Annotated in this window: 55 protein-coding genes (2 of these 55 cut by a window edge); 37 read left to right on the top strand and 18 right to left on the bottom strand. The window is 69.4% G+C overall.

The window, feature by feature from the left end; genetic code table 11:
- The 11 genes from ACTWPT_RS41845 to ACTWPT_RS41795 all read left to right on the top strand — a co-directional run.
- Positions 1 to 1,525 carry the 3' portion of a hypothetical protein gene (locus tag ACTWPT_RS41845; protein ID WP_443183087.1) on the top strand. 185 nt of this gene lie to the left of the window's left edge, so 1,525 of the gene's 1,710 nt are visible here — the last part of the coding sequence; the start codon falls outside the window, past its left edge; the stop codon is at positions 1,523 to 1,525.
- A gap of 11 nt (positions 1,526 to 1,536) precedes the next feature.
- Positions 1,537 to 2,694: a GNAT family N-acetyltransferase gene (locus tag ACTWPT_RS41840; protein WP_443183086.1), complete on the top strand. Its 1,158-nt coding sequence runs from the start codon at positions 1,537 to 1,539 to the stop codon at positions 2,692 to 2,694.
- Positions 2,695 to 2,821: 127 nt separating this feature from the next.
- Positions 2,822 to 3,352: a crossover junction endodeoxyribonuclease RuvC gene (ruvC, locus tag ACTWPT_RS41835; RefSeq protein WP_443183085.1), complete on the top strand. Its 531-nt coding sequence runs from the start codon at positions 2,822 to 2,824 to the stop codon at positions 3,350 to 3,352.
- Positions 3,349 to 3,636, top strand: a complete 288-nt coding sequence (locus ACTWPT_RS41830; RefSeq protein ID WP_443183084.1) for a hypothetical protein — start codon at positions 3,349 to 3,351, stop codon at positions 3,634 to 3,636. The genes ruvC and ACTWPT_RS41830 overlap by 4 nt, the downstream gene beginning before the upstream one ends.
- Complete coding sequence (gene ruvA, locus ACTWPT_RS41825) at positions 3,633 to 4,253, top strand: Holliday junction branch migration protein RuvA (RefSeq protein WP_443183083.1); 621 nt, start codon at positions 3,633 to 3,635, stop codon at positions 4,251 to 4,253. The genes ACTWPT_RS41830 and ruvA overlap by 4 nt, the downstream gene beginning before the upstream one ends.
- A gap of 144 nt (positions 4,254 to 4,397) precedes the next feature.
- Positions 4,398 to 5,429 carry a Holliday junction branch migration DNA helicase RuvB gene (gene ruvB / locus ACTWPT_RS41820; protein ID WP_443183082.1) on the top strand — a complete coding sequence of 344 codons (1,032 nt, stop codon included), beginning with the start codon at positions 4,398 to 4,400 and terminating at the stop codon, positions 5,427 to 5,429.
- 217 nt (positions 5,430 to 5,646) lie between these two features.
- Positions 5,647 to 6,021, top strand: a complete 375-nt coding sequence (gene yajC / locus ACTWPT_RS41815) for a preprotein translocase subunit YajC (protein WP_443183081.1) — start codon at positions 5,647 to 5,649, stop codon at positions 6,019 to 6,021.
- 43 nt (positions 6,022 to 6,064) lie between these two features.
- Positions 6,065 to 7,843: a protein translocase subunit SecD gene (gene secD, locus ACTWPT_RS41810; protein ID WP_443183080.1), complete on the top strand. Its 1,779-nt coding sequence runs from the start codon at positions 6,065 to 6,067 to the stop codon at positions 7,841 to 7,843.
- Position 7,844: 1 nt separating this feature from the next.
- Positions 7,845 to 8,834 (top strand): protein translocase subunit SecF, encoded by a 990-nt coding sequence (gene secF / locus ACTWPT_RS41805; RefSeq protein WP_443183079.1) that lies wholly within the window; start codon positions 7,845 to 7,847, stop codon positions 8,832 to 8,834.
- A gap of 259 nt (positions 8,835 to 9,093) precedes the next feature.
- A complete protein-coding gene (locus ACTWPT_RS41800; protein WP_443183078.1) occupies positions 9,094 to 9,612 on the top strand; it encodes an adenine phosphoribosyltransferase in 519 nt (172 codons plus the stop codon).
- Positions 9,613 to 9,816: 204 nt separating this feature from the next.
- Positions 9,817 to 12,003 (top strand): RelA/SpoT family protein, encoded by a 2,187-nt coding sequence (locus ACTWPT_RS41795; protein WP_443183077.1) that lies wholly within the window; start codon positions 9,817 to 9,819, stop codon positions 12,001 to 12,003.
- A 309-nt stretch (positions 12,004 to 12,312) separates the two neighbouring features.
- On the opposite strand, the gene ACTWPT_RS41790 is transcribed toward ACTWPT_RS41795, so the two are convergent.
- The 5 genes from ACTWPT_RS41790 to ACTWPT_RS41770 all read right to left on the bottom strand — a co-directional run bounded on the left by ACTWPT_RS41790 (position 12,313) and on the right by ACTWPT_RS41770 (position 19,335).
- Positions 12,313 to 12,600 (bottom strand): hypothetical protein, encoded by a 288-nt coding sequence (locus ACTWPT_RS41790; RefSeq protein ID WP_443160609.1) that lies wholly within the window; start codon positions 12,598 to 12,600, stop codon positions 12,313 to 12,315.
- A 144-nt stretch (positions 12,601 to 12,744) separates the two neighbouring features.
- Complete coding sequence (locus ACTWPT_RS41785; protein ID WP_443183076.1) at positions 12,745 to 15,885, bottom strand: S8 family serine peptidase; 3,141 nt, start codon at positions 15,883 to 15,885, stop codon at positions 12,745 to 12,747.
- An 833-nt stretch (positions 15,886 to 16,718) separates the two neighbouring features.
- Positions 16,719 to 17,600: a hypothetical protein gene (locus tag ACTWPT_RS41780; RefSeq protein ID WP_443183075.1), complete on the bottom strand. Its 882-nt coding sequence runs from the start codon at positions 17,598 to 17,600 to the stop codon at positions 16,719 to 16,721.
- A gap of 92 nt (positions 17,601 to 17,692) precedes the next feature.
- On the bottom strand, positions 17,693 to 18,751 hold the full coding sequence (locus ACTWPT_RS41775; RefSeq protein ID WP_443183074.1) for a CU044_5270 family protein: 1,059 nt from the start codon (positions 18,749 to 18,751) through the stop codon (positions 17,693 to 17,695).
- The gene (locus ACTWPT_RS41770) at positions 18,751 to 19,335 is read right to left on the bottom strand and encodes an RNA polymerase sigma factor (protein WP_443183073.1); all 585 of its coding nucleotides are present in this window, start codon (positions 19,333 to 19,335) and stop codon (positions 18,751 to 18,753) included. The genes ACTWPT_RS41775 and ACTWPT_RS41770 overlap by 1 nt, the downstream gene beginning before the upstream one ends.
- Positions 19,336 to 19,364: 29 nt before the next feature.
- Here ACTWPT_RS41770 and ACTWPT_RS41765 point away from each other — a divergent pair, with 29 nt between their 5' ends.
- Positions 19,365 to 19,589: a hypothetical protein gene (locus tag ACTWPT_RS41765; protein ID WP_443183072.1), complete on the top strand. Its 225-nt coding sequence runs from the start codon at positions 19,365 to 19,367 to the stop codon at positions 19,587 to 19,589.
- 56 nt (positions 19,590 to 19,645) lie between these two features.
- Positions 19,646 to 19,939, top strand: a complete 294-nt coding sequence (locus ACTWPT_RS41760) for a hypothetical protein (protein ID WP_443183071.1) — start codon at positions 19,646 to 19,648, stop codon at positions 19,937 to 19,939.
- A 186-nt stretch (positions 19,940 to 20,125) separates the two neighbouring features.
- Here the strand turns inward: ACTWPT_RS41760 and ACTWPT_RS41755 are convergent, their stop codons facing one another.
- From ACTWPT_RS41755 to ACTWPT_RS41735, 5 genes are all read right to left on the bottom strand, one after another.
- Positions 20,126 to 20,452 (bottom strand): helix-turn-helix domain-containing protein, encoded by a 327-nt coding sequence (locus ACTWPT_RS41755; RefSeq protein WP_443183070.1) that lies wholly within the window; start codon positions 20,450 to 20,452, stop codon positions 20,126 to 20,128.
- A complete protein-coding gene (locus ACTWPT_RS41750; RefSeq protein WP_443183069.1) occupies positions 20,449 to 20,658 on the bottom strand; it encodes a hypothetical protein in 210 nt (69 codons plus the stop codon). The genes ACTWPT_RS41755 and ACTWPT_RS41750 overlap by 4 nt, the downstream gene beginning before the upstream one ends.
- Positions 20,659 to 20,735: 77 nt before the next feature.
- Positions 20,736 to 21,827, bottom strand: a complete 1,092-nt coding sequence (locus ACTWPT_RS41745; RefSeq protein WP_443183068.1) for a cupin domain-containing protein — start codon at positions 21,825 to 21,827, stop codon at positions 20,736 to 20,738.
- 70 nt (positions 21,828 to 21,897) lie between these two features.
- Positions 21,898 to 23,127, bottom strand: a complete 1,230-nt coding sequence (locus ACTWPT_RS41740; protein ID WP_443183067.1) for a DUF349 domain-containing protein — start codon at positions 23,125 to 23,127, stop codon at positions 21,898 to 21,900.
- Between the two features lie 62 nt (positions 23,128 to 23,189).
- The gene (locus ACTWPT_RS41735) at positions 23,190 to 24,065 is read right to left on the bottom strand and encodes a peptidylprolyl isomerase (RefSeq protein ID WP_443183066.1); all 876 of its coding nucleotides are present in this window, start codon (positions 24,063 to 24,065) and stop codon (positions 23,190 to 23,192) included.
- A 138-nt stretch (positions 24,066 to 24,203) separates the two neighbouring features.
- Here ACTWPT_RS41735 and ACTWPT_RS41730 point away from each other — a divergent pair, with 138 nt between their 5' ends.
- Genes ACTWPT_RS41730 through aspS form a run of 3 tightly spaced genes read left to right on the top strand, consistent with a single transcriptional unit; the run spans position 24,204 to position 27,882 of the window.
- Entirely contained in the window at positions 24,204 to 24,884 is a 681-nt protein-coding gene (locus ACTWPT_RS41730) for an MBL fold metallo-hydrolase (protein WP_443183065.1), read from the top strand.
- Positions 24,884 to 26,140 (top strand): histidine--tRNA ligase, encoded by a 1,257-nt coding sequence (gene hisS / locus ACTWPT_RS41725; protein WP_443183064.1) that lies wholly within the window; start codon positions 24,884 to 24,886, stop codon positions 26,138 to 26,140. The genes ACTWPT_RS41730 and hisS overlap by 1 nt, the downstream gene beginning before the upstream one ends.
- The gene (aspS, locus tag ACTWPT_RS41720; protein WP_443183063.1) at positions 26,137 to 27,882 is read left to right on the top strand and encodes an aspartate--tRNA ligase; all 1,746 of its coding nucleotides are present in this window, start codon (positions 26,137 to 26,139) and stop codon (positions 27,880 to 27,882) included. The genes hisS and aspS overlap by 4 nt, the downstream gene beginning before the upstream one ends.
- A gap of 51 nt (positions 27,883 to 27,933) precedes the next feature.
- On the opposite strand, the gene ACTWPT_RS41715 is transcribed toward aspS, so the two are convergent.
- Complete coding sequence (locus ACTWPT_RS41715; RefSeq protein WP_443183062.1) at positions 27,934 to 28,836, bottom strand: peptidylprolyl isomerase; 903 nt, start codon at positions 28,834 to 28,836, stop codon at positions 27,934 to 27,936.
- A 168-nt stretch (positions 28,837 to 29,004) separates the two neighbouring features.
- Here ACTWPT_RS41715 and ACTWPT_RS41710 point away from each other — a divergent pair, with 168 nt between their 5' ends.
- From ACTWPT_RS41710 to ACTWPT_RS41665, 10 genes are all read left to right on the top strand, one after another.
- Positions 29,005 to 29,487, top strand: coding sequence for a DUF2231 domain-containing protein (locus ACTWPT_RS41710; RefSeq protein ID WP_443183061.1), 483 nt, complete (start codon positions 29,005 to 29,007; stop codon positions 29,485 to 29,487).
- A gap of 9 nt (positions 29,488 to 29,496) precedes the next feature.
- Complete coding sequence (locus ACTWPT_RS41705; protein ID WP_443183060.1) at positions 29,497 to 30,807, top strand: replication-associated recombination protein A; 1,311 nt, start codon at positions 29,497 to 29,499, stop codon at positions 30,805 to 30,807.
- 44 nt (positions 30,808 to 30,851) lie between these two features.
- Complete coding sequence (locus ACTWPT_RS41700; RefSeq protein ID WP_443183059.1) at positions 30,852 to 31,715, top strand: oxygenase MpaB family protein; 864 nt, start codon at positions 30,852 to 30,854, stop codon at positions 31,713 to 31,715.
- A gap of 86 nt (positions 31,716 to 31,801) precedes the next feature.
- Positions 31,802 to 32,182 carry a DUF948 domain-containing protein gene (locus ACTWPT_RS41695; RefSeq protein ID WP_443183058.1) on the top strand — a complete coding sequence of 127 codons (381 nt, stop codon included), beginning with the start codon at positions 31,802 to 31,804 and terminating at the stop codon, positions 32,180 to 32,182.
- 8 nt (positions 32,183 to 32,190) lie between these two features.
- Positions 32,191 to 32,409 carry a hypothetical protein gene (locus ACTWPT_RS41690; protein ID WP_443183057.1) on the top strand — a complete coding sequence of 73 codons (219 nt, stop codon included), beginning with the start codon at positions 32,191 to 32,193 and terminating at the stop codon, positions 32,407 to 32,409.
- A 21-nt stretch (positions 32,410 to 32,430) separates the two neighbouring features.
- The gene (gene alaS / locus ACTWPT_RS41685) at positions 32,431 to 35,103 is read left to right on the top strand and encodes an alanine--tRNA ligase (protein ID WP_443183056.1); all 2,673 of its coding nucleotides are present in this window, start codon (positions 32,431 to 32,433) and stop codon (positions 35,101 to 35,103) included.
- Between the two features lies 1 nt (position 35,104).
- Positions 35,105 to 35,584, top strand: coding sequence for a Holliday junction resolvase RuvX (gene ruvX / locus ACTWPT_RS41680; protein ID WP_443183055.1), 480 nt, complete (start codon positions 35,105 to 35,107; stop codon positions 35,582 to 35,584).
- A 217-nt stretch (positions 35,585 to 35,801) separates the two neighbouring features.
- Complete coding sequence (gene mltG / locus ACTWPT_RS41675) at positions 35,802 to 37,028, top strand: endolytic transglycosylase MltG (RefSeq protein ID WP_443183054.1); 1,227 nt, start codon at positions 35,802 to 35,804, stop codon at positions 37,026 to 37,028.
- Positions 37,029 to 37,239: 211 nt separating this feature from the next.
- Positions 37,240 to 38,397, top strand: coding sequence for an endolytic transglycosylase MltG (gene mltG, locus ACTWPT_RS41670; RefSeq protein WP_443183053.1), 1,158 nt, complete (start codon positions 37,240 to 37,242; stop codon positions 38,395 to 38,397).
- 352 nt (positions 38,398 to 38,749) lie between these two features.
- Entirely contained in the window at positions 38,750 to 39,607 is an 858-nt protein-coding gene (locus tag ACTWPT_RS41665; protein WP_443183052.1) for a shikimate dehydrogenase, read from the top strand.
- On the opposite strand, the gene ACTWPT_RS41660 is transcribed toward ACTWPT_RS41665, so the two are convergent.
- Together ACTWPT_RS41660 and ACTWPT_RS41655 are read right to left on the bottom strand one after the other, a co-directional pair.
- Positions 39,579 to 39,998: a type II toxin-antitoxin system VapC family toxin gene (locus ACTWPT_RS41660; RefSeq protein ID WP_443183051.1), complete on the bottom strand. Its 420-nt coding sequence runs from the start codon at positions 39,996 to 39,998 to the stop codon at positions 39,579 to 39,581. The two genes, ACTWPT_RS41665 and ACTWPT_RS41660, sit on opposite strands and share 29 nt — an antisense overlap.
- Positions 39,995 to 40,282 carry a type II toxin-antitoxin system Phd/YefM family antitoxin gene (locus ACTWPT_RS41655; RefSeq protein ID WP_443183050.1) on the bottom strand — a complete coding sequence of 96 codons (288 nt, stop codon included), beginning with the start codon at positions 40,280 to 40,282 and terminating at the stop codon, positions 39,995 to 39,997. The genes ACTWPT_RS41660 and ACTWPT_RS41655 overlap by 4 nt, the downstream gene beginning before the upstream one ends.
- Before the next feature lie 315 nt (positions 40,283 to 40,597).
- Between ACTWPT_RS41655 and infC the strand changes: the two genes are divergently transcribed.
- From infC to ACTWPT_RS41615, 8 genes are all read left to right on the top strand, one after another.
- Positions 40,598 to 41,206, top strand: coding sequence for a translation initiation factor IF-3 (gene infC, locus ACTWPT_RS41650; RefSeq protein ID WP_127934457.1), 609 nt, complete (start codon positions 40,598 to 40,600; stop codon positions 41,204 to 41,206).
- Between the two features lie 125 nt (positions 41,207 to 41,331).
- On the top strand, positions 41,332 to 41,526 hold the full coding sequence (gene rpmI, locus ACTWPT_RS41645; RefSeq protein ID WP_043622108.1) for a 50S ribosomal protein L35: 195 nt from the start codon (positions 41,332 to 41,334) through the stop codon (positions 41,524 to 41,526).
- Between the two features lie 27 nt (positions 41,527 to 41,553).
- Complete coding sequence (rplT, locus tag ACTWPT_RS41640) at positions 41,554 to 41,937, top strand: 50S ribosomal protein L20 (RefSeq protein WP_127934456.1); 384 nt, start codon at positions 41,554 to 41,556, stop codon at positions 41,935 to 41,937.
- A gap of 62 nt (positions 41,938 to 41,999) precedes the next feature.
- Positions 42,000 to 42,803, top strand: coding sequence for a TrmH family RNA methyltransferase (locus ACTWPT_RS41635; RefSeq protein WP_443183049.1), 804 nt, complete (start codon positions 42,000 to 42,002; stop codon positions 42,801 to 42,803).
- A gap of 50 nt (positions 42,804 to 42,853) precedes the next feature.
- Entirely contained in the window at positions 42,854 to 43,948 is a 1,095-nt protein-coding gene (locus ACTWPT_RS41630) for an ATP-binding protein (protein WP_443183048.1), read from the top strand.
- 139 nt (positions 43,949 to 44,087) lie between these two features.
- Complete coding sequence (gene pheS, locus ACTWPT_RS41625) at positions 44,088 to 45,128, top strand: phenylalanine--tRNA ligase subunit alpha (RefSeq protein ID WP_443183108.1); 1,041 nt, start codon at positions 44,088 to 44,090, stop codon at positions 45,126 to 45,128.
- Positions 45,128 to 47,683 carry a phenylalanine--tRNA ligase subunit beta gene (locus tag ACTWPT_RS41620; RefSeq protein WP_443183047.1) on the top strand — a complete coding sequence of 852 codons (2,556 nt, stop codon included), beginning with the start codon at positions 45,128 to 45,130 and terminating at the stop codon, positions 47,681 to 47,683. The genes pheS and ACTWPT_RS41620 overlap by 1 nt, the downstream gene beginning before the upstream one ends.
- 153 nt (positions 47,684 to 47,836) lie before the next feature.
- On the top strand, positions 47,837 to 48,070 hold the full coding sequence (locus ACTWPT_RS41615; RefSeq protein WP_443183046.1) for a hypothetical protein: 234 nt from the start codon (positions 47,837 to 47,839) through the stop codon (positions 48,068 to 48,070).
- 6 nt (positions 48,071 to 48,076) lie between these two features.
- Here ACTWPT_RS41615 and ACTWPT_RS41610 read toward each other — a convergent pair whose 3' ends face one another.
- Positions 48,077 to 48,682 carry a Uma2 family endonuclease gene (locus ACTWPT_RS41610; protein WP_443183045.1) on the bottom strand — a complete coding sequence of 202 codons (606 nt, stop codon included), beginning with the start codon at positions 48,680 to 48,682 and terminating at the stop codon, positions 48,077 to 48,079.
- Between the two features lie 117 nt (positions 48,683 to 48,799).
- On the opposite strand from ACTWPT_RS41610, the gene ACTWPT_RS41605 reads away from it, so the two are divergent.
- On the top strand, positions 48,800 to 49,546 hold the full coding sequence (locus tag ACTWPT_RS41605; RefSeq protein ID WP_443183044.1) for a metallophosphoesterase family protein: 747 nt from the start codon (positions 48,800 to 48,802) through the stop codon (positions 49,544 to 49,546).
- On the opposite strand, the gene ACTWPT_RS41600 is transcribed toward ACTWPT_RS41605, so the two are convergent.
- The 4 genes from ACTWPT_RS41600 to ACTWPT_RS41585 form a co-directional block, all read right to left on the bottom strand.
- Positions 49,543 to 50,844, bottom strand: a complete 1,302-nt coding sequence (locus ACTWPT_RS41600) for an MFS transporter (protein WP_443183043.1) — start codon at positions 50,842 to 50,844, stop codon at positions 49,543 to 49,545. The genes ACTWPT_RS41605 and ACTWPT_RS41600 overlap by 4 nt on opposite strands.
- Before the next feature lie 100 nt (positions 50,845 to 50,944).
- A complete protein-coding gene (locus ACTWPT_RS41595) occupies positions 50,945 to 51,304 on the bottom strand; it encodes a nuclear transport factor 2 family protein (protein WP_443183042.1) in 360 nt (119 codons plus the stop codon).
- A 17-nt stretch (positions 51,305 to 51,321) separates the two neighbouring features.
- Complete coding sequence (locus ACTWPT_RS41590; protein WP_443183041.1) at positions 51,322 to 51,729, bottom strand: hypothetical protein; 408 nt, start codon at positions 51,727 to 51,729, stop codon at positions 51,322 to 51,324.
- A gap of 212 nt (positions 51,730 to 51,941) precedes the next feature.
- Positions 51,942 to 53,606 (bottom strand): class I adenylate-forming enzyme family protein, encoded by a 1,665-nt coding sequence (locus ACTWPT_RS41585; protein WP_443183040.1) that lies wholly within the window; start codon positions 53,604 to 53,606, stop codon positions 51,942 to 51,944.
- 296 nt (positions 53,607 to 53,902) lie between these two features.
- Here ACTWPT_RS41585 and ACTWPT_RS41580 point away from each other — a divergent pair, with 296 nt between their 5' ends.
- Together ACTWPT_RS41580 and ACTWPT_RS41575 are read left to right on the top strand one after the other, a co-directional pair.
- On the top strand, positions 53,903 to 55,516 hold the full coding sequence (locus tag ACTWPT_RS41580) for an endo-1,4-beta-xylanase (RefSeq protein ID WP_443183039.1): 1,614 nt from the start codon (positions 53,903 to 53,905) through the stop codon (positions 55,514 to 55,516).
- 112 nt (positions 55,517 to 55,628) lie between these two features.
- Positions 55,629 to 56,012, top strand: partial view of a maleylpyruvate isomerase family mycothiol-dependent enzyme gene (locus ACTWPT_RS41575; protein ID WP_443183038.1) — the start only. Its footprint extends 435 nt past the window's final position; the window shows 384 of its 819 coding nt (coding positions 1-384); the start codon lies at positions 55,629 to 55,631; the stop codon falls past the right edge of the window.

Below are 56,012 nucleotides of genomic sequence, written 5' to 3'. Positions count from 1 at the left end.
GCTGGCCGACGACGCCTTCTGGCGGGCGCTGGGCTTCACGCTCTCGCTGACCGTCGTGCCGCTGCTCGTGGCCGTGGTCGTGGCACCGCTGCTGGCGGCGGCTCTCGACTGGGGCGGCACCTGGACGCGGCGGGCCGGGCGGATCGTGCTGTCCCTGGCGATCGTCACGTTCTCGCCCGTCGGCGTGGCGGCGGCCTGGATGCAAGGGCTGAGGCGGGACGCGTCCGGCGTGATCGCGCTGGCGCAGGGACTGAGCGAGCCGGACACGGCGCCGGGCACGCTGCGGCTGATCGTCGCCGCGGCGACGTTCGGCGTGGTGTGCTCGCTGGCGGTCATCGCGTTCCTGCCCACCCTGCGCGGCGGCACCGTCGCGCCCGCCATGCTCGTCGTCGGCGTGCTCGTGGCGCTCGCCACCGTCGCCGTCGGCCTGCAGACCTTCTCGATCGGTCTGGTCCTCACCAACGGAGGCCCTCAGCGCTCCACAGGGACGCTCGCGGCCCTCCAGTACGACTTCGCCTTCAGGCTGGCCAAGTTCGGCCCTGGCGCGGCCGTAGCGACGCTCACAGGGGTGGCCCTCGGCGTGCTGGGGATCGTCGCCACCGTCATCGTCGCGGCTTCCCGGCTGCGTATCACGCTCACGCCCGCCCCTCCGGCCTTCGCGCGTCCGGACACCTGGTCGCCGGGCGCCGCGGCTCCTGCCTGGCCGCAGGGCTCCGTGCCGCCGCCCGATGGACCTCCCGCTGCCGCGCCTCCCGCCTCCGGCGGCTCGGACCGGCCGCCGAAGACGGTCGGGGTGGTCGTCGGGGTGGCGGCGCTGGTCATCTTCGTGGTTGTGGGGATCCTGCTGTCCTGGCCCTGGATCTCCGGCGTGCTCGGCTCGCCCGGCGACCCGGCGGGCGGGCTGCGTACGCAGGTCAACACCTGGGTGCCCGCCGTCGCCGGAGCGCTGGTGTCGGTCGGGGTCGCCTACCTGGCCGCCCTCGGCATCGGCGGCCTGCGGCCGCTCGGGCGCGGGAGCGAGTGGCTGCTGCTGGTGTTCGCCCCCTGGTTGTTCGTCGGCACCGGCCCCATCGGCGTGGCGAACTGGCAGAACATGCGTAACCTCGGCCTGATCGACACCTTCCTCGCGCTCTTCCCGCCCCTGCTGGTGAGCGTGCCCGCCCTGCTCGTGCTCACCCTGCTGTGCAAGGGACTGGCCGAGCGGAACGACAAGGACTTCTTCAGCGGGGTCGTGGCGCCCTCCCTGCCCATGGCCGGCATCCTGGCCGGGGCCGTCGCGCTGGTGAACGCCCAGGACCTGCTCTGGCCACTGCTGGTCGCCCAGCAGCCCGCCCTGTTCACCGCGCCCGTCGCCCAGGTGAACGAGCTCAGCCGGTACGCCGCCGCCTCGCCCGGCGTCGGCGTCACCACGCCGCTGCTCGTGGTCGTCGTCGCGCTGGCCGTCGTCGTGGCCGCTCAGCTGCTCTACCTCGACCGGCTCGCCGTCCGCACAAATGGTTCGCGACGGCGTACCCCGGCTGCGTAAGTTGGAACGTTGTGGAAATTCGCGATCTGACTCCCGAGGACCTCGACGGCGTCCTCGACATCCGCAAGCGCTCGTTCGGCCCGCTTTCGGCTGCTGACACCGAGCGGTGGCGCCGCTCGACGATCCCCTTGCTCGGGGAGGGCCGCTACCTGGGCGCCTTCGACGGCTCCAGGCTCACGGCCGCCGCCCGGCTGCGGCAGTTCACGCAGTGGTGGCACGGCAGGCCGCAGCCGATGGCCGGGATCGCGGGGGTCACCGTCTCGCCCGAAGATCGCGGTCGCGGCGTCGGCACGCTGATCATGCGGGCGGTCATCGACCGGGCCGTGGCGCTCGGCGACGCGGTGTCCGTGCTCTACCCCGCCACCACGCCGATCTACCGGGCCCTCGGCTACGAGCACGCCGGGGCGCAGCACAACGTGCGCCTCCCCGCCGAGGCGCTGCGGCAGATCCGCCCCTCCGGGCAGGTCAAGCTGAGCAGGATGGGGCCCGGCGACGCCGCCGAGGTCATCTCCGTGCTGCACCGCGTACACGGCGCCGCCCGCGCCAGCGGGCCGGTCTCCTGGGACGAGCGCACCTGGAATCTGTGGCTGGAGGACGAGGACGACTTCCTCTACCTCGCCGACGACGGCTTCCTGATCTACCGCTGGAAGGGCGACGACATCCAGGTCGACAACCTCGTCGCCGGCTCCGGGGAGACCGCCAGGACGTTGTGGTCCCTGGTCGGCACCGCCTCCTCGATCGCGCAGCACGTCGTCGCGCCCATGGCGCCTGACGACCCGGTGCTGTGGCTGCTGCGGGAGCGGGGCAAGGAACAGGTCAAGCAGGTGCGCTGGATGTTCAGGGTGCTGGACGTGGCCGCCGCGATCGAGCGCAGGGGATACCCGCTGCCCGTGAGCTGCGAGGCCGTCGTCACCGTGGAGGACCCGGTGCGGGGTGGCGGGACGTGGCGGCTGGAGTTCTCCGGCGGGTCAGGCGCCGCCACGCCGGTCGGGGAGTCCGGTGCCGGCGCGCGGGGCGTGGTGCTCAGTGCGAACGCCCTGGCCGCTCTGTACTGCGGGATTCCGACGGGCACGCTCCGGATCGCCGGGCTCATGTCCGGCGACGACCGGTACGACGAGGCCCTCGACGCCGTCTTCGCCGCCAAGCCGTACATGCTCGACTACTTCTGACAGGCTGTCCCGCGCAGGGGCGCCGGTTCAGAGGCGGTGGACCGGGCGTTTCACGGTGCGCGGCCACCTCGGCCGGGGTAGAGTCTGGTGCCGAACAGGTGTTCGGCGGCGCGGGAGGACGGGACCGGTGCGGGTGATGGGCGTCGATCCGGGGCTGACCCGGTGCGGCCTGGGCGCTGTCGAGGGCCGCCCGGGCGCGCCATTGACGCTGGTGGGCGTCGGAGTGGTCCGCACCGGCGCGGACGAGGAGCTCGGCGCGCGGCTCATCGGCATCGAGGCGGGCATCGAGCAGTGGCTCGACGACGTCCGTCCCGACGCGGTGGCGGTCGAGCGGGTCTTCAGCCAGCACAACGTACGCACCGTCATGGGCACCGCCCAGGCCGCCGGCATCGCCGTGCTGTGCGCCGCCAGGCGGGGCCTGCCCGTGGCGCTGCACACCCCGTCCGAGGTCAAGGCCGCCATCACCGGCAGCGGCACCGCCGACAAGAAGCAGATCGGCACCATGGTCACCCGCCTGCTACGGCTGCCCGAGATGCCCAAGCCCGCCGACGCCGCCGATGCCCTCGCGCTGGCCATCTGCCACGTGTGGCGCGGCGGCGCCCAGTCCCGCCTCGCCGAGGCCCTGGCCCGAGCCACACGAAAGGACGTCAGGCCATGAACGCGTCGGCCGCGGCGAGTCGGACGACGACGGCCTCAGCGGTGGGGAGCCGGGTCGTGGACGCGCCGATCCGGCTGAGTCGAAGCCCGGTCGTGTCAGCGGCGGAGCGCGGGGTCGCGATCGTGTCAGCGGTGGAGCGCGGGGTCGCGATCGCGTCGGCGCCCGGGCGTGCGGCAGTGCGTGCGTCGGTGTTCCGGGACGGGGCTTCCGCGGCGCGGGTAAGGGCTGGAGTCGTGTCGGTGGACGGGCGTGGAGCTGTGGTGGCGGCGGGGGACGAGCTGTGATCGCGTCGGTGGCGGGACGGGTGGCGGCGATCGCGCCGGACGCGGCGGTGATCGAAGTCGGTGGGGTGGGCATGCTCGTTCACTGCACCCCGGGCACGCTCGCCACGCTGCGCGTCGGCGAGGCGGCCCGGCTGTCGACGACGCTGGTGGTGCGGGAGGAGTCGCTCACCCTCTTCGGCTTCGCCACCGACGACGAGCGGGCCGTGTTCGAGCTGCTGCAGACCGCCAGCGGCGTCGGGCCCAAACTGGCACTCGCCATGCTCGCCGTGCACACCCCCAACGCGCTGCGGGTGGCCGTGGCGAGCGCCGACCTCAAGGCGCTGACGCAGGTGCCGGGCATCGGGCAGAAGGGCGCGCAGCGTATCGTGCTGGAGCTCAAGGATCGGCTAGGGACGCCCGAGGAGGCCGTCAACGCCGCGCTCAACGGGCAGCGGCGGGTGGCGGTGTGGCGGGAGCAGGTCCACTCGGGGCTGGTGGGGCTGGGCTACTCCAGCAAGGACGCCGACGAGGCGCTCGCCGCCGTGGAGCCGGACGCCGACGCCGACCTTGCCGCCGGCCGCCAGCCCCAGGTCGCCGCCCTGCTGAAGGCGGCACTCCGATCGCTGAGCGTGCGATGATCGCGCTCCGGTCCCGTTCCGGTGGCTCTGTTTTCTCCTTTGGCAAGGCCGCCTCGCCCCGTCGCTGCGCGGTGACTGCTGAGGGCCGTACGGTGAGAACTTCGGACCCTGAGGTTCGCAACCCGGCGAGGGGGTGTGGTGGGCGTGGGATTTGAGCGAGAGCTCGTGTCGGCCGATGCCACGGGCGACGAGCTGCAGATCGAGGCGGCCCTGCGGCCCAAGCGGCTCGGCGAGTTCATCGGCCAGGGCAGGGTGAGAGAGCAGCTGTCGCTCGTGCTCGAGAGCGCCCTGCGCCGGCGGCGCCCGCCCGACCACGTGCTGATGAGCGGGTCCCCGGGACTCGGCAAGACGACCCTGGCCATGATCATCGCGGCCGAGCTGAACGCGCCGCTCCGCATCACCTCGGGACCTGCGCTGGAGCGCGCCGGCGACCTCGCCGCCATCCTGTCCACGCTGGCCGAGGGCGAGGTGCTGTTCATCGACGAGATCCACAGGATGGCCAGGCCCGCCGAGGAGATGCTCTACCTCGCCATGGAGGACTTCCGGGTCGACATCATCGTCGGCAAGGGCCCGGGCGCCACCGCCATCCCGCTCGACATCGCGGCGTTCACCCTGGTCGGCGCCACCACACGGGCCGGCCTGCTGCCCGCGCCGCTGCGCGACAGGTTCGGCTTCACCGCGCACATGGACTTCTACGAAGCGGCCGAGCTGGAGCAGGTGCTCTTCCGCTCGGCCAAGCTGCTCGGCGTCGGCCTCCCCGCCGAGGGCGCCCATGAGATCGCCAGGCGCTCGCGCGGCACGCCCCGCATCGCCAACCGCCTGCTGAGACGCGTACGCGACTTCGCCGACGTCCGGGCCGACGGCGTGATCAACCGAGAGATCGCCGCCGCGGCGCTCAACCTGTACGAGGTGGACGCCGAAGGGCTCGACCGGCTCGACCGGGCGGTGCTCGGCGTGCTGCTGAAGAAGTTCGGCGGCGGCCCGGTCGGCCTTTCGACGCTCGCCGTGGCCGTGGGGGAGGAGCCGGAGACGGTCGAGGTGGTGGCCGAGCCCTTCCTCGTACGCCAAGGACTGCTGGCCAGGACGCCGCGCGGCCGGGTGGCGACCGCGGCCGCGTGGGCGCACCTGGGAATGACGCCGCCCCCAGATGCGTTCGGAGCCGTGCTTTTCGACTGATTACAGAACGGTTGCAACCGTTTCAAATCGGGAACTTCCCCGCGCGCCGAAACGCTGCCTCGTTGCCGCGTTTCGCAACAAGCGCCTACACTCCGTGGCTTGGCTGGCTGTGTAGGCTGACGGGCTGAGCGGCGCGGCCCGAAGCAACGCATGGAATTTCCGGCGCCAGGCCGGTGTCAACTTTTTGTACGACAATGGAAGGTCGCCCCTTATGGACATGGGACAACTCGGTAGCATCCTGCCACTGATTCTTCTGGTGGTGGTCTTCTACTTCCTGCTGATCCGCCCTCAGCGCAAGCGCCAGCAAGAGGCGGTCAAGATGCAGAACTCCCTGGCACCCGGCGCCCGCGTCATGACCACGACCGGTCTGTTCGGGACCGTCGTCGCGGTGGACAATGAGGACGTCATCCTCGAGGTCGCGCCCGGCATCGAGACCCGCTGGGTGAAGGCCGCGATCGGTCGCGTCATCGCGCCCGGCGAGGCTCCGGCGGCGGAGGACGACGACGCCGACGAGTCCGGGGAGGACAAGAACGAGTCCGAGCCCACCGCGGATCGCAACGACGGCCAGGACTCCAGCAGCAAGCAGTCCTGACTAAGCTCTGCGACAAACCTCTATCCGAAAGAACTGACGACCAGTGGCCCGACCGACCAGCCGCCACAGCCGACCGGGGCGAACGCTCCTGGTGCTGCTGGCGCTCATCCTCGCCCTGGGCGGGACGATGTTCCTGCAGAAGGCGTATACGCCCAAGCTTGGACTCGACCTCGCCGGCGGCACGACGGTGACCCTGTCCCCCGTGACGCAGAACGGTGCCTCTCCTCCTGAGGAGATCATGGACCGCGCGGTCAACATCATCCGCGACCGGGTCAACGGCACCGGCATCTCCGATGCGGAGGTCGCCAAGTCAGGCGACAACATCATCATCTCCATCCCGGGCGTCGGACAGAGCGAGGCCATCCAGCTGGTCGCCACCACCGCGGAGCTGCGCTTCCGCCAGGTGCTCGCCATGGAGGCCACGCAGATCCCGCAGGAGCTGGCCACCAACGCTCCCACGCCGACCGCCTCGCCTTCGGCCTCCGCGACGGGGTCGGCCAAGCCGTCGACCCAGCAGTCGGCGGGCACGCCGGCGCCCAGCGCCTCTCCGACGGGCAAGGCCCTGTCGTCGGCGCTGACCGCGCCGACCCCGAGCGCGCAGCCGTCGGCCACGCAGAGCGGGCAGAAGCAGGACAAGAAGGGCCAGAACGCCAAGGCCACGCCGACGGCGAGCCCGACCGCGCAGGCCAGCACGCCGCCCGCTCAGGACCCCAACGCCGGCATCAACACCGAGGGCATCGACCCCGCGGTGCTCAAGCAGTTCCAGGCGCTCGACTGCGCCGACCCCAAGAAGCGCGGCCAGGGCGTCCAGGACGACCCGACCAAGCAGTTCGCCGCCTGCGAAACCGACGGCAGCTTCAAGTACGTCCTCGACGTCGCCAAGGTCGTCGGCACCGACATCGACACCGCCAGCGCGGGCATTCGCCAGGGCACCACCGAGTGGATCGTCCAGCTCGACTTCAAGAGCAAGGGCGCGGGCGAGTGGAGCAAGCTCACCACGCAGGCCTACAACTCGCAGGAGCCGCGCAACAAGGTCGCGGTCGTCCTCGACGGCGTCGTCATCACCGCGCCCAACATCATCAGCCCGATCCCCGGCGGTCGGGCCGAGATCACCGGCGGCTTCACCCAGGCCAGCGCCACCACCCTGGCCGACCAGCTGAAGTACGGCGCGCTGCCGCTGAAGTTCAACCGCAGCTCCGTCGACACGGTCTCCTCGACCCTGGGCCAGGACCAGCTGCGGGGCGGCCTGATCGCGGGCGTCATCGGCCTGGCGCTCGTGGTGCTCTACTGCATGTTCTACTACCGGGGCCTGGGCATCGTGGCGGTGCTGAGCCTCGTCGTGGCGACGATCCTCACGTACACGGCGGTGGTCGTGCTCGGCCACAACGCCAACTTCCGGCTGTCGCTCCCGCACATCATCGGTCTGGTGGTCTCGATCGGCATCACCGCCGACTCCTTCATCGTCTACTTCGAACGCATACGTGACGAGATGAAGGAGGGGCGGCGCTCGCTGCGGGCGGCCGTCGAGGTGGCCTGGGTCCGTGCCCGGCGCACGATCCTGATCGCCGACGCCGTCATGTTCATCGCCGCGATCGTGCTCTATTTCCTGGCGGTCGGCGGCGTGGCCGGATTCGCGTTCGCGATGGGCCTGACCACGCTGATCGACGTCGTGGTGGTGTTCCTGTTCACGAAGCCTTTCATCGCCATGCTGGCGAAGGTGAAGTTCTTCGCCAAGGGGCACCCGCTGTCCGGCCTCGACGCCGAGCGCATGAGCGAGGTCGGCAGCACGACCGGCCGCACGACCACTCCGCAGGAGGCATGAGATGGGACTCGCGCGTCGCCTCTACCGCGGCGAGATCGACGTCGACTTCGTCGGCAAATGGAGGCTGTGGTACAGCCTGTCCGGCTTCCTGCTGCTCGTGTCGCTGGCCGGATTGCTGTTCAATGGCCTCAACCTGGGCGTGGAGTTCAAGGGTGGCACGGTCTTCTCGTTCAAGGCCGCCTCTCAGGTCACCGTCGAGCAGATCCGCGAGTCCGTTCTCGATGAGGGCGTGCACCAGGTGATCGTGCAGTCGGCCGGTGAGGGCTGGCGGGTCACCACCGAGAGCCTTTCCGAAAGCCAGCTGACCCAGGTGCAGTCCGAGATCGCCAAGGACTTCGACACCCCGGTCGGGGAGGTCAGCGTTCAGTCCATCGGCCCGTCCTGGGGCGGTGAGGTGTCCAACAAGGCCTGGATCGGCCTGGCCGTGTTCATGCTGGCGATCATCTTGTACCTGTCGATGGCGTTCGAGCCGAAGATGGCGCTCGCAGCCATCGTCGCGCTCGTCCACGACCTCGTGATCACGGCCGGCATCTACGCCTGGTCGGGGTTCGAGGTCACGCCGGCGACGCTGCTCGGCTTCCTGACCATCCTCGGTTACTCGCTCTACGACGCGGTCGTCGTGTTCGACATGATCAAGGAGGTCACGGCCAAGCTGGGGCACACGTCGAAGATGACGTACTCGATGGCGGCCAACAACGCGCTCAACCACACGCTGATCCGGTCGCTGAACACCTCGCTGGTCGCGATCCTGCCGGTGGCGGCGATCCTGTTCATCGGGACCACGCTGCTCGGCGCGGGCACGCTGAAGGACCTGTCGCTGGCCCTGTTCGTCGGCATGATCGTCGGCACGTACTCCTCGCTCTGCGTGGCCACGCCGCTGCTGGTGACGCTGAAGGAACGCGAGCCGAAGTACCAGGCCATCGCCAGGAGGCTGGCCTCCACGGGTGGTGGCAAGAAGGGTTCCAAAAGCACCGCGGTAGCCAAGGGGTAGCCCGGACCGCATGGCCGACGCCCTCGCCCGTGACCGGGCGGGGGCGTCGCGTTGTGCCCGGCCCAGGCCCCCGCCGGCCGTCACGGGCTTGACGTGCCGCCGCCCGCCGATCGCAGGGGAAATGGTCGGAGGACGTCGCGGAGGGGCGGGGAGGGCGTCCTGGGCGGCGGGAGTGGGGCGGGACTGGTCGGCATGAGGGCTGGCATGCACCATCATGGAGCCCGGCACACGGCCGGTGGAGAGAGGCGAGGGACACCCCATGAGCGAGCTGCGCACGATGATCTTGGATCGGATCCGGGACATCCCGGATTATCCGAAGCCGGGAGTCATGTTCAAGGACATCACCCCGCTCCTGGCGGACCCGGTGGCGATGGCGGCCGTGGTGGACGAGCTGGCCGGGCTGCACCAGGTGGACAAGATCGTGGGGATCGAGGCACGCGGATTCATCCTGGCCGCGCCTGTGGCGTACCGGGCGGGGGCCGGTTTCGTGCCGGTGCGGAAGAAGGGGAAACTGCCCGCCGAGACCTTCGAAGAGTCCTACGATCTGGAGTACGGCTCCGCGACCATCGAGGTGCACCGCGACGCTTTCGCGCCTGGTGACCGGGTCCTCATCGTCGACGACGTGCTCGCCACGGGCGGCACGGCGAAGGCGACCGTGGAGCTGGTGCAGCGGGCCGGCGGCGACGTCGTGGGCATCGCGGTGCTCATGGAGCTGGCATTTCTCAAGGGCCGTGAGCGTTTGACGGGAGTGGAGTTGCACTCCCTGGTGATCGTCTGAGCCCGGCCCGCGACAGCCGGCCTTTGCCACCTGGATACACTGGGGGATCTGGACTCGAACGTGAGGAGCCAAATCGCGTGAGGAGTCATTGCGGGAGGAGTCTGAGTGCCCCGTGATGCGGTCGTGCCCGACGTAACCGACTCCGGCAGTGCCGAGCCGAGCGGCGTACCAGCGACGCGCCGGCGGAGGTTTGGGGGTGGGGCCATGAACCCTGTGCTGGAGCCGCTGTTCCGCACGGTCCGCGCCACCCACCCCAAGGCCGACCTGCGCGTGATCGAGCGTGCCTACGACGTCGCCGCCTACCACCACCGTGACCAGAAGCGGAAGTCCGGCGACCCGTACATCACGCACCCGCTCGCCGTGGCCACCATCCTGGCCGAGCTCGGCACCGACGACGAGACGTTGTGCGCGGCGCTGCTGCACGACACGGTCGAGGACACCGCCTACAGCCTCGACGAGCTGCGCGGCGACTTCGGCGAGACCATCGCGTCCCTGGTCGACGGCGTGACCAAGCTGGACAAGGTGAAGTTCGGCGACGCCGCGCAGGCCGAGACCGTGCGCAAGATGGTCGTCGCCATGGCACGTGACATCCGCGTGCTGATCATCAAGCTGGCCGACCGGCTGCACAACATGCGCACCATGCGCTACTTGCCCGAGCACAAGCGGCACCAGAAGTCCCGCGAGACCCTGGAGATCTTCGCGCCGCTGGCCCACCGCCTGGGCATGAACACGATCAAGTGGGAGCTCGAGGACCTCGCCTTCGCCATGCTCTACCCCAAGCGCTACGACGAGATCGCGCGCATGGTGTCGGAGCGGGCGCCGCGCAGGGACCTGTTCCTGCAGGAGGTCATCGAGAAGGTCTCCGGCGACCTGCGCGAGGCGAAGATCCGAGCGGTGGTCAAGGGCCGGCCGAAGCACTACTACTCGGTCTACCAGAAGATGATCGCGCGTGATGTGGCGTTCGACGACATCTACGACCTGGTGGGCATCCGCGTCCTGGTCGACACCGTGCGCGACTGCTACGCGGCGCTCGGGACCATCCACGCCCGGTGGAACCCGGTGCCTGGGCGGTTCAAGGACTACATCGCGATGCCCAAGTTCAACATGTACCAGTCGCTGCACACGACGGTGATCGGTCCCGAGGGCAAGCCGGTGGAGCTGCAGATCCGCACCCACGCGATGCACCACAGGGCCGAGTACGGCGTGGCCGCGCACTGGAAGTACAAAGAGGAGGTCGGAGCCCCGCCCGGAAAGGTGAAGCCCGGCAGCGACATGGCCTGGCTGCGCCAGCTCCTCGACTGGCAGAAGGAGACCTCCGACCCGGGCGAGTTCCTGGATTCGCTCCGCTTCGACCTGTCGGTGTCCGAGGTCTACGTGTTCACCCCGAAGGGGCAGGTCATCGCCCTGCCTGAGGGTGCCACCCCCGTCGACTTCGCCTACGCCGTCCACACCGAGGTGGGCCACCGCTGCATCGGGGCCCGAGTCAACGGGCGGCTGGTGCCGCTGGAGTCGCGGCTCGGAAACGGCGACACCGTCGAGATCTTCACCTCCAAGTCGCCGGACGCCGGGCCGTCGCGCGACTGGCTGAAGTTCGTCAAGTCGGGCCGGGCCCGCAACAAGATCCGGCAGTGGTTCTCCAAGGAGCGCCGCGAGACCGCGATCGAGGCGGGCAAGGAGGCCATCGGCCGCGCCATGCGCAAGCAGGGACTCCCGCTGCAGCGGTTGATGTCCGGCGAGGCGCTGCTGGCGCTGGCCCGCGACCTGCGCTACCCCGACGTGTCCGCGCTGTACGCGGCCGTGGGGGAGGGGCACATCGCGGCGCAGGCCGTCGTGCAGAAACTCGTGGCCTCGATCGGCGGCGTCGACAGCGCCGAGGAGGACATCGCCGAGACCGCCCTGCCGACCCGGCTGCGTGGCCGTCCCCGGGGTGCGGGCGGCGCGGGCGTCGTGGTGGCCGGGGACGCCGACGTGTGGGTACGCCTGTCGAAGTGCTGCACCCCGGTGCCCGGTGACGAGATCGTCGGATTCGTCACCCGCGGGCACGGCGTGTCCGTGCACCGGGGTGACTGCACCAACGTGCAGCAGCTGAAGACGCAGCCGGACCGGCTGGTGGAGGTCAGCTGGTCGCCGAGCGACGACAGTGTCTTCCTGGTGGCCATCCAGGTGGAGGCGCTGGATCGGCCGCGCCTGCTGTCCGACGTCACCCGGACGTTGTCCGACCAGCACGTCAACATTCTGAGCGCGTCGGTCACGACGTCACGGGATCGGGTGGCGATCAGCAAGTTCACGTTCGAGATGGGCGACCCGAAGCACCTGGGGCACGTCCTGAAGGCCGTGCGCAGCATCCAGGGCGTCTTCGACGTCTACCGGGTAAGCGGCGCCGGCGGCTGACCCGGCCGGGTCGCCGTCGGCCACCAAGGCAGCGTCCGCCACTCACCGCAGGGACAGCGTCCGGCGCTCACCGCCTCGGTGCGGCGCGGCCGGCGCCTCGCCACGGCTTCGGCGCGCTGGCTGACGTCCTTTGCCGGGCGGCTCGTCGGGAGGCGTTTGCTCGCCTTCGCGGAGCGCCCGCCACTGCCGGTCTCCGGAACAGCGCCCGCCTCAGGAACATTGGCAGGGCGACGGCCCTGGCCGGCCGAGATTTCCCAGAGTTCGGGCGAACTGAAGGTTCCTCACGCTGAACCCAGGGGTCTTCAGGCTTCATGGACGATTTTGGCCCTTGGGTTCGTCTCGACTGGCGGGGTCCTGTTCCTCCGCAGTGCTCGTCAAGAGCCGCTGGGCGGCGTCGGCGTAGCGGATGGCGGTCTTGGGATCGAGGCCGAACACCGCGGCAAGGTGGAGAGGGTCCGGGCCGTTTGTCAGAGCCTCGTCGAGTTGGCGATGGACGCGGAGCCGTTCCAAGGTGGCGGTATGGCCGCGGAAGGAGTCGGTGAGATGGACCTTGCTGACCGGGCCGGTCTCCATCGCGGTCTGCTGGTTGATGATCAAATGCGGCCAGGAACGCGTCCACCACCCGACGCTGACCGCACCGAACCGGCACCGCGGTCTTGGAGTTGGATGCCGACGAAGCAGGGCGGCTTCACCACGTCGAATGAGGCTCGCGCCTTTGGAGAAACCGCCCTGTGGGGAGGGTTATCCGACCGCGTAGGCGCGGTGGATGGTCTGGCTGACGGTGTTGCCCGCGGTATCGGTCGACGTGGCGTGCAGGGACACGAAGCCTGCCGTGCGCGGGTTGGTCAGCTGCGCCGTCCAGCCCGAGCCCTCGGCCCTGACCCGGATGTCGCGCCAGGTCGCTCCGTCATCGACGGACATCTGCAGGTGAATGGACTTCACGGCCGCCGCGGGAGCGCCGGGATTGCGTTCGATCCAGATCGGCACCCGGGTGGACGATCCGGGCTTGGCGCGGTTGTACTCGTCCAGCCCCTTGGGCGAGTAACGGATCGCCGTCAGGGCCAGCGCTTCCCGCTTCGCGGTGCTCGCCGAGCGGAACGTCCACGTCGATTCCACCTTCGTGGACAACGTGGAGTACGGCACCTGCCGGCCGGCCGTCGCGCTGAGCGTGTACCTAGCGGGCTCCGCGGGAAGGCCGGCGGTCAACCGGCAGGAATCGACCTCCCACCGCCCGCACCTGGTGTAGTCGATCATGAAGACGACCTGATCGCCCTTGGCGAGGCTGACGGTGCCGGTGGCCGCGCCATCCATGCCGACCCGGCCGGGCACGCCCTCGGAGAACAGCCGGGCGCCGTCGAACGTCACGGTGTCCCCCTCCCGCCAGGCGCCCAAAGTGGCGAAGGACGGGCCGCTCACCGCAACGCCCCACGTCTGCCGATCGCCGCCGTCGCCGGTGGGTCCCGTGGCCCCAGTGACCACGGATTCGCCGACGCGCAGAGCGCTGGACCACTTGTGCCCTCGCGTCCGGTATTCCGTCAGCTTGCCCGGCAGCGGCACATCGTTCGTGGGGGTCAGGAATCCGTCAGAAATGCCTTCGATGGCGGTCGCCACGAAGTAGGTGCCCTTCGCGGCCGTTCCGGCGCCGCGGAAGGTCGTGGTCACCTTGTCGAGGTCCTTCACCCTGGCCGTGTAGGTGGGGTCTTCGGGGATGCCGTCGTGGCGTTCGTCCACCAGGTCGTAGCGGACGGGGGTGGGAGAGGCGTCCTTCGTGTGGAAATGCATCCTGGTGACGTACTTGAGGCCGGGTTGCTTGGAGGCGAGCACGAAGTACACGGCGCTGGGGTCGGGCCTGCCTCCGGCCCAGCCGAGGTACCACGAACCGTTGATCACCCACATCTCGGTCCACCCGCTGGTGACAGCCGTGGGCTCGTCCAGGGTGAACTTGATCGGTTTGGCCTGGCGCGTGTCCAGAACGATCTCCCTGCCCTGTTCACCGACCTTCACCGGCAGGTGCGTGGTCGTGATGCGCGTGCCTTCGTAGATGTCCACGTACAGGCTCCACTCACCGGCGGGGAGCCGGTAGGTGTCCGGCGCGCCGAGAAGGACCATCCGGAGACTCTCGCCCTTGCCGTTGTAGAACTCCCCGATCGCGTCTACGGCCCGGCCGTCGGTGCCGAGTGCGCTGATCTTCACGTCGTAGGCTTCCGGCTCCACGTACGCGGTGGCAACGGTACGGACGATAAGGTCACCTGATCGGGCCGTGATGGTGCCCGGGTGATCACCGGGCTGCTTGCCGGTCCCGTCGATTGTCACGGTGACCGATGCCGTACCCTTGGCGGGCACCTCGACCCGCTGTGCCGAGGTGCGCAGCACGTCGCCGTCCACGGTGAGGTTCAGCGTGACCACAGAGTCGCCGGCGTTGGTGTAGGAGATCTCCTTGGTCGCCTGCCGCCCGCCGGATCCGCCCCAGCGGAAGATCGTGCCGACGTTCGCGGGACTGGCGTACACCTGCTGCCCGACCGCCCGGACCACGTCGACGCGTCCGGCGCCCTGGTCGAAGTGCCTGGCGCCGGCCTGCGGCGCGGCGCTGCCGATGAGCGCGGCCTTGAGCTGCTCGCCATTCCAGGCCGGGTGCTGCTGGGCGAGGATCGCCGCCGCGCCCGCGACGTGCGGCGCCGCCATGGAGGTGCCGCTATGGGCGACGTACGGGCCGTCTGCCGTGCCCTGCGCGGCCGCCGCCATGATGCCGACGCCAGGAGCGGTCACGTCGGGCTTGATCGCGTGATCGCCCAGTCTGGGGCCGCGGCTGGAGAATTCGGCCATCTGGTCGGACTTGTCGACCGCGCCGACCGTAAGTGCCGCCTCGGCGCTGCCCGGACTGCTGACCGAGCCGGGTACTGCGTCGTTGCCCGCCGCGATGACGAACAACGCTCCCGTACGCGCTGACAAGGTGTTGACGGCGTGCTCCAGCGGATCGATGCCGGGCGTGTCCGGGCCACCGATGCTCATGTTGATAATCTTCGCTCTGACCTCGGCGGCGGCCCATTCCATGCCCGCCAATACGGCCGATTCGTTGACGTACTCTCCGCCGACCTTGCCAAGCGCGATCTTCGCGCCCGGCGCGACGCCCCGATACTTCTCTCCAGCTCCCGCCACGATGGAAGCGACATGGGTACCGTGGCCGACGCCATCGGTGACGTCGGGTTCGTCGGAGAAGTTCCGCGACTGCGTGACCACATCCTTGAGATCGGGATGGGTGGCGTCGTAACCGGAGTCGAGCACGGCGACCGTGACACCGGCTCCGGTCAGCCCCTGTTGCCACGCCTGCGGAGCCCCGATCTGCTTGACACTCTGGTCAAGGGTGATGGGCCGCTTCCCGTCCAGCCAGATCTTCGACTTGCCCGCGGCCAGTGATCGGGCGCCGCCGACCAGGCTCTGCCAGGTCTGGCCCGCCGTCGCTTTGGAGACGCTCGTGGTGGCCAGTCCGAGCCCGGCCAGTTCCTTGGCCTTCCGCGCTCCGCTGAGCGCCTGTGCCGCCTTCCCCTTGGCGGACTGGACGATCAGCGGTATCTCCGCCTTGTAGGCGTCGCCGTACCGCCAGGTGAGCAGCTGCGTGACGTCGAACAAGCGCTCATCCAGCAGGCCCTGGGCCAGCAGCCGTTTGGCGTCCTCTGGAATGACGTGAAGGTGACCCTGACGGCGCTGAACGTCGAAGCGATCTTTTCTGCCCGGGCCAGGCTCGATCCGGTAACCGTTCGCTGTGACGGTCACCCGGTCACCGGTCAGCAGCGTCACCGAGCCCGACACCCCGGCCACGGGAGCTACCGGCTCGGCCGCCTGCGCGGCGCTCGTGGTGCCGCCTGCGATGACAGATACCGCCACCATCATGGCGATAGTTGCGTGGGTTAATTTCATCTGCTCTCTCATGGTCGATGTGCGGAGAGTTGACATCAGTTCTCGACGCCGCAGGCTCGATAGGTTCACGCGCCATCGCCGAGTCGGGATATGCGGGCCGGGAAGGGGCTCGTAGCGCTTGACCCGATCCCCGAATGGATGGTTCGTCGAGGCCGGCGCCGAGGCGCAAGATCACCATGTCGCGGGAAGGCGATCATCACCGGTTGGTGGCGGGGCAATGGCCGGATCAGGAGAGTCCGCGATCATCACCACCGCCCTCGCCCACGGAAGTCCTCCGATGAGGCAGAGACGCTGATGGCCTGGGAAGCAACTCTGCCGTACTTCTGGTCAGCAGTGGACCTCGGAGATGGACGCGTCGGGAGACAGGCGGCATGGAGGCTCCAGGACGAAGGGGGGCGGCGAGTCAGGTGAGGGCGTGGCGAATGGTGTCGATGACGCGTTCCCGCTCGGTGGTGCCGAGCGTGACTGAGCACGGCAGGTGCATCGCGGCGGCGGCCAGCCGATCGGCGACCGGGCGGGGCGCTGATCAGTGTGCTCTCCCAGCGGAGGCTGATCGTGGTCAGCCAGTGGGTCGGCCGGGCCTCGGCCGCTGGATCGGGGAAGGTGATGGAGTCGAGGTCGTCCGGTCTGGTAACGGTGGCGATAGCGTGCTTGGCGACCAGGAAGTCCGGCCTTGAGGTCCTAAGGGCGCCAGCGAGAGCAGAACTCTGATCATGCTCATGCCTTTCCGAACTCGTCACTCGTGGTCGCGAGGGGCGCCGCTCCCGGGGCGCCACGAGCGGCACCCCGGGAGCGCTGCGTCAGACGAGCTTGCGGTAGATCCTGGACGGGATGGCCTGAGCCGCGCCCTCCCGGCCGAACTCCTGGTAGACCCGCGACGTGATCTCCATGGCCTTGGGGGAGTAAGCGGGGTAGAAGTCCTTACCGCACTCCAGGTCCTTCAGCGCCGCCTTGATCTCCTTGTCCAGGTACGGCCTGGCCTGTGCGGGCTTCAGGTTCGGCCGGAAGATGACGGTCTTGCCCCGGGGCGCCTTGGGCAGCTCGCTCTTCCACGCCTTCTTGGCGACGTCCGAAGCCTGCCGCACGATCTTCGTGTGGCTCAGACCGTCCAGCGCGGTCGGCTCGGTCCGGCTGACGCCCAGGCACGCGGCGAACTGCTTGCCCAGCCGGACGAGCTGCTTGTCCTGGTCGAGGACGCTCAATGACTTCCGCTCCGCCGCTTCGAGCTGGTCGTGGTAGTCGTCCTGGGAGGTGACGGTCTTGCCCAGCACCTCCTTGACCGCCTGGGAGAAGCAGGACTCGTCGGCGACGCGCCACTTCTTCAGATGGCCGGCCGAGAGCGACATCAGCATCTTGTCGTTCGGGTTCTCGTGCTGGACGGGGTTGACGACCTTGTCCTTCGGATAAACGTTCGGGGACCAGACACCGAAGCCGTACTTGGCCCGGTACGCCCGCAGCGCCTCCAGGTCACCCGCGAGCCGCTCCTGCTGCCCGGGCTGCCACTTGTACCGAGGCTCCGGCGAGGCCACGTAGTCCAGGCCCCGCTCCGTCATGCAGGCGACGCGCTTGGCCTCCAGTTGGGTCTGCTTCTCGTACGCGGCGGCGTCCCCCGACGGCGGTGAGGTGAGGCCGCCGAACGAGCCGGCGAGCAGGGTGGCCGCGATCGCCTTGGCGATGAACATGGATGTGATCCTTCTTTCTTGGGGCATGCCGGATCGATTTGAGGGCATGCGAAACACAACTCACGGCGGAAAGGCCGGATCAGGGGAAAGTCTCAGCAGGGGATTTTCATGCGGGACGCCTTCGGCGACACCTCGGGCAAGCTGGGGGCGAGATCGACGGCGAGCACCGCGGTGCCGGTCACCACGCCCTTCTTCTCGGTGTACTCGCCGCCGGAGGGCGTTTTCACCTTGTGGTCGCTGGTGTTGACCGTGCGCTCGCCCAGGTAGCGATAGGTCGTCCGATCGAAGATCAGCTCGGACCGGGTGCCGTTGCCCTCGTCCATGGCGACGGCCAGGCCGGGGCGGCCGGTGACGTCGACGGTGTCGGGGATGAGCACGATGCCGTCCAGCTCAGCGGCGACCTGGTACAGCGCGGCGCCCAGGCTGGGCCGTACTACGGATTCGGCGACCAGGCTCTGGAGGGAGCGCCAGATGCGCAGCGGCTTCTCGCCGGTGTCGGCCACGATCTTCGCGCGTACCTGGGCGGGGTCTGTTGGCCAGGCGCCCAGCCGGGCGTATGCCGGCTGGCCGGGGCAGGCTGCCGCCTCGGACACGATGTCCTCGACGCCGCGGTCCCAGTACTTGCGGGGCGCTGGTCCTGTGGCCGACAGGTTCTGGCTGCGGCTCAGCCAGGGCTTGCCCACGTCGGCGGCTTCCCAGCGCTCCTCGTTGACCAGCACGTTGGTGTAGAGCGTCCGGCCTGACTCGTCCTTGGTGTACAGGCTGTGCTGGGCCAGCGTCTTGGTGTGGACGTACTGGCCGCGGGCCGGCACGGTGTCAGGCTGGCCGGCGGCGGCCCGCGCGGCCAGGGTGAGCAGCGCTTTGGCGTCAGCCGGGGGGGCGGCGATGAGGTATCCGGGGGTACGCGGGTCGGAGCCACCCAGACTCACCTGGGTGGCGATGATGCCGCCGGTGAGCAGCATCGCTATGGCGCCGACCAGGGCGACTCGCCGGATCGGCAGCGCGGCTGGCCACCTGCGGCGCGGACGGTCCAGCCGTGACGCCTGTGCCTGGCGGGTGAGGCGGAGGAGGCGGTCACGCCCCTTGGCCGCCGCCTCTGGCGTGGGCTCGGGCTCCGCGAACACGGCCTCGATCAACTTCAGCTCGTCCATCACCATTCCCCGATCGGGTTGACGTCGCCCAGTGTCTTGCGCAGCTTTTTCCGTGCCCTGTTGATCCGGGATCCGACAGTCCCGACCGGTATGTCCAGGGCAGTGGCGATCTCCTCGTAGCCCAGCCCGCCGAACACGGACAGGAACACCACGTCGCGATCGCCCTGAGCCAGGCCCTTCAGCCCCCGTACGAGCTCCGGCCGGCTGGCCTGGGCCGCGAGCTGCGAGGTCACCCGGTCCTCGTGCCCGTCGGCGGAGTCCTCAGCCGCGAGCTTGCTGAGCGCGTTCAGGCGGCGCCCCTCTCTGCGGCGGTGCCGGGCCACGACGTTGGTGGCGATGCCGAATAACCACGACCGCACGGTGCCCCTGTGCGGGTCGAAGCCGTGCCTGCCGTTGAACGCGAGCAGGAAGGCGTCCGCGACCAGGTCCTCGGCGTGCTCGCTGCCGAGCCGGGCGGCCAGATAGCGGTAGACCTCCTTGAAGTACCGGTCGTACAGGAGGGCGAAAAGCTCGGGATCGTCCAGCGACCGCTCGACCACGGTGACGTCTTCCATCACATCGCCGGCGTCAGGTGGTGCAGTCATGGCGTCCTTCCAAAGGCAACTGTCGCCCAGTGTTCGCCGCTCAGCAGGTTTTCTTCACGCCAATTTCCGGCGCGGCCATCGAAGCCACCTGGCGGGAACATGCCCTCAACGCCGAAGACGGCTGGTCAGCCTCCATGCTCATGGCCCTGTCCGGCCGCCGGAACCTGGGTACCTTGGGCGTTTACGTCCAGCCCAGCACCGAAGCTGTCGCCGCTGCGCTCGCTGATCAGGACCCAGGCCGTCGACGCCGCTGATCATCCCTGTCGCGTAATGAACGCCTGAATCGGGCTAACGCAATCCCGTGTACCTGGTGACAGCAGTCTTACCGACCTCATTCGCCGCCGTGCTGCAGCTCACCTGTATCGGACCGCCGGATGGCGGTAGGTCCGATGGCGTCAGCCCGCTACCGCCACTGACCGATTGGTTGCTGCTCAAGGGCCGATGCCGGCTCCTGCGGCGCCCACGGCGCCCGACCGGCGAGTTCTTCGAACGCGGACGCTGCAAGTCGGCCAGGAAGAGCTGCTGGTGGCGGATCTTGCGCAGGAATGGCTCCAAGACGGTGCCCCGTGCCTGGGGTGAGGTGCTGGCCTCCAGGCTGGCCTGAATCCAGCACAGTCGGCAGTATCCCTTCTTCAGCGCAACGACCCGGTGGCAAGCTGCGCACTGGCCGGGCTCGTGGTTCACGCCGAAGGACTGACACGCTCCGCAGAACAGTCGCAGCGGCAATGATCCCCAGGCCAGACAGCCGGTGCAGGTCGAGGGTGGTCGAGGGCATCCGCGACGGGTCATGTCACACCGGCGGCAGTGAGCGTCCGTCCCGCCGCTTGGGGGTCACCGACGGACCTGCGGACGAGACCGCTGCGGGCTGCTGACCGGCCTGTTCGTCGGTGCGCTTGACCTTGTCGGGTTCGGGGATGAGCAACTCGTCGACACCGCAGCCGAGGACGGCGCAGATGACGTCGAGGTCGTCGAGTTTGATGCTGGCCGGCTCGCCCGACCACAACCCGGACATCTTCCCGGCGCTGATCGTCAGCCCGCGGTCGGCGAGCATGCGCTGCAACTCGCTGGCCTTCCAGATACCGCGGTTGGCGGCGGCCAGCCGCAGGTTCCACCTCATGTGCTCTCCCCCTCCAGGGTGGGTAGCCCGGCCGAGTGAGCGACTGCGGTCGTCGCCAGACCGCGGTTGACCGGGTCCAGGCCGGTGAGCGCGTCGCGCAAGTCGACCGGGATGCCGCCGCTCATGCTCGCGGCGATCCGCAGCACGGCGCGTTCGCCACGACGCGGCCGAACAAGCGACCGGCCTGCCAGGCCTAACGATGCCACGTGCGGTGACCCCAAGCGCAATCAAGACTTACCTGGCGGCTGGGGACACGTTCGGGAGCGGAGGGCCGCCGGGCGGGTCAGCGGGGGCGGAGGTCGGGGAGGTTGACGACGATGGCCTCCTGAGTGCTGCGGGCGATCACGACGACCGCCTCCTGCGACGGGTCCGGGTTCTCCTCGCGATGCGGCACGTACGGCGGCACGAAGATGTAGTCGCCGGGCTTGGTCTCCAGCCGCACCTCCCGCGCCCCCTCCAGGAACACGAACGACGGCGTGCCGCTGACCACGTAGATCGCCGTCTCCGACGCCCCGTGGTGATGGTCGGACGACCGGGTGGCGGGCGCGACGTGCGTCTGCCCCATCCACAACCGCGCCGACCCGGCGGTGGCCCCGCTGATGGCGGCCAGCCGCCGCATGCCCGAGCTCTGCGCCGTGTCGCCCGAGAGCCCCTCTGAGGGCACGTGACGCAGCGGCCGGTGGAACGGGTCACCCTCGGCCCGATAGCCCTCCCAGAGACGCCCTCCCGCCCGCTCAAGCACGTCCGAGGCCACGGCGGCCAGCCTTGCCGGGTCATCATGCGCGGCGAGCAGCTCGGCGGCCAGGTCCGGGTCGTGCGCGCGCAGTTCGCGCAGCAGCCACTTGCCGCTGCCCTGCCACCTGCGTCCGAACCCCAGGGCCATCCTGGCCGTCTCCTGCACCACCTGCCACCGGATGAACGTCTGCTCGCCGGCATCCGTCGCCCCTGACAGGTCGTCCAGCAGGTCGGAGAGCGCGTATCTGGCCCGCTCGGCCTCCGTGTCCGTCCATCCCCCGGGACCGGCCGCCAGGCGCCCGCTCAGAGCCGCCTGCAGGTCGCTGGCCCGTCCGCTGGTCCGGTCGGTCAGCACCGCCCCCTCGGCGCACATGCGCACCAGGGTCGGCTGCCGCCGGTCGAAGTCCTTGTCGAGGTAGGCGTGCAGGCTGGTCTCGCTGTGCACGAACAGTTCGACCGGCCACCCGCGCCACCGCAGCGACTCGCGGTAGGGGACGGGCAGGCCGTCAAGCACCACGACGACGTCCAGGTCAGAGGTGCTGGTGCGTTGCTCGGTGAGCACGCTGCCGCCGACGAAGGCGTACAGGGCCCCCGGGAACATCTCCTCGACGAGAGCACGAGCGACGCTGACGGGATCCATGGCGCAAGCCTAGATCGCAGGCCACTCCGCGTGCCGCCCGATTCCCCGCGATCGGGCGGGGAAAGTCACGTCAGCTGAACTCGGCCAGCGTCCGCTCGGCCTCCTCGAGCCAGGAGCGGCGGGCCACCAGGGCTTCCTCGGCCTCCTTGACGTCCTTGGCGCGCCCGGCCGCCTGCGCCTTGGCCAGCCGCTTCTCCAGCTGCTCGATCGAGGTGCGCAGCTGGTCGACCGTGCTCTGCGCGCGGGCTCTGGCCTCGGGGTTGGACCGCTTCCACTCGGCGTCCTCGGCCTTGCGCACGGCCTCGTCGACCTTGCGCAGCCCGCCCTCGAGCCGGTCGCGCTGCTCGCGCGGCACCGGACCCGCGGCCTCCCAGCGCTCCAGGATGTGACGCAGCGCGCCCCGGGCCGTGCGTACGTCCGTGACCGGGAGGATCTTCTCCGCCTCGGCGAGAAGCTCCTCCTTGACCTGTGCGTTGGCCGCCAGCGAGGCGTCGCGTTCGGCGAAGACCGCCGAACGGGCCTGGAAGAACTGGTCCTGCGCGCCCTTGAAGCGGGCCCACAGCTCATCCTCGGCCTCGCGCGAGGCCCGGCCCGCGCTCTTCCACTGCTGCATCAGCTCGCGGTAGACAGCCGCGGTCTGACCCCAGTCGGTCGAGTCGGCCAGCGCCTCGGCTTCGGCGACGATGCGCTCCTTGGCCGCGCGAATGCCCTCGCGCTGCTCGTCCAGCCCCGCGAAGTAGTGCTTGCGCCGCTTGGCGAACGCCGTGCGGGCGGCCGACAGCCGCTTCCACAGCGCCGCCTCGGTGACCCTGTCGATGCGGTCCGCGGCCTTCCACTCCTCGACCAGCTGGCGCAGCCGCTCGCCGCCCGACTTCCAGTGGGTGGTCTCATCGGCGATCCGCTCGGCCTCGCCGACGATGCGTTCCTTGACCGCCCTGGCCTCGGCGCGCGCGTGCTCGCGGGCCGCCTTGACCTCCTCGCGGCGCTGGGCGACCAGCTCCGTCAGGCCGTCCAGCCGGGTGGTCAGCGCGGCCAGGTCGCCGATGGCGTGGGCGTCCGCGACGGCCTCGCGCAGCTTGGCGATGCTGGCCTCGGCCTGCGCCGGAGCCAGATCGGTGCCCCTGACCCGCTGCTCGAGCAGCTGAACCTGGCCCGCCAGCTCGTCGTACTTGCGATGGAAGTAGGCCAGTGCCTCTTCGGGTTCACCGGCCTGCCAGGAGCCGACGGCCCGCTCACCCTCAGCCGTACGCACGTAGACGGTGCCGTCGTCGTCTACCCGGCCCCATGGGTCGGTGCTCACCGTGTCCTCCCGCACTATCCATCAGACCCTTCGGGACTACTTCGTCCCTAGTTTGTATTACGTCAGCTCTTGCCGGCGATTGTCACGTCTTTGATTTCGAGGGTTTGCTTCGGTGCTCCCGTCCCGTCCCCCATGTCGGCGATGACGCCTGCTTTGTTTACCTTGTCCAGGATGTCCAGCCCCTTGGTGATCGTACCCACCGGTGTGTAATCCGGGGTGAGTCCGATGTCTCCGTAAACGAGGAAGAACTGGCTGCCCGTGCTGCCCGGCGCCTGGGTTTTGGCCATCGCCATCACGCCGCGCTTGTACTGGGCGCCCTGGAGGTTCTCCTCGGCCATGACGTAGCCGGGGCCGCCCGAGCCGTCCTGGCTCTTGCCGTCGGCCTTGGCGGTCGGGTCGCCGCACTGCAGCATCGGGAACTTGTCGCTGCCGAGCCGGTGGCACTTGCTGCCGTCGTAGTATTTCTTCTTCGCCAGGAACTCCAGTGAGTTGGTCGTGCAGGGCGCCTTGGCGTTGTTCAGCTCGACCACGATGTCGCCCTGGTTGGTCTTGAACGTCATCGTCTTCGTCGCGGGCGTGGTCTTGACCTTCGCCGGCGGCATGCCGACGTCCTTGACCTGCCCGCCCGCGGTGTCCTTGGCGTAATCGCACGTGCCGGTCGCCGCGTCGTACGGCTTCGGCCCCGTGTTCGCGCTGGGCGACGCCGCGGCGGTGTCCGCGGGCGACGCCGTGGGCGAGGCGGCCGCCTCCGTCGCCGGGTCGTTGCCGCCCAGCAGCGCCACCGCCGCCACGATGCCGCCGATGACGATCACCACGCCCACGGTGGAGCCGATGATCGCCGTGCGCTTGGCCTTCTGCTCGCGCTCGAGACGGCGCTGCATCTGCCGCTCGTGGTGCTCGCGCGCCAGCTGCTTCTGCCGGTCCTTCCCCGTGGCCACCGCTTTGCCTCCCATAGTCAATCAACTGAGGTGGGCGAATCGTATCGGCCAATGGGTAATGATTCGCAGCCCGGCGACCCGCACCGGTACCCTTCGGTTACATTCCCATTGGCTTTTCGACGAGATCACCTGAGGCAGATGCTCATCGCAGGCTTCCCCGCAGGGGCCTTCCAGACCAATTGTTACGTCGTCGCGCCCGCCGCCGGTGAGGAGTGCGTGATCGTCGATCCAGGTCAGGACGCGACCGACGGTGTCGAGGAGCTGCTGCGCGAGCACCGGCTCAAGCCGGTCGCGGTCCTGCTCACCCACGGCCACCTCGACCACGTCTGGTCGGTCGCCCCGGTCTGCGGAGCGCGCGACGTCCCCGCGTGGATCCACCCCGAGGACCGCCACCTGCTGAGCGACCCGGCGGCGGGCTGGTCGGACACGAGCGCCTCGCTGTTCGGCGGCCTCACGCTGAGCGAGCCCGACGACGTGCGCGAGCTGACCGACGGCGCCGTGCTGCAGCTCGCCGGCCTCGAGCTCGTGGTGGACCACACGCCTGGCCATACCAGGGGGTCGGTGAGCTTCCGGCTGCCTGACGACGAGATCATGTTCTCGGGCGACCTGCTGTTCGCCGGCTCCATCGGACGCTCTGATCTGCCGGGGGGCGACTATCCGACGATCCTGCGCAGCCTGGCTGCCAAGTGCCTGCCGCTGCCTGACGATACGGTCGTCCTGCCGGGCCACGGACCACAGACCACGATCGGCCGCGAGCGCGCTACCAACCCATACTTGAAAGAAGCAGCGCCGCACGCCGGTCCCACACGAGGGATCTAATGAGCTTCCAAGCACCCAAAGGCGTCAAGGAGTACGTCCCACCGCAGGCCTCGACGTTCTACGCGATTCGCGGAGCGTTCGCGGAGACGGCCAGGCGTGCGGGCTACGCCTACCTCGAGACCGCGGTTTTCGAGGACACCCAGCTGTTCGCGCGCGGCGTCGGCGAGTCCACCGACGTCGTGAGCAAGGAGATGTACACCTTTACCGACCGCGGCGGCAGGTCGCTGACGCTGCGCCCGGAGTTCACCGCCGGCGTGCTGCGCGCGGTCCTGGAATACGGCCTGCACCGCGGCCAGCTCCCGGTGAAGGTCTGGACCGACGGCCCGGTCTTCCGCGCCGAGGCGCCCCAGGAGGGCCGCTACCGCCAGTTCTACCAGCTTGACCTGGAGGCGATCGGCAGCGAGGACCCGGCCGTCGACGCCGAGACCATCGCGCTGGCCTGGCAGTGGTATTCCGCGCTCGGCCTCACCCAGGTGCGGTTGCTGCTCAACTCGCTGGGCTGCAAGGAGTGCCGCCCGGCTTACCGCGCCCGGTTGCAGGAGTTCCTGCGCGCGCTCGACCTTGACGAGGCCACCAGGGCCCGAATCGAGATCAATCCGTTGCGCGTGCTCGACGACAGGCGCCCCGAGGTCCGTGCGCAGCTGGAGGGAGCGCCGCTCATCGGCGACCACCTCTGCCCTGCCTGCCAGGCCTACCACGACCGGGTCAAACAGCTGCTGGCCGACCTCGGCGTCTCGTGGGAGGACGCGCCCAGGCTGGTGCGCGGGCTCGACTACTACACCCGCACCACCTTCGAGTTCGACCACCCGCTGCTGGGCGCACAGTCCGGCATCGGCGGTGGCGGCCGCTACGACGGGCTCTCCGAGGCCATCGGCGGGCCACCGCTGCCCGGCATCGGCTTCGGCCTCGGCCTCGACCGCACGGTGATCGCCATGGAGAGGGAGGGCATCGCGCTCGCCGCCCCGCCTCGGTGCGAGGTGTACGGTGTGGCGCTGGGCGACGAGGCGGCGCGCGCCATGTTCAAGCTCGTGAACGAGCTGCGCGCGGCCGGTGTCGCCGCCGATATGGCCTACGGCGGCAAGGGGCTCAAGGGCGCCATGAAGGGCGCCGACCGTTCGGGCGCCGCGTTCGCGCTGATCCTGGGCGAGCGCGACCTGGCGGCCGAGGCCGTGCAAGTGAAAGACCTGACCACCGCTGACCAGACCGAGGTGCCCTTGGCCAAGGTCGTCGAATTCTTGAAAGGGAAAGTGCAGTGATCCGCACGCATACGGCCGGGTCGCTCCGCGAGGAGCACGCCGGGCAGCAGGTGACGCTCGCGGGATGGGTGGCCCGCCGCCGCGACCATGGCGGCGTGGTCTTCATCGACCTGCGTGACGCCTCCGGCTCGGCGCAGGTGGTCTTCCGCGAGGAGGACCACGCCCACGACCTGCGCGCCGAATACTGCGTGAAGGTCGTCGGCGAGGTTCGCCTGCGCCCTGAGGGCAACGAGAACCCCGACCTGCCCACCGGCAGGATCGAGGTCGTGGCCGACACCGTGGAGGTGCTGAGCGAGTCGGCGCCGTTGCCGTTCCCGATCGAGGGCAACGTGGGCGTGTCGGAGGAAGCGCGGCTGAAGTACCGCTACCTCGACATCCGCCGCCAGCAGGTGGCCACCGCGATGCGCACCCGATCCAAGGCCACCTACCTCGCCAACGAGGTCATGCACGAGCTCGGCTTCGTCTACGTCGAGACGCCGACGCTGACCCGCTCCACCCCCGAGGGCGCCCGCGACTTCCTCGTGCCGGTGCGCCTGCAGCCCGGCAGCTGGTATGCCCTGCCGCAGTCGCCCCAGCTGTTCAAGCAGCTGCTGCAGGTCGGCGGGCTCGAGCGCTACTACCAGCTCGCCAAGTGCTACCGCGACGAGGACCTGCGGGCGGACCGGCAGCCGGAGTTCACCCAGATCGACGTCGAGATGTCCTTCGTGGACCAGGAGGACGTCATCGAGGTTGGCGAGAAGCTGATCGGCCGGCTGTGGAAGGAGATCGCCGGCCACGAGCTGCCGACGCCGCTGCCGCGCATGACGTACGCCGACGCCATGGCCCGCTACGGCTCCGACAAGCCCGACCTGCGCTTCGGCCAGGAGCTCGTCGAGATGACCGACTACTTCGCGAGCACGTCCTTCAGGGTCTTCCAGGCCGAATACGTCGGCGCGGTCGTCATGCCGGGCGGGGCCTCGCAGACCCGCAAGGAGCTCGACGGCTGGCAGGAGTGGGCCCGCTCGCGCGGCGCCAAGGGCCTGGCCTACGTGCTCGTGCAGGAGGACGGCACGCTCGGCGGCCCCGTCGCCAAGAACCTGTCCGAGGGGGAGGCCGGCGGGCTGGCGGCCAAGGTCGGTGCCGCTCCCGGTGACGCGATCTTCTTCGCGGCCGGTCCCCGGCACGCCTCCCGCGACCTGCTGGGCGCCGCCCGCCTGGAGATCGGCCGGCGCTGCGGGCTGATCGACGAGTCGGCGTGGTCGTTCCTGTGGGTCGTCGACGCCCCCATGTTCGAGCCGGTGCACGACGAGGTCGGCCGCGAGATCGGCTGGACGGCCGTGCACCACCCGTTCACCGGTCCCAAGCCGGAGTGGGCCGACAACTTCCAGGACCATCCGGGCGAGGCGCTCGCCTACGCCTACGACATGGTGTGCAACGGCATGGAGATCGGCGGCGGCTCGATCCGTATCCACCGGGCCGAGATGCAGCAGCGCGTCTTCGACGTGCTCGGCATCTCCAAGGAGGAGGCGGAGAGCAAGTTCGGCTTCCTGCTCGAAGCGTTCAAGTACGGCCCGCCGCCGCACGGCGGCATCGCCTACGGCTGGGACCGCATCTGCATGCTGCTGTCCGGCGGCGACTCGATCCGCGACGTGATCGCCTTTCCGAAGACGGCCTCCGGCTTCGACCCGCTCACCGCCGCGCCCACGCCGATCACGCCCGAGCAGCGCAAGGAGGCGGGCGTCGACGCCCAGCCCAAGGCGTGAAAGCAAGAACGGCAGGCGCCCGCGAGGCGGGGCCTGCCGTTCTTGCGTCTCTTACTTGACCGTGACGCTCTTGATCACGATCGGCGTCTTGGGGGCGGTGGAGCCGCCGTCGCCGGTGACGTCGTCCGGGTTGACGGTGACCCCGTTCTCGGCCACCTTCTCGATGATCTCCAGGCCGGACTTCACCACGCCCAGCACCGAGTACTGCGGCTCGATCTGCGCGTTCTCGTCCGACAGCGAGATGGCGAACTGGCTGCTGTTCTGCCCGGCCGCGTCCTGCGGTTGGGTCAGGAACACCACGCCCCGGCCGTACGGCATCACGCCCACGGCCTCGTCGCCGTACACGTAACCCGCGGTGCCCTGGCCGTCCGTCGGGTTCTTGCCGTCGGCCTTGGCCAGCGGGTCGCCGCACTGCAGCAGGAACAGGCCGGCCGTCTCCGGCGTCACCAGGCGGTGGCACTTGGTGTTGTCGTAGAAGTGCTTCTTCGCCAGGAAGGCCATGGAGTTCACCGAGCACGGGGTGGCGTTCGCGTCCACCTCGATGACGACGTCACCGTGGTTGGTGCTGACCGTCATCGTCTTGAGCTTCAGGTTGGGCTTCTTGCCCGGCAGCCCCACGAACTTGTTCGGAACCGTGTCATCCCGCTTGTACGTGCAGGTCACCGAGCCCGCCTTCTTCGGCGGCGCGGTGCTCGGGAGCTCCGTCGGGAGGAGGGAGGAGGCGGAGGCCGAAGGCGTGCTCGCCGCCGAGGCCGTCTCGCCGCCGTCCGTGCTGGCCAACGTGGTCGCGGCGAAGATGCCGCCCGCCACCACTACCACGGCCACGCCCGCGCCGATGAAGGTGTTCCGCCTCGCACGGGAGGACTGCTCGGCCGCTTGAGCTCCGGTGCGCTGCTTCTGCCGCTCCTTGTGCTCCCGCGCCAGCTCGCTCTTGCGGTCGTCGTCGCCGCTCACCGCTTGTCTCCTTCATTTTTGCCGTCACATGACCAAACAACTCCGCGCATGCTACCGGCCTCCGATATGTGCCGGACGTAAGTGGCGAAAGCCGTGATGTGCGACTTGTGAGGTCGCGAACCATATGGTGCTCGCATTCGTAGTTGAAATGAGCACTAAGGAGCCCCCATGTTCGACCAGATCCTGGGCCTCCCGGCCCATCCCCTGATCATCCACTTCGCCGTCGTGCTGACCCCGCTGTTCGTCGTCGTGGCGGCCGTCTATGCGCTGCTGCCGCGCTGGCGGCCGTACGTGGCCTGGGCCGTCGTCCTGCTCTCCCTGGCGGCGCCCGCGGCCGTCTACGCGGCCAGGGAAAGCGGCGAGAGCCTCAAGGCGGCCCGCTTCGCCACCGCCGACGGCGAGGTGGGCGCCCGCATCTCCACCCACCAGGGCTTCGCCAACCCCCTGCTGCTGTCGGTGCTCGGGCTCGCCGCCGCCGCTCTGCTGCTGGTGTACGCCACCCGGCCGTCCCGCGACTCCGTGGGCCACGATCGGTTCGGCCGCGCCGTGACGCTGATCCTGTCGGGCCTGACGCTGGCGCTGGCCGCGGTGGCCGGCTACTACGTCTTCCAGGCCGGCGACTCCGGAGCGAGAGCCGTGTGGGGAGTGTAATCTCGCGTTGTGGAGAGCTTGTTCGATTCGGCGGCTGAGGAGGCCACCCCGCAGCCCCTTGCGGTGCGCATGCGCCCGCGCACGCTCGACGAGGTGATCGGCCAGCGGCACCTGCTCGGCCAGGGCACACCGCTGCGGCGCCTGGTCGAGAGCGAGGCTCCCATGTCGCTGTTCCTGTGGGGGCCGCCGGGCACCGGCAAGACCACGCTCGCCTACGTCGTCTCCAACGTCACCAAGCGCCGCTTCGTCGAGGTCTCGGCCGTGTCCGCCGGCGTCAAGGACGTGCGTGCCGCCATCGACAACGCCCGGCGCGAGCTGGGCATGACCGGGCGGCAGACCGTGCTGTTCGTGGACGAGGTGCACCGCTTCAACAAGGCACAGCAGGACGCCCTGCTGCCCGCCGTGGAGAACCGCTGGGTCACGTTCATCGGGGCGACCACCGAAAACCCGTTCTTCTCGGTCATCTCGCCGCTGTTGTCGCGCTCGCTGCTGCTGACGCTGGAGTCCCTGTCCGAGGACGACATCCGCGCGGTGCTGGAGCGGGCCGTCGCCGACCCGCGCGGCCTGGACGGCCGTGGCACCCTCGCGCCCGAGGCTCTGGAGCATCTCGTGCGCCTCGCGGGAGGGGACGCGCGCCGGTCCCTGACGTACCTGGAGGCGGCGGCGCTGCTGGCCGACGACATCACGGTCGAGGTCGTGGAGAAGGCCGTCGACAAGGCCGCCGTCCGCTACGACCGGCAGGGCGACCAGCACTACGACGTGATCAGCGCGTTCATCAAGTCGATGCGCGGCTCTGACGCCGACGCCGCGCTCCACTACCTGGCCCGCATGATCGAAGCGGGCGAGGACCCGCGCTTCATCGCCCGGCGCATCGTCATCTTCGCCTCCGAGGACGTCGGCATGGCCGACCCCACCTGCCTGCAGACGGCCGTCGCCGCCGCCCAGGCAGTGCAGCTCATCGGCCTGCCCGAGGGGCAGATCAACCTGGCGCACGCCGTCATCCACTGCGCCCTGGCCCCCAAGTCCAACGCGGTCGTCAACGCCATCGGGGCGGCGATCGGCGACGTGCGCCGCGGACTGATCGGCCAGGTGCCCGGCCACCTGCGCGACGCCCACTATCCGGGGGCCGCCAAGCTCGGCCATGGCGAGGGCTACAAATACCCGCACGACTTCGAGCACGGGCTCGTACGCCAGGACTACGCACCCGAGCAGGTCCGCGACCGCCGCTACTACGAGCCGACCCGGCACGGCGCCGAAGGCCCGGTCGCCGACCGCTGGGCCAAGATCCGCGACTTCCTGCGCGCAAGGCCGGACACGTAGGTGAAAGCCGTACTAAACGGCTGTTCACGGGGAATCACAATCGTGTGAAGGCGACCGTTACCCCCGGCGGCGGCCTGTTCGGCCCCTCATCGATCACCTGGCGCATCCACACCGAGGCCCTCGGCTGGCCGGCGGTGCTGCGCGCCTTCCAACTGCAGGCCCTGCATCCCCGCACCATCCGCGGCATCGCCCAGAACTGTCTGCTCGACGATCCCGAGGTGGCCCGCGCCCGGCTGCGGCGGCAGCTCGCCTATCTCACCGTGCGCACGTTCGGCACCCGCGAGCAGGCCGAGCAGGCGGCCGAGCGGGTGCGCCGCGTACACGCCCGCCTCATCGGCCTCGACACCGACACCGGCACCCTGTTCCGGGTGGACGACGAGGAGAATCTGCGGTGGGTCCACTGCGCGGAGACCTCCTCGCACCTGGAGGTGGCCCTGCGCGCCGGCGTGCCGCTCACCGGCGCGGAAGCCGACGGCTACGTGGCCGAGCAGCGGCGCAGCGCGACCCTCGTGGGGCTGCGCGACGTGCCGGGCGACGTGGCGGAGCTCCGCGACTACCTCGACGGCATGCGCCCGTACCTGTCGGCCACCGACGCGGCGCGCGACGCGCTGCGCCGCAGCGTCAGCCCCCAGCTGTCGTTGCGCCTGGCGCTCCTGACGCCGCCGCTCGCGCTCGGCTCGCTGCCCGCCGCCGGAGCGCTCGCCTTCGCCACGCTGCCCGCCTGGGCCAAGGAGATGTACGGCCGCCACGGGGGCAAGGCCGCCGAGTACGCGGCCGGCACGGCGCTCAGGGCGTTGCGCGCGGCGGCCGCGGCCCTGCCGGAACGACTGGTCGCGCCTGAGATCAGGGCGGCCCGCGGCCTCATGCGGGCGCTCGAGCACGCGCCGGGAGCGGACGTGGCGGCCTGACCCGGCTCGTCGTCCTCACAAATGTTGTCGCTCGGACGCGATAGGGTCGTGCCGTTCCGGCCCAGCGTACGAGGGAGATGTGCGGGATGCTTACCGCTGGAGAGGTCGCCGGGCTGATCGCAGCCACGGGCTGGATCGTCCTGGTCTGCGTTCTCGTCATGGTGCTCGTCAAGCTAGCCAGGCTGCTCACGGAGACCACCAAAGCGGTCTCCGACCTCAACAACCGCCTCACGCCGCTGCTCGACGACCTGAGCGTCACGGTCAACGAGACCAACAGGCAGCTGATCGCCGTCGAGGCCATCGCCAGGGACGTCAAGCAGGTCAGCGGCCACGCGGCCAAGCTCAGCGCGGTGACGCAGACGGTCTTCACGGGGCCGCTGATCAAGGTGTCGTCGCTGACGTACGGTGTGCGGCGTGCCATCGAGGCCAGGCGGCCGCGCAGAGCCGTGCCGAGGCGGACACGATGATCAGAAGGTTGTTCTACCTGTCGCTCGGAGCGTTCCTCGCCTTCTGGGTGATGCGCAGGCTGCAGGCGCTCCACCCCAACCACGTCATCCACAGGACGGCTGACGGTGCGGCAGGCATGCTCCGGCAGGTGAGAGACTTTACCTCTGACGCGCTCGACGAGGCAGCCGAGCGCGAAACCGAGTTGCGGGCACGCTTCGGGCTCGACAACGCTGATGATGACAACTGACTAACGCAAAGGATGGCCACCATGGAGTCGGCAGAGATCGCCCGCCGCTTCCTGCGCTTCTTCGAGGAGCGTGGGCACAAGATAGTGCCCTCGGCCAGCCTGATCGCTGAGGACCCGACGCTTCTCCTGGTCAATGCGGGTATGGTGCCGTTCAAGCCGTACTTCCTGGGGCAGCGCAAGCCTCCGGCGTCACGGCTGGCCACCGCGCAGAAGTGCGTGCGCACCCCCGACATCGACGAGGTCGGCAAGACCACCCGGCACGCCACGTTCTTCCAGATGCTGGGCAACTTCTCCATCGGCGATTACTTCAAGGCCGAAGTGATCCCGTTCGCGTGGGAGCTGCTCACCAGGTCCGAGTCCGACGGCGGCTTCGGCTTCCCCGAGGACAAACTGTGGGCGACGGTCTACCTCGAGGACGACGAGGCCTACGACATCTGGCGCAACAAGGTCGGCCTGCCCGACCACCGCATCCAGCGTCGCGACCTGGAGGACAACTACTGGCACATGGGCGTGCCAGGGCCCGGCGGCCCTTGCTCGGAGATCTACTACGACCGCGGCGCCGAATACGGCAAGGAAGGCGGCCCGGTCGCCGACGAGGACCGCTACCTCGAGGTGTGGAACCTCGTCTTCATGCAATACCAGCTCAGCCAGGTCCGCACCAAGATCGACTTCGATGTGGCCGGCGAGCTGCCGAGCAAGAACATCGACACCGGCATGGGCCTGGAGCGCATGGCGGCGATCCTGCAGGGCGTCGACAACATCTACGAGATCGACACCACCTACAAGATCCTCGACAAGGCGGCCGAGCTCACCAAGACCCGCTACGGCCGCGACCACCGCTCCGACGTCAGCCTGCGGGTGATCGCCGACCACGTCCGCACCGGCACCATGCTGGTGGCCGACGGCGTCATGCCCGGCAACGAGGGCCGCGGCTACGTGCTGCGCCGCATCCTGCGCCGTTCGGTGCGCAACCTGCGCCTGCTCGGCTCCGGCGACGAGCGCTACATGCACGAGCTCACCGACGTCGCGATCAATGTGATGGGCGAGCAATACCCCGAGCTCAAGGCCGACGCGCCGCAGATCCACGGCGTCATCGACGCCGAGGAGGCGTCCTTCCTGGGCACGCTCCGCACCGGCACCGCGATCTTCGACGTGGCCGTCGAGGAGACCAAGCGCAAGTCCGGCACCACGCTCTCCGGCGCCCAGGCGTTCCAGCTGCACGACACCTACGGCTTCCCGATCGACCTGACGCTGGAGATGGCGTCCGAGCAGGGGCTCAAGGTCGACGAGGATGGCTTCCGCCGGCTCATGAAGGAGCAGCGGCAGCGGGCGAAGGCCGACGCCGCGGCGAAGAAGACCGGTAACGCCGACATCTCCGTCTTCGGGCATCTGCTGGAGGCGGCGGGCAAGGTCGAGTTCCTCGGCTACGACCAGACCGAGGCCGACACCAGTGTGGCGGGCATCCTCGTCGACGGCGTGTCCGTCCCGGCGGCGGGTGCGGGCACGACCGTGGAGGTCGTGCTCGTGCGCACCCCGTTCTACGCCGAGGGCGGCGGCCAGCTCGCCGACCAGGGCGTGATCCGCACCAGCGGCGCGGAAGTCGAGATCGTCGACGTGCAGTCCCCGCTGCCCGGCCTCGTCGTGCACCGCGGCAAGGTCCGCAGCGGCGAGCTGAGGGTCGGGGACGAGGCGCAGGCGGAGATCGACATCGAGCGCCGCCGCGCGATCTCCCGTAGCCACAGCGCGACCCACCTGGTCCATCGCGGCTTCAAGAACGCCCTGGGCGAGACCGCGGCGCAGGCGGGCTCGGAAAACTCGCCCGGCCGCTTCCGCTTCGACTTCACCGCATCGGGCGCGGTCCCGGCCAGTGTGCTGCGTGACGTCGAGGACGAGGTCAACGCGGTGCTCATCAACGACCTCAAGGTCAACGCCTTCTACACCTCGCAGGCGGAGGCCAGGGCGATGGGCGCGCTGGCGATGTTCGGCGAGAAGTACGGCGACGAGGTCCGCGTGGTCGAGATCGGCGACTACTCGCGCGAGCTGTGCGGTGGCACCCACGTGCACAGCTCCGGCCAGCTCGGCCTGGTCAAGGTCCTGGGCGAGCAGTCGGTCGGCGCGGGCGTGCGGCGTGTCGAGGCGCTCGTCGGCATCGACGCGTTCCGGTTCCTGGCGCGCGAGAGCGTGCTGGTCAACCAGCTCACCGAGCAGCTCAAGGCGCGCCGCGAGGAGTTGCCCGAGCGTATCGACGGCATCGTCACCCGGCTGCGCACGGCCGAGAAGGAGCTGGAGAGGCTCCGCTCGGCGCAGGTGCTCCAGGTGGCCGGAGATCTGGTGGCCCAGGCGCGTGACCTGCGGGGCGTCTCCGTCGTGACACACCGCGCGCCTGATGGCACCAGCCCCGATGACCTGCGTAAGCTCGCGCTTGATGTGCGTGGCAGGTTCCCGGCCGACCGGCCGGCGGTCATGGTGATCGTCGGTGTCCCCTCCGACCGGCCCGTGGTGGTTGCCACGGTCAATGAGGCGGGGCGCGAGCGGGGGCTCAAGGCCGGACAGCTGGTCGGCGTCGCCGCCAAGGCGCTTGGGGGTGGCGGTGGCGGCAAGGACGATGTCGCGCAAGGCGGTGGCACACGACCGGAGGCGATCGGCGACGCACTGCGCCTGGTTGAGGAGGCCATCGCGGGGCAGCTCGGCTGACATGAGGTTCGGTTCACGGATCGGCGTGGACGTCGGCTCCGTACGCGTTGGCGTGGCCCGCAGCGACCCTTCGGGGCTGCTGGCCACGCCGGTCGAGACCGTCAAGCGGGGCAAAGGCGACCTCGACCGCATCGCCGCGATCGTCGCCGACCACGACGCGATCGAGGTCGTGGTGGGGCTGCCCACCTCGATGTCGGGGCGCGAGGGGCAGGCGGCCATACTGGCCCGCCAGTTCGCCACCGACCTCGCCGCCCGGCTCGCGCCCACGCCCGTACGGCTGTTCGACGAGCGGCTGACCACGGTGGCCGCCCAGCAGGGGCTGCGGGCCAGCGGCGTGAAGGCCAAGAAACAGCGTGGTGTCGTCGATCAGGCGGCGGCGGTCGTGCTGCTGCAGGACGCGCTCGACTCCGAACGCGCCACGGAACGACCACCAGGCAGGCCTGTCGCACCGCCCCCGGCGGACGACGGGCCTGCCCGATGAGCGGGCGACTCACGGGGCAGGCCGGCACGGCGGCGAGGGCGGGGGACCGGTCGGCCATGCCATTGGCGGACGGTTGGTCTACGGCCCGCGCGACTGCCGTGCTGGTAGGGGGCCGCTCCGGGGGCCGTGCGAGTGCGGCGTTGGTGGAAGGACCTTCCTGGAGGCGTGGGCGCGTGGCCGCGGGCCGCACGGGCCAGGCGCTTGGCGGGGTGGTCGCATGAGCGGCGGCGGCACCCCGAACGACCCTCGCGAGGAGGAGCAGGGCGACGTCGCGGACGTGATCCCGTTCCTAGCCGACGACGGCCTGCCCGAAGAGGCGGGGCCGCAGGGCGGCGAGCAGCCCAAGGACGAGCCCAAGGACGAGCCCAAGGATGACGCCGAGGCGGGCGTCGTCCCGCTGACCGCTCCCCGCAAACAGGCCGTGCGCAAGGCCGGGCTGGTCGCCGCCGGTCTGATCGCGGTCCTGGTGGCGCTGGGGATTGGGGCGTTGGCGGTGTTCAAGCCGTACCTCAGCCCCGACGACTTCGAAGGGACCGGCAGCGGTACGGTGACCGTTCGGATCGCGCCCGGCTCCAGCGCGGAGGCCATCGGCTCGGCGCTGGCCGAGGCCGGGGTAGTGGCGAGCACGCAGTCGTTCGTCCGCGCGACGGAGGACCGCGCGGTGGCCGACCGGCTGCGGCCCGGGCACTACCGCCTGCGCAAGGGCATGGCCGCGGGCGCCGCGCTCGACCTGCTGCTCAGCCCCGCGTCCAGGGTGGTGCGGCGGGTCACCCTACCCGAGGGCATGCGGGTGAGCGAGGTGCTGACCCGCCTCGCCCGCCAGGCAGGGCTGCCGCTCAAGGAGCTGCAGAGCGTCGACAAGGCCCTGGTCGGCCTGCCGAAGTACGCGCCCGGGCTCGAAGGGTTCCTGTTCCCCGCCACGTACGAGATCGAGCCGGGCGACACGGCCGTGGACGTGCTCGCCGCGATGGTGGAGCGCTTCGGCGTCGCGGCCAGGAAGGTACGGCTTGCCGAGCAGGCGGCGCACGTACACCTGACGCCGCTGGAAGCCGTCACGGTGGCCAGCCTGATCCAGGCGGAGGGCGGCACCGACGAGGACTATCCCAAGATCTCCCGAGTGATCTACAACCGCCTCGCGAAGGGCACGCCGCTCGAGATCGACAGCACCGTCCTGTACGCGCAGAACCGGCGAACACTGAGAGTCACGGAGCGCGACACCAAGGTGGACTCCCCCTACAACACCTATCGCCACAAAGGACTGCCGCCGGGGCCCATCGCCAATCCCGGGGAGAAGGCGCTGATGGCGGCGCTGCACCCGGCCAAGGGCGATTGGCACTGGTTTGTAACGACGGATCCGGCGCATAGAATCACCAAATTCACCAACAAAGAGAGCGAGTTCGTGAGATACCGGGAAGAGTTGAACAAGAACCTCGGGGCGAGCTGATGTCCGACGGAACCGCCTCCGTCTCCTCGCAAAAGCCTCAAAACGGGGCATGCATCCTCTTCCCGTCCCTTAGCATGGCTACCCAGAGTGACCCCCGCCGGTCATGGAAGTATGTCCGGCGGCTCCCCCAGTTCCACTCGGTAACCCCTGCCGGTTGGGCACTTCCGCTTGACTCCTGGCCGGCCGTACCGGGAGATTGGCCTGCGAACCTATGAACGATCTCGATCTGAACACGCTGCTCGGCGCCGAGGACGACGAAGGTCAGCCCCGGCGTCGTTCCCGGGGCGCCGGTAAACGCGGCAACGGCCGCCGGCGGCGCAGGCGCCGCAACCGGGGCGGATTCATAGCACCGCTGCTCGCCTTCGTCGTGCTGGCGGGCATCCTCGGCGGCGGTGGATACTACGGCTACCTCTGGCTCAGCGACGCCCTCGTACCCGACGACTTCACCGGCCAGGGCACCGGCGAGGTCGTCATCGAGATCAAGGACGGGCAGAGCGCCGGGGAAGTGGCCGAGGAGCTGGAGCGGCAGGGGGTCGTAGCCAGCGCCAGGGCTTTCACCAACGCCATCGGCAACGCCGGCATGAGCGACAAGCTGCAGCCGGGGTCGTACAAGCTGCGTAAGGGGATGTCGGCGGCCAGCGCCGTGACGATGCTCGTCCCGGAGAACCGGCTGCTCGCCAGGGTGACGATTCCGGAGGGCCGGCGTCTCTCGGACACCCTGACCCTGCTCGCCAAGGCGACCGACAAGCCGGTCAAGGAGTTCACCGCCGCGGCCAAGGACGCCGGTGACCTGGATCTGCCCTCCTATGCCAAGGGCAAGCTGGAGGGGTACGCCTTCCCGGCCACGTACGACTTCCAGCCCAAGACCACCCCGGCGCAGATGCTGGCGCAGATGGTCAAGAGGTTCAACCAGACGGCCGAGCAGGTGGACCTCGAAGGCGGTGCCAAGGCGCTCGGCCACACGCCGCACGAGATCGTCGTCATCGCGAGCATCATCCAGGCTGAGGCCGGCCGGACGGAGGACATGCCGAAGATCGCCCGTGTCATCTACAACCGGCTCGAGCGCAAGCCGCAGATGAAGCTGGAGATGGACAGCACGGTCATGTACGCGCTCGGAAAGTACGGCACGGCCGCCACCTTTCCCGAGACGAAGGTCAAGCACCCCTACAACACCTACCGGAACCCGGGCCTTCCGCCCGGCGCGATCGTGAACCCCGGCGATCACGCCATCGAGGCTGCGCTGAACCCGGCGAAGGGGGACTGGCTCTGGTTCGTCGCCACTGATCCCAAGAGCAATGTCACCAAGTTCGCCTCAACGGAGGCTCAGCGCCAGGCGCTTCTCGCCGAATACGAGAAGAACGGCGGCTGATCGGCCGTCCGTGAGGACGGCGACTTGGCTTGCGACTCGTGCTCGGCCCGTACACCGCACGCCGCTCATCCGCCTACGTGGGTGAGCGGCAGACGGGCCTCGGCACGTGCGCCGGAAGGCGACCTGCGGCTTACTGGAGTAGCGCACGCGTGCGCGTTTCGGCCACTGGCCCCGCCGGCAAGGGCTGGGCAATGGGAGCCGCCTGTGTTGCCGATCAAAGCGCGCGGTTGCCGGTCAGCGTCGGTGAGCTGGTCAGCGCCCGTGCGGGGAGTCGGTCGGGGGTGTGGCGGCGTTGGCGAGGCGCTGGGGGAGTTGGCGATAAGGTCGTCGTGTTCGTTGGGAAGGAGTGCGGATGCGAGCCGCCGTGTTGGGATCGCCCATCGCCCATTCGCTCTCGCCCTACCTGCACCGGGCCGCCTACCAGGCGATGGGCCTCGACGGGTGGAGCTACGAGGCGTTCGAATGCGACGAGGCGCGGCTGCCGGGCCTGCTGCAGGAGCTGGTGCCCGTGCGCGGGCCGGGTCAGGAGGGCGATGATGCCTGGGCGGGGTTGTCGCTGACCATGCCGCTCAAGCGGGCCGTGCTACCGCTGCTGGACACCGTCTCCGAGCTGGCCGTCGAGGTCGGCGGGGCCAACACGGTGGTGTTCAGCGACGGGCTGCGGCACGGCGACAACACCGACGTCTACGGCATCGAGCAGGCGCTGGCCGAGGCCGGGGTGCCCGCGCCTCGGTCGGCCACCGTGCTGGGCGGAGGGGCCACGGCGGCCTCCGCGCTGGCGGCCCTGCGCAACCTCGGGCTGTTCTCGGCGACCCTGCTCGTACGCGACCCCGCCCGGGCCGGGGATACGGTCGAGGTGGCCGAGCGGCTGGGCGTGGCGCTGGGGGTGGAGACGTTCGACAAGCTCGACGCGCTCACCCGGGTGGACCTGGTGGTGTCCACCCTGCCGGGCGGCGCGGCCGACGTCTTCGCCGACCGGCTGGCCCAGGTCCCCGCGCTCTTCGACGTGGTCTACTCACCCTGGCCGACCAGCGCGGCGACGGCCGTGCAGGCGGCGGGAGGCACTGTGGTCGGCGGGTTCGCGATGTTGCTGCACCAGGCGGTGCGGCAGGTGGAGTTGATGACCGGCCGGACGGATGTGCCGGTGGAGGCGATGCGTGCGGCCGGTGAAGCGGAGATCCTCAGGCGGGCGGCCAGTCGAACGGATTGATCGTTTTCACGCCGAGCCCGCCGAAGTCCTTTACGTTGCGGGTCACGAGGATCCAGTCGTGCGTGCGTGCGGTGGCGGCGATCAGGCCGTCGACGATCGGGAGCGGCCGTATGGCGTGCAGCCGCCCCCATTCCTCGGCCACGGCGGTGGTGACCGGCAGGATCCGGGTCTTGAACTCGCGCTGGAGACGAGCCAGCCAGCTGTCGTAGCCGCCTGCTCGTGCCGGATCGCGGTGCCGCAGCAGCTCGACGCCCTTGCGGATCTCGCCGAACACCATGACGCTCACGTAGAGGCCCGGCCCGTTGATGGTGTCGAGCCACGCCTGCACGTTGGCGTCCCTGGTGCGCTTGGTCATCTCCGACACGACGTTGGTGTCGAGGATGTAGCTCATTCGATGCCCTCGAAGTCGATGTCCCGCATCTCGGTGCTCTTGTCTCGAGCGAGGTCCAGGTCGCTCAGGTCAGGACCGGAGAGCAGAAACTCCTTGAAGTCCGGCTTCGGCTCCTGGCTCTTGAGCTGGCGGTATTCCTCCATGTCGAGGATCACCGCCACGTCGCGCCCGTGCCGCATGACGATCTGCGGCCCCTCGTCATGTGCTCTGCGGACGACCTCGCTGAACCGCTGCTTGGCCTCCTGCAGCTGCCATTTGGCCGCTTCGAGCTGTTCTCCTGGCATTTGATCCTATTCTGACTATTTTCCTGGACAGAATCCTAGAGGAAGACGTCTGGCCTGCGGGGAAGATTCGAGGAAGCTCTGTGGTTGTGGTAATGTAGCTCTCTGATCGGTCCGGCATGCATTGCTGGACGCGCAAGCGGAGGTCTCCCTCCCACCCGAGTCGCCGAAAGGTGGCCGGGTCAAGGATCACGCCGGACTACTCCGGGGAGCTCGAGGCCACGAAAGCCACAGAGCTCAGTGGCCCCGCATGCGCGACGTGCGGGGTTTTTCGCGTTAGGGAGCGCGGAAGGCCCTTGGCACGACGAGCACGTAGGGATCGCAAACCTAGGAGGCCCCATCAGCACTGAGCCCCGCATCAACGAGCGTATCCGAGTTCCCGAGGTTCGCCTCGTGGGCCCGAACGGCGAGCAGGTAGGCATCGTCTCGATTCACGATGCCCTGAAGCTCGCCCAAGAGGCCGACCTCGACCTCGTCGAGGTCGCGGCCACGGCTCGACCGCCCGTGTGCAAGCTCATGGACTACGGCAAGTTCAAGTACGAGTCCGCGATGAAGGCGCGCGAGGCGCGCAAGAATCAGGCGCACACGATCATCAAGGAGATCAAGCTCCGGCCGAAGATCGACCCGCACGACTACGAGACCAAGAAGGGTCACGTGGTGCGGTTCCTCAAGGCGGGAGACAAGGTCAAAGTCACGATCATGTTCCGTGGACGTGAGCAGTCCCGGCCGGAGCTCGGTTTCCGGCTGCTGCAGCGCCTCGCGGACGACGTCCAGGAGCTCGGCTTCGTGGAGTCCCACGCCAAGCAGGACGGCCGTAACATGATCATGGTGATCGGTCCGCACAAGAAGAAGGCCGAGGCCAAGGCCGAAAAGGCCGCAGCCAAGGCACAGCGTGGCAGCGAGGACGCTTCCGTACAGGAAGGATGACCCCCGGTTGGGGTTAGCCTTACAAAGCACCCCAATTGAGCCACCGGCAGACGAAAGACGCCGCGACCGGGTCGGCCAGCACCGGCCCGGCCACAGGCACGACCGAAACGAGGAGAGACGGCGACATGCCGAAGATGAAGACGCACAGTGGTGCGAAGAAGCGGTTCCGGCTCACCGGCACCGGCAAGATCAAGCGTCGCCGTGCCAATCGCGCCCACTACAACGAGTGGAAGTCGTCCACGCTGACGCGCCGTCTCAAGAATGAAGTCGTCCTTTCCGACGCCGATTCCAAGAAGATCAAGAAGCTGCTCGCCAAGTAGCGCGAACTTTCCCCGGGGAGAAGAAACATGGCACGCGTGAAGCGGGCGCTCAACGCCAAGAAGAAGCGCAAGGTCGTCCTCGAACGGGCTACCGGTTACCGTGGCCAGCGGTCGCGGCTGTACCGCAAGGCCAAGGAGCAGATGCTCCACTCGATGACGTACGCCTACCGGGACCGTAAGGACCGCAAGGGCGCGTTCCGCCGTCTCTGGATCCAGCGGATCAACGCCGCGGCCCGCCAGAACGGCATGACGTACAACCGCCTGATCCAGGGCCTGCGCCTGGCCAACATCGAGGTCGACCGCAAGATCCTCGCCGATCTCGCAGTGAACGACATCCAGACCTTTGCCACGCTCGTCGAGGCCGCCAAGAAGGCGCTCCCGGCGAACGTGAACGCTCCGGCCGCGAGCTGAAGCACCACTGAGGGGCCCACCGGCTGACGGTGGGCCCTTTGCCGTATCCACAGGGGGAGAGCATGGCCGGGTCCGAGCTGACCAACGTGAAGTCGCCGCGGGTGAAGGCCGCCAGGCGCCTCACCAAGCGAGCCTTCCGGGAGCAGGACCGCAAGTTCCTGGCCGAGGGCCCCCAGGCGGTACGCGAGGCGCTGCGGCTCGACGGAGTCACCCAGGAGCTGTTCAGCACGGCCGAGGCCGAACTGCGCCACCCCGAGCTGATCACCGAAGCGACGCTCAAGGGCGTGCCCGTGCACCGGGCCAGCGGCGAGGTGATGGCTGAGCTGTCACAGACCGTGACACCGCAGGGGCTGCTGGCGGTCTGCAAGCTCGTGCACGTCCCTTTGGACGAGGCGCTGGAGGAGCCGCCGCGCCTGGTGGCGGTGCTCGCGCACGTACGAGACCCGGGCAACGCCGGCACTGTCATGCGGGTGGCCGACGCCGCCGGCGCGGACGCGGTGGTTTTCACCGACGCCTCCGTGGATCCGTATAACGGCAAGTGCGTGCGCGCCAGCGCCGGCAGCATTTTTCATTTGCCCGTCGTCATAGGTGCACCTGTTGGCGCCACGGTGCGTCAACTGAAGGAGCGAGGCTTGCGGGTGCTGGCGGCCGACGGCGCGGGCAAGCACACGCTCGACGACGTCGACCTGTCGGGTCCCACCGCGTGGATCTTCGGCAACGAGGCCTGGGGACTGCCGGAGGAGATACTGGCCGAAGCGGATGATGTGGTCAGAGTGCCCATCTACGGACAGGCTGAAAGTCTCAACCTGGCCACCGCGGCGGCGGTATGCCTTTACTCCTCCGCTAGGGCTCAGCGAGTGTCCTAGGCGGCCGGAAACCCGCTATTGTCGGCGTTGTAGGCGGAGGAGGCGAGGTCGTGCACGGTGCGGAAACCGACGGGCAAGTAGTGGCCGCCGCGTGCACGATAGCCATCGACGACCTTCCTGACGGTCTCATCGTGACCGACCGATATGGGTGCGTGGTCGCCGTCAACCGGGCCGCGGCCCGGCTCACCGGAGTCGCCATGGAGCGCGCGGTCGGCCGCCACATGAACGACGTGTTCCCGTTCCGCGACCACGACGGGCGCGACTGGTGGAAGGCGCTCGACCCCGAATGCGGGCTGCGTACCCGTAGCAGGGTGCCGGAGCGGCCGCTGCACCTGCCGGGCGGGCAGGAGCTCTATGTAGCCGCGAGGCTCGTACGCGAGCCGGAGCGCGGCGGCGAGGTAGAGCGCGTCGCGATCACCCTGCGTGACGGCGGCGCCCGCGCCCGGCTGGAGCGCAGCCGCGCCGATCTGGTCTCCACCGTGGCCCACGAGCTGCGCTCGCCGCTGACCAGCGTCAAGGGGTTCACCGCGACCCTGCTGGCCAAGTGGACCCGTTTCACCGACGAGCAGAAGCGCGTGATGCTCGAGACCGTCAACAACGACGCCGACCGTGTCACCAGGCTCATCACCGAGCTGCTCGACGTCTCACGCATCGAGTCCGGGCGGCTGGAGGTGCGCCGCCAGGTGGTCGACATCCCCGCCAGGGTGCGCAGGCTCATCGCGGGCCGGGTCGCGGCAGGCGAGGCGGAGGACCGGTTCCACCTGATCGTGGACGACGACCTGCCGGAGATGTGGCTCGACCAGGACAAGATCGACCAGATCCTAGGTAACCTGGTAGAAAATGCGCTGCGCCATGGGCGTGGCACTGTGACCATTGAGATCGAGTCCGTCGGATGGGGAGTTGCCGTGTCGGTGCGCGATGAGGGCGAGGGCATCGAGCCCGAGCTGGCCCCGCGCGTCTTCCGGCAGTTCTGGCGGGGTGGCAACAGCCGCAGGCGCGGCGGCACCGGGCTCGGGCTGTTCATCGTCAAGGGCCTGGTCGAGGCCCATGGTGGCACCATCACCGTGCAGCGCGCGCCCGAGGGCGGGGCGGAGTTTCGATTTACCATGCCCACCGGCACGCCCGACTTCGCAACTTCTATCTGAAGGCGAAATCACGGGATTCGGGTCCGGTGGGCCGACGCCACTAGACTCATTTCCGCTCAAGCCCTGGATACGGAGCTCACTCTTGTCTGACTACGACCCCGTCGAGGTGACACCGCTGCATGCCGAGGAGGTGTCGCGCATGGAGGCCGACGCCATCGCGGCGATCAAGGCGGCCGACAGCCTCGACGCACTCAAGCAGGCCAGGTTGGCGCACGCGGGCGACCGCTCGCCCATCGCCCTGGCCAACCGCGAGATCGGCGCCCTGCCGCCGGCCGCCCGCGCCGAGGCCGGCAAGCGCGTCGGCACCACCCGCAAGGCGATCAACGAGGCACTGGCCGCCCGCCAGGCCGAGCTGGAGGCCGAGCGCGACGCCCGGGTGCTCGTCGAGGAGACCGTCGACGTCACCCTGCCCTGGGACCGGCGGCCGCGCGGCGCCCGCCACCCGCTGACCACGCTGCAGGAGCGCATCGCCGACGCGTTCGTCGCCATGGGCTACGAAGTGGCCGAGGGGCCCGAGCTCGAAGGCGAGTGGTTCAACTTCGACGCACTCAACATCGCCAAGGACCACCCGGCCCGCTCCGACCACGACACGTTCTTCGTGGGCTCCACCGAGTCGGGCATGGTGCTGCGCACGCAGACCTCGCCGGTGCAGATCCGCGCGCTGCTCCAGCGCGACCTGCCGGTCTACGTGATCTCGCCGGGCAAGACGTTCCGCACCGACGAGCTCGACGCCACCCACACCCCGGTCTTCCACCAGACCGAGGGGCTGGCCGTGGACGAGGGCCTGACGATGGCCCACCTCAAGGGCACGCTCGACCGGTTCGCCGAGGTGATGTTCGGCAAGGGCATCACGACGCGGTTCCGGCCCAACTACTTCCCCTTCACCGAGCCGTCCGCCGAGATGGACCTCAAGTGCTTCGTCTGCCGCGGCGCCTCGGCGATCCCCGGCAATCCGCCCTGCCGCACCTGCAAGTCGGAGGGCTGGATCGAGTGGGGCGGCTGCGGCATGGTCAACCCGCGCGTGCTCGTCGCGTGCGGCGTGGACCCCTCGCGCTACTCCGGGTTCGCGTTCGGCATGGGCATCGAGCGGACCCTGATGTTCCGCCACAACGCCGAGGACATGCGAGACATGATCGAAGGAGACGTGCGCTTCACGCTCCCGTTCGGAATGGAGATCTGATGAAGGTCCCGCTTTCCTGGCTGCGGGAGTACGTCGATCTCCCGGCGGTCACCGCGCACGAGGTGGCCGACAAGCTCACCATGGCAGGCCTCAAGCTCGAGTCGATCACCTCGCACGGCCACGACGTCAAGAACGTCGTGGTCGGCGAGGTGCTCGAGATCGAGGAGCTGACCGGCTTCAAGAAGCCGATCAGGCACTGCAAGGTCGAGACCGGCGAGGCGACGCCCCGCGAGATCGTCTGCGGCGCCACCAACTTCGTGGCCGGCGACCGCGTGCCCGTCGTGCTGCCCGGCGGCGTGCTGCCTGGCGGGTTCGAGGTCGGGGCGCGCAAGACGTACGGGCGCACGTCCGAGGGCATGATCTGCTCCGAGCGGGAGCTCGGGCTGAGCGACGAGCACGCCGGCATCATGGTGCTGCCCCCGGACACGCCCATCGGCGCCGACGTGGTGGAGCTGCTTGGCCTGCGTGACGACGTGATCGAGCTGGAGATCACGCCCGATATCGGCTACGCGCTGTCGATCCGGGGCGTGGCACGTGAGGCGGCGACCGCGTTCGGGGTGGCCTTCCGCGACCCCGCCCAGATCGAGCCTCCCGCCGAGACCAGCACGGCGTGGCCGGCCTCGATCGCCGACCCGACCGCCTGCGACCGGTTCGTGCTGCGCGAGGTCGCCGGCTTCGACCCCGCCGCGCCCAGCCCGCTCTGGATGCGGACCCGGCTCACGCGGGCCGGCATGCGGCCGGTGTCGCTGGCCGTCGACATCACCAACTACCTGATGCTGGAGCTCGGACAGCCGCTGCACGCGTTCGACCGGGCCAAGCTCAACGGCGAGATCGTCGTACGCCGGGCCAAGCCGGTCGAGCGCCTGGAGACGCTCGACCACGTCGTCCGCGAGCTCAACCCCGACGACATCCTCATCACCGACCGGTCGGGACCGATCTCGATGGCGGGCACCATGGGCGGGCTCGACACCGAGATCTCCGTCGAGTCCACCGACATCGTCATCGAGGCCGCGCACTTCTCCGCCACCGGCATCTCACGCGAGTCCCGCAGGCACGGGCTGGTGTCCGAGTCGTCCAAGCGGTTCGAACGCGGCGTCGACCGTGAGCTGCCGCTCGTCGCCTCCTGGCGGGCCGTGCAGCTGCTGGCCGAGCTCGGCGGCGCGACCGTCCAGCCTGGGGTCACGCACGCCCAGGTCGAGGTGTCCCCGCCGCGCATCGCGATCCCGTCCGGCTACCCGAGCGCCGTGGCCGGAGTGACGTACTCGAAGGACACCGTGGTCGCCCGGCTGCGGCAGGCCGGCTGCGTCGTCGTGGACGGCGACGACCCCGCGGTGCGCAAGGGCGGCGTCGACCCGACCGGGGTCGTGACCGGCGGCGCGCTGGCGGCCAAGCTGGCGGTCACCGGCGACGACATGATCACGGTGACGCCGCCGTCGTGGCGGCCCGACCTCACCGACCCCAACGATCTGGCCGAAGAGGTCATCCGGCTGGAGGGCTATGACACCCTGCCGTCGGTGCTGCCCAGCGCCCCGGCCGGGGCAGGCCTCACTGAGGGACAGCGGCTGCGCAGGCGGGCCGGCCGGGCGCTGGCCGAAGGTGGCTATGTCGAGGTGCTTAGCTACCCGTTCATCAGCGCCGACGACTTCGAACGGCTGTTGCTGCCCGCCGAGGACGCGCGACGCCACGCCATGCGGCTGGCCAACCCGCTGTCGGAGGACGAGCCGCTGATGCGCACCACGCTGCTGCCGGGGCTGCTCAAGACCCTGGTACGCAACGTGGGCCGCGGCTTCACCGACGTGGCGCTGTTCGAGACCGGAGCCGTCTACCGGCCGCGCGGGGGCGCTCCGGAGGTCGCGCCGGTGCTCGGCGTCGAGCGCAGGCCGACCCCCGAGGAGCTGGCCTCGATCGAGGCGGCGCTGCCCGACCAGCCGATGCGGGTCGCGGTCGTGCTGGCCGGCGAGTTCGAGCGGTCCGGCTGGTGGGGCGGCGGCCGTCAGGCCACGTGGGCCGACGCCGTGCAGGCCGCGCGGCTCGTGGCGGCCGAGGCCCGGCTCGAGCTGTCGGTCACCGCCGACCAGCACGAGCCCTGGCACCCCGGGCGTTGCGCCGCACTCTACGTGGGCGACACGCTCGTCGGGCACGCCGGCGAGCTGCACCCGCGCGTGATCGAGGCCTACGGGCTGCCGCCGCGCACCGCGGCGATGGAGCTCGAGCTGTCGCGCCTGGAGCCGGCCATGCCAGGGCCCGTCGACGCGCCTGCCGTGTCCTCGTATCCGGTGGCCACGCAGGACGTGGCACTGATCGTGCCCGACTTCACGCCGGTCGCGGACGTGGAGTCGGCCCTGCGCGACGGGGCCGGGGAGCTGCTGGAGTCGATCCGGCTGTTCGATGTCTACGCCGGGGAGCAGGTGGGTGAGGGGAACAAGTCGCTCGCCTACACGATGCGGTTCCGGGCGGCCGACCGGACGTTGACGGTGGAGGAGACGACGGCGGCGCGGGACGCGGCGGTGGCCATGGCGGCCGATCGTGTGGGGGCTCAGCTGCGGAGCGCCTGAGCCTGTGAAAGGGCCGGTGCGGCGGATGCCGTGCCGGCCCTCCATGTTCTCGATCTCGGCGAGGTCGCGAGGAAGACCAGGTCCGGCCGATCACCAAGCGTGTGCCGGCACTCGGTTCATCGCGTGCGTGGTCGACTGGCAGAATGCGGTCTCATGAGGCAGCTACTGGTGTTCGGCGAGCGAGAAGACGCCGAGGAGGTTGCTGAGACGCTGGCCGAGTGGTTCCCTGAGCTTGGGATGCCGCGGGTCGTGCGGGAGACGCTGGCCGGGGAGGACGACGCGGAAGACGCGCAGTGGGTGGTCGTCATCGAAGGGCTTGGCGAGGACGTGCTGGCGAAGTTGGACCACCTGGTGGAGCAGTACGACGGGTGGCGCGAGACGGGCTGAGGTGGCTCAGATGCGGTCGATCTCGGTGAGGTCGATGTCGAGGTCGAAGGGCACGGTGACCTTCACCCTCTCGTGGTGGATGCCGGTGAGGGCGTAGGCACTGGTGGCGGGGTCGAGCTCGTAGACATAAACGATGGCTTTGTCGGAATCGTCTTCGACGCGCCAGAAATGGGGAATCCCAGCCTCGGCATAGAGAGTCGGCTTGCGCTTGCGGTCGCGCACTTCGGACTCCGGCGAGACCACCTCGACGGCCAGTATGAGATCTTGCCCCGGGTAGAACGTCTGCCTGGAACGCTCTTCGGCACTGGCTGGGATAACGAAGAGATCAGGCTCCGGTCGCTGGCGCTTGTCGAGTATGACGCTCATCTCGCGTCGCACCCGAAGGTCTTTCGGGGCCGCACGGCGTATCTCGCTCTCCAGGAGCGATACAACACGCATGTGGAAGGAGGCTTGGGGGCTCACGAATACCAAGCTTCCATCAATCAACTCTGTGTGCGCAGGCAAATCCGGAATGTGATCGAGATCTTCGGCGACGAAGCCCCCGGGCGGCGGGAAAACCCAGTCGGGCAGCGAGGAAGACGTCATCTCGTGGATCACCGCTTCGGCCGTCATGCTGCAACGTTACCAATCTAATCCCCTCACGCCAGGTGAATGCACGGATACTCGGGGAGTCGTTCGTTCGCCGCGAAGGCTCTCCCGCCGCGGCCGGGATCCGTGCAGAGTGGTGGCATGCGTGTTGCCGTGCTATCCGACATTCATGGCGTGCTGCCCGCGCTCGAAGCCGTGCTGGCCGAGCCCGACGTGGCTACCGCCGACCTCATCGTGCTCACCGGCGACATGGCGGCGGGGCCGATGCCGGTGGAGACCCTCGACGTGCTCGTGGCGCTCGGGGAGCGGACGCTGTGGGTGAGCGGGAACGCCGACAGGGAGCTCGTGGAGGTGGCCCGTGGGAAGGCGCATCCTCGTGCGGTCACCCAGTGGGCGGGGGAGCGGCTGCGAGGCGATCAGGTCGAGTTGCTGGCCGGGCTGCCGGCGCGGCAGGTGGTCGAGCTCGGGCGGCTCGGGGCGACCTTGTTCGTGCACGCCACGCCGCGCAGCGACGAGGAGGTGGTCCTGGTCGACAGCTCGCTGGAGCGGTGGGGCGAGGTGCTGGCGGGCGAGACGGCCGAGACCGTGGTGCTGGGGAACACGCACATGCCGTTCGCGCGGCTGGCCGATCGGGTGCTGGTCGTCAACCCGGGATCGGTCGGCATGCCCTACGGGAGGGGCGGAGTGGCGCACTGGGCGTTGCTGGATGGGGAGAGTGGTGCGGTCAGCCTGCGGTGGACGTCGCTCGATCCGGCCAGGGTGGGGGAACGGCTGGCCGCCGAGAGCGGGTTCGACGGGATCGAGGATTGGGTGGGGGAGTACGTGACCAGCGTCTACTCCGATGCCGAGGCGTTGCGGGTGTTCGCCAAGGCCGAGAATCGCGGTTAGGCGGAGGCCTCCTGTGCCGCCGTCTCGCGGCGGGCCTTCTCTGCCAGGGCGTGCTCGTCCGTCCTGGCGTCGTAGCGGCGGAACTTCGGCAGGGCCGCGGCCAGGCCCAGCACGGCGGCGACGCACAGCAGGCCGCCCGCGCTGAGCGAGAAGCGGGTTCCGCCGAAGTTCGCCATCAGGCTGGCCCGGGCGTTGCCGAGCATCGGGCCGCTGGCGTACGACAGCAGCTCGATGCCCGCGAGGCGCCCGCGCAGCTCCTGCGGGATCGTCTGATTCCACATCGTCATGCGGAAGATGCCGCTGACCATGTCGGCCGCGCCCGCCAGTGCTATGCAGACGAAGACCAGCCACACGTTCGGGGCCAGGCCGGTCAGGGCGACCGCCACGCCCCACAGCGTCGCGGCGACGATCACGCCCAGGCCCTGCCGCTGCACCCGCGCCGTCCAGCCGCCGGTGAGGGAGGCGATCAAGGCGCCGATCGCGGCGGCCGAATACAGCAGGCCCAGCGCCTGGGGCGCGTGCAGCTCGTCGGCGAGGAAGGGGAAGAGCGCCGTCGCCATCGCGAACACCATGGCCGCGATGTCCACCAGGTACGTCCCCATCAGGTCGCTACGCCCTACCGCGTACCGCACGCCTTCGACCAGCGACTTCAGCGACGCCGGAGCGGCGTCCTCGGCGGGCGGCAGGGATCTGATCCGCCACAGCAGCGCCAGCGACAGCAGGAAGGTCACCGTGTCCACCCCGTACGCCGCCGCCGCGCCGGCCGAGGTCACCAGCAGCCCGCCCAGGGCAGGGGCCACGATGGCGCCGAAGTTCCAGCGCAGGCTCGCCAGCACCGCCGCCGCGCCCTGGTGCTCGTGCTTGACGATCTGCTGGAACACCGCCTCCATGCTGGGCCGCTGCAGGCAGGCGATGCCGGTGGAGATCGCGCCCACCACGTACAGGACCCAGACCTGCGGGTTCGGCAACATCGCGTTGACCGTGAGAGCGGCCGAGGTGACGAGGAGGCCCAGCTCGCTCAGGACGATGATCTTGCGGCGGTCGAGGGCGTCGGCGAGGGCGCCGCCCCACAGGCCGCACACCACCATCGGCACGAACTCCGCCAGGCTCACCAGCCCGACCGCCAGGTAGGACTCCGTCAGCTCCTTCATCTGGTACGGCACCGCCACCAGAGTGATGAACGTGCCGAACATCGTGATAACCCCGGCCCCGAACAGCAGGCGGTAATCGCGCGAATCGCGCAGGGGGCTCAGGTCGATGGAAAGGTGACGAAGGAAGCGCTTTACTCGATCGGGCACGAAGCTAGATTGTCCGGCGGACGTTGTCGTCCATGCAAATCGATTTCCCACGTCATGGACACGTGAAAGGCCCCGGGTGACCGGGGCCTTGGTGTCGGGGTCAGGCGATGGGGACCTTGTCCAGGAAGCCCAGGACCTTGCGGATCCTTCCGTCCTCGGCCACCTCCACGACGTCGAAGCCGATCGCGACCGGCTCCCCGCCCGCCGGTCCGAGGTGCCAGGTGAACCTGGCGATGTGGTGGTGGGCCTCGTGGACCACGCCCGGGGTGAACACGAGGCCGGGGAACATGCCCTGCGCCCCCTCGATCACCGCGGCGATCCCGGCGTGACCGGCCACGTCGGCCAGCGGGTCGGTGTACGTGGCGTCCTCGGTCCACAAGTCGGCCACGGCCTTGGCGCGGGCGCCGGCGTCGGTTTCGTTCCAGGCGGCGATGTAGCGTTCGACGAGAGTGCTGTCCATGATCATCCCCTTTGGGGTCACTGGTTGCGGGCCTTGCGCAGGCCCATGATCTGAAGCTCGGCGAAGCCGGCGACCGCGAGGGCCTGGGCGATGGCCCAGATGGCGCCGATCGTGGTGAAGCCGCCCGCCCCCGTGATGACGGCCGCGATGCTGGCCAGGGTCCAGACGATGTTCAGGCCGATCACGGCCCTGGTGGCAGCCGGGCTGATCTGGCGGCGGGTGGCCAGCAGGCCGACCGCGGCGCCGTACACGAGCAGGAAGACGCCGATCCCGCGCAGCAGGCCCGCGTCCGGGCCGAGCAGGGCGGCGACGGGGCCGGCGAAGGCGAGGTAGACCAGGCCGTTGCCGCCGGTGACGACGGCATCGGCGGCCAGCGCGAGGCGCAGGAACTTGGCCTTGTCGGCGGTGACGGTAACGGCGGTCATATCGGCTCCTTCTTCGGTGTGGTGCGACACCTGAAAGATGTCAGCCACCGCATAGGGGCCGCGATTACGCCGGAGGTAAGCGAAAGCGGCGAACCGCCGTTTCACCTGCGGGAATGGTCATGGTGTGACGCTTGTCACCGGTGGAGCCTGGGCGGTGACGCAGGGGCGCTCCTGGGGTTGGAGCGCCGCTCAGCGAGCCACCGAAAAGTTGATCAAGCGCTTCCGAGGATCTCCCGGCGCAGGTGGGTCTTGAGGATCTTGCCGCCGGGGTTGCGGGGCAGCTCGCCCTCGCGGAACCAGATGTGGACCGGGATCTTGAACTTGGCGATCCGGCCGGCCAGGAAGGACTGCAGCTCCTCCGGCGTGACGGACTGGCCGGGAGCCAGGCGGATGACCGCGCCGACCTCCTCGCCCAGCTCGTCGTGCGGCACCCCGATCACGGCCGCGTCGTCGACCGCCGGATGCTCGAACAACGCCGCCTCGACCTCGGCGCAGTAGACGTTCTCGCCGCCCCTGATCACCATGTCCTTGGCCCGGTCCACGATGTAGACGAAACCCTCGTCGTCGATCTTCGCCAGGTCGCCGGTGTGCACCCAGCCGTCCACGAACGTCTGCGCCGTGGCCTCCGGCTTGTTCCAGTAGCCGAGGATCACGTTCGGGCCGCGCAGGCACAGCTCGCCCACCTCGCCGGGCGGCAGCTCGTTGTCCATCGGGTCGGCCACGCGCACGTCCACCACGGGCACGGGCCGGCCGATGCTGTCGGGCTTGGCCCGGTAGTCGGCGCCGCCGTTGCCGATGGCCAGCGCGGTCGTCTCGGTCATGCCGTAGCCGTTGGAGGGGGCACGGTTGGGGAGGTTCTTGGTGATGCGCTCCAGCAGCTTGGGCGGGGCCGGCGCACCGCCGTAACCGAGGGTGGTCAGGGACGACAGGTCGTACTTGCCGAAGTCGGGGTGGGACATCAGCTGCCAGGCACTGGTGGGCACACCGATCATGGCGCTGATCTTCTCCCGCTCGATCAGGCGCAGCGCCTGCTCGGGATCCCACTTGTACATGAGCACCAGGCCGCCGCCGCTGAACATCGTGGTGGTCATGCCCGAGAAGCACCCCGTGACGTGGAACAGCGGCACGGTCAGCAGCATGATCCGGCGGGTCCCGGCCGCCGCCGCGAGGTCCTTGCCCGCCATCGCGAGCGAGTGCATGAGCCCGTAGGCCACGGTCATGGGCGACTGGCCCAGGTTGCGGTGGCTGCCTAGCGCGCCCTTGGGGTTGCCGGTCGTGCCGGAGGTGTAGAAGATCGTAGCGGGGTCGTCCGCGGCCAGCTCCACGTCGGGCAGCTTCACGTCGGCCGCGACCTCGCCCAGCACCTCGTCGAAAGCACGCGCTCCGGCCGGCGGCTCGCCCCTCGTGACGATCAGCGGCACGCCCGTCGAGGCCAGCCGCGCCGCCCGCTCGCCGTCCGCGATCAGCACCTTCGCGCCGGAGTCCCGCACGCCGTAGGCCAGCTCGGCCTCCGTCCACCAGGCGTTGAGCGGTACGGCCACCGCGCCAGTCGCCAGCACCGCCGAGAACGAGACCACCCATTCCGGGTAGTTGCGCATGGCCACGGCCACCCGGTCGCCCTTGCGCACGCCGTACTCGTCCACCAGCCGGTTGGCGAGTGTGGCGGCGCGGCGGAAGTGGTCCTCGAAGGTGATCTGCTCGTCCTCGAAGACGAGGAAGACCTTCTCGCCGTGGAACCTGCTCATCTCCAGCAGGGCGCGGAAGTGGGCGGGTGCGTGTTTCCACGTGCGTACCCCGGTGTCGCCGATCTCTTCCATCTCGAAGAGCTGGCCGGGGCCGGTGAGCTGCTCCTGGACCTGGGCGTGCGTGAGGGACATCTGCAGAACGCTCCCCGCGGTGGACGATTATTCTGGGGTAAATCACAGTACCGACCGGTAGGTACGTCGCGCTAGAACCCCGCAGCCGTGAAAGTTTCATTTTCGCGCCGATAGTTTCTGCCGCCCAACTGCTGCTTTAGCGGCTGCCCGTGACCGGCATTGACCGCTCACTTGCATGTCAATACCGTCTGCGATGCGATCCAAGAGGGATCGAAACTTTCGGGTCGAGTGCCTGCCTCCGGAGGTAGATGTTCGTGCTTTCATCCTCGTTTGCCAGAGTCCTCGCCTTGGCGGGGATGTCCTTAGCCTTCCTCCTGCCCGCCACCTCGGCCGACGCGTCGGCGACCTTGCGCACCCACGCGTCCGCCAAGGGCAAGTTCATCGGGGCGGCGCTCGCCACCAGCCCGCTGTCCAATGAGACCTCCTATCGCAACATCGCGGCCACCGAGTTCAGTCAGGTCACCGCCGAGAACGCGATGAAGTGGGACGCCACCGAGCCCAACCAGGGCCAGTTCAACTTCTCCGGCGCCGACGCCATCGTCAACTTCGCCACCCAGAACAACCAGCAGGTCCACGGCCACACGCTGGTGTGGCACAACCAGACCCCGGGCTGGGTGCAGAGCCTTGGCGCCAGCGCCATGCGCACCGCCATGCAGAACCACATCAGCCAGGTCGTCGGCCGCTACGCCAACAACGCGACCGTGGTCTCGTGGGACGTGGTGAACGAGATCTTCAACGAGAACGGCGGCTGGCGCTCCTCGTTCTGGTACAACACGCTCGGCCAGAGCTTTGTCGCCGACGCCTTCCGTGCCGCGCGCGCCGCCGACCCCAACGCTCGGCTGTGCATCAACGACTACAACGTCGAGGGCATCAACGCCAAGAGCACCGCGATGTACAACCTGGTCTCGTCGCTGCGCCAGCAGGGCGTGCCCGTCGACTGCGTGGGCTTCCAGGGCCACCTCTCCATCCAGTACGGCTTCCCGAACGATCTGCAGCAGAACCTGCAGCGCTTCGCCGACCTCGGCGTCCAGGTCCGCATCACCGAGCTGGACATCCGCATGCAGACGCCCAGGAACGCCACCAAGGACGCGACCCAGGCCACTTACTACCGCAACGTCGTCAACGCCTGCCTGGCCGTGACCGCCTGCGCCGGGGTGACCATCTGGGGCTTCACCGACAAGCACTCGTGGGTGCCGGGCACCTTCCCAGGCGAGGGCGCCGCGCTGATCTACGATGAGAACTACCAGCCGAAGCCGGCGTACAACGCCGTGCACGACGCGCTGGCCGGCGGCACCACCGACACCACGCCGCCGACCACGCCGGGCACGCCCACGTCGAGCAATGTCACCTCCAACTCCGCCGCTCTGACCTGGACCGCCTCCACCGACAGCGGCGGCAGCGGGCTGGCCGGCTACAACATCTACCGCGAGCAGGGGGCCACCGACACGCTGCTCGGCCAGAGCACCACGAACTCGACCACGCTGACCGGGCTGAGCTCCGACACCCAGTACCAGGTCTACGTGCGGGCCCGTGACGGCGCCGGCAACCTGTCGGCGAACTCGCCGCCGGCCACGTTCACGACGCTGTCGGGACCGGGTGGCGGGGGCCCCTGCACCGCGGCCGGCACCGTGCAGACCCAGTGGAGCACCGGGTACGTGGTGCAGCCGGTGACCGTCACCAACACCGGCACGTCCGCCATCACCGGCTGGACCGTCACCTTCACCCTGCCCGCCGGCCACACGCTCACCGGCTCGTGGAATGCCGACGTGACGGTGAGCGGGCAGACCGTCACCGCCAAGAACGCGGGTTACAACGGCAACCTGGCCCCGAACGCCAGCACCAGCTTCGGGTTCCAGGTCAGCCGGCCGAACGGGAACACTCAGACGCCCTCCGGATACACCTGCGCCTGATTGTTCCGAGAATCCCCTGGGCGTCTCTCCAGCCGCCCAGGGGATTCTCTCTGCTGAAGATATTGACAATTAAACCGTCGAGGTCTGTCGTTCGCCATAGGAGGTGAACGGCATGAACGAATGGGATGCCACCTCGTACGCGGGCAAGGACACCATCCTGCGGGTCGTCAGGGACGAGGCTGAGAGGCTGTTCGCGCTGGCCGAACCGGAGGAGGCATGGGAGGCGCCGACGGCCTGCCCGGGCTGGACGACGCGTGACGTGGTGGCGCACATCGTCGACACGACCGAGGGGTACTTCGCCGCCTTCGACGTGGCCCGCCGCAGCCAGGACTTCGACACGGCGTACGGGCTGCCCGGCATGGGCGAGCGGGTCAACGAGCAGGCCGTGGCGCTGCGCGGGATCCCGCAGAAGGAGTTGCTCGACCGGCTCAAGACGGACTTCGAGCACATGCAGTCGATGCTCCGCGAACTCGGCGAGGACGAATGGGCGGGGCTG

Source organism: Nonomuraea sp. 3N208, assembly GCF_052245935.1.
In the GTDB taxonomy this organism is placed as follows: Bacteria; Actinomycetota; Actinomycetes; order Streptosporangiales; family Streptosporangiaceae; genus Nonomuraea.
This window is presented reverse-complemented; position numbering and strand designations above follow the sequence as displayed.

What these genes read in the sequence shown, in the direction of transcription:
- alaS (WP_443183056.1), top strand. Translation starts at nt 32,431, where the DNA reads ATGGAGTCGGCAGAGATCGCCCGCCGCTTCCTGCGCTTCTTCGAGGAG.
- ACTWPT_RS41730 (WP_443183065.1), top strand. Translation starts at nt 24,204, where the DNA reads ATGCTCATCGCAGGCTTCCCCGCAGGGGCCTTCCAGACCAATTGTTAC.
- mltG (WP_443183053.1), top strand. Translation starts at nt 37,240, where the DNA reads ATGAACGATCTCGATCTGAACACGCTGCTCGGCGCCGAGGACGACGAA.
- ACTWPT_RS41770 (WP_443183073.1), bottom strand. Translation starts at nt 19,335, where the DNA reads ATGACTGCACCACCTGACGCCGGCGATGTGATGGAAGACGTCACCGTG.
- ACTWPT_RS41800 (WP_443183078.1), top strand. Translation starts at nt 9,094, where the DNA reads ATGAGCGAGCTGCGCACGATGATCTTGGATCGGATCCGGGACATCCCG.
- ACTWPT_RS41660 (WP_443183051.1), bottom strand. Translation starts at nt 39,998, where the DNA reads ATGAGCTACATCCTCGACACCAACGTCGTGTCGGAGATGACCAAGCGC.
- ACTWPT_RS41655 (WP_443183050.1), bottom strand. Translation starts at nt 40,282, where the DNA reads ATGCCAGGAGAACAGCTCGAAGCGGCCAAATGGCAGCTGCAGGAGGCC.
- ruvX (WP_443183055.1), top strand. Translation starts at nt 35,105, where the DNA reads ATGAGGTTCGGTTCACGGATCGGCGTGGACGTCGGCTCCGTACGCGTT.
- secF (WP_443183079.1), top strand. Translation starts at nt 7,845, where the DNA reads ATGGGACTCGCGCGTCGCCTCTACCGCGGCGAGATCGACGTCGACTTC.
- hisS (WP_443183064.1), top strand. Translation starts at nt 24,884, where the DNA reads ATGAGCTTCCAAGCACCCAAAGGCGTCAAGGAGTACGTCCCACCGCAG.
- ACTWPT_RS41830 (WP_443183084.1), top strand. Translation starts at nt 3,349, where the DNA reads ATGAACGCGTCGGCCGCGGCGAGTCGGACGACGACGGCCTCAGCGGTG.
- yajC (WP_443183081.1), top strand. Translation starts at nt 5,647, where the DNA reads ATGGGACAACTCGGTAGCATCCTGCCACTGATTCTTCTGGTGGTGGTC.
- rpmI (WP_043622108.1), top strand. Translation starts at nt 41,332, where the DNA reads ATGCCGAAGATGAAGACGCACAGTGGTGCGAAGAAGCGGTTCCGGCTC.
- ACTWPT_RS41710 (WP_443183061.1), top strand. Translation starts at nt 29,005, where the DNA reads ATGTTCGACCAGATCCTGGGCCTCCCGGCCCATCCCCTGATCATCCAC.
- ACTWPT_RS41745 (WP_443183068.1), bottom strand. Translation starts at nt 21,827, where the DNA reads ATGGATCCCGTCAGCGTCGCTCGTGCTCTCGTCGAGGAGATGTTCCCG.
- ACTWPT_RS41580 (WP_443183039.1), top strand. Translation starts at nt 53,903, where the DNA reads ATGTCCTTAGCCTTCCTCCTGCCCGCCACCTCGGCCGACGCGTCGGCG.
- ACTWPT_RS41635 (WP_443183049.1), top strand. Translation starts at nt 42,000, where the DNA reads ATGGCCGGGTCCGAGCTGACCAACGTGAAGTCGCCGCGGGTGAAGGCC.
- pheS (WP_443183108.1), top strand. Translation starts at nt 44,088, where the DNA reads ATGGAGGCCGACGCCATCGCGGCGATCAAGGCGGCCGACAGCCTCGAC.
- ACTWPT_RS41590 (WP_443183041.1), bottom strand. Translation starts at nt 51,729, where the DNA reads ATGACCGCCGTTACCGTCACCGCCGACAAGGCCAAGTTCCTGCGCCTC.
- ACTWPT_RS41695 (WP_443183058.1), top strand. Translation starts at nt 31,802, where the DNA reads ATGCTTACCGCTGGAGAGGTCGCCGGGCTGATCGCAGCCACGGGCTGG.
- ACTWPT_RS41620 (WP_443183047.1), top strand. Translation starts at nt 45,128, where the DNA reads ATGAAGGTCCCGCTTTCCTGGCTGCGGGAGTACGTCGATCTCCCGGCG.
- ACTWPT_RS41605 (WP_443183044.1), top strand. Translation starts at nt 48,800, where the DNA reads ATGCGTGTTGCCGTGCTATCCGACATTCATGGCGTGCTGCCCGCGCTC.
- ACTWPT_RS41795 (WP_443183077.1), top strand. Translation starts at nt 9,817, where the DNA reads ATGAACCCTGTGCTGGAGCCGCTGTTCCGCACGGTCCGCGCCACCCAC.
- ACTWPT_RS41775 (WP_443183074.1), bottom strand. Translation starts at nt 18,751, where the DNA reads ATGGACGAGCTGAAGTTGATCGAGGCCGTGTTCGCGGAGCCCGAGCCC.
- ACTWPT_RS41585 (WP_443183040.1), bottom strand. Translation starts at nt 53,606, where the DNA reads ATGTCCCTCACGCACGCCCAGGTCCAGGAGCAGCTCACCGGCCCCGGC.
- ACTWPT_RS41780 (WP_443183075.1), bottom strand. Translation starts at nt 17,600, where the DNA reads ATGTTCATCGCCAAGGCGATCGCGGCCACCCTGCTCGCCGGCTCGTTC.
- ACTWPT_RS41595 (WP_443183042.1), bottom strand. Translation starts at nt 51,304, where the DNA reads ATGGACAGCACTCTCGTCGAACGCTACATCGCCGCCTGGAACGAAACC.
- mltG (WP_443183054.1), top strand. Translation starts at nt 35,802, where the DNA reads ATGAGCGGCGGCGGCACCCCGAACGACCCTCGCGAGGAGGAGCAGGGC.
- ACTWPT_RS41665 (WP_443183052.1), top strand. Translation starts at nt 38,750, where the DNA reads ATGCGAGCCGCCGTGTTGGGATCGCCCATCGCCCATTCGCTCTCGCCC.
- ACTWPT_RS41615 (WP_443183046.1), top strand. Translation starts at nt 47,837, where the DNA reads ATGAGGCAGCTACTGGTGTTCGGCGAGCGAGAAGACGCCGAGGAGGTT.
- rplT (WP_127934456.1), top strand. Translation starts at nt 41,554, where the DNA reads ATGGCACGCGTGAAGCGGGCGCTCAACGCCAAGAAGAAGCGCAAGGTC.
- ACTWPT_RS41610 (WP_443183045.1), bottom strand. Translation starts at nt 48,682, where the DNA reads ATGACGGCCGAAGCGGTGATCCACGAGATGACGTCTTCCTCGCTGCCC.
- ACTWPT_RS41755 (WP_443183070.1), bottom strand. Translation starts at nt 20,452, where the DNA reads ATGAGGTGGAACCTGCGGCTGGCCGCCGCCAACCGCGGTATCTGGAAG.